The following is a 57671-nucleotide window of genomic DNA, read 5'->3' on the forward strand; positions in this document are numbered from 1 at the left end:
GCTGTGATATTTAAGGTTTTAATCCATCCTAATCGAACAACAAATATTTCTAAAAAATTATCGCCGAGCATGGCGCCAACAGTTCCTAATGCCGAAGTGATACCAGAAACCATAGCGAGCTTATTTTCAGGTAGCCAAATGGTAGCGAGTTTTAATACCCCCACAAATGCAAATGCAGAACCTAATCCAACTAAAAAACGTCCTGAAGCGGCAACCCAAAAAGAGGTTGTTCCTGTGAATAAAAAAGTTCCAATAACACAGACCATACACGCAAAGGTTAACAATCTTCGTGGACCATATCGGTCCATCATTATCCCTACAGGCAATTGCATAGGAACATATGCATAATAATATATAGATGAAATGTGCCCAAATCCTGTGGCTGATAAATTAAAATGCTCGCGTAGAGCAGTTTCCATCGCACTAGGTGCTATTCGAAGCAAATATTCGTAACTGTAAAACAAAGCTCCAAGACCACAAATAAGCCATCCAATTAATGCGTAATTTCTACGGTTTTCAGAAAGCAAGGCAATCTCCTTAATATTTGTAAAGCAAGGGTGCACACTGTCCAAAACTTCAACAGTTACACCTCTTATCTTTATAATTTACCTATTGTTATCCTGAATGTAATTAGGCAGAGCTCATCCGGCATATTGCTATACCTTGAGGTACCTTATTGCCAAGCAGGATGCTACTTTTATTCTAAATTACTACTCATTTGATTTGCGCCACTTGCTATTGCAGCTTGAGCTACAGCAGCAGGAACTCGTTCTCTTAAACGAGGATCTATGGGCTTGGGAATAATGTAGTTCGGGCCAAACTCCCAATGCGTAACACCTGGGTAATTATCCTTTACTACCTGGGGAACGGGCTCATGCACCAGTTGACGAATTGCTTCAACTGCAGCAATTTGCATTGATTGATTTATACACTTAGCACGTACATCCAACGCGCCACGAAAAATATATGGGAAACATAATACATTATTAACCTGATTAGGATAATCACTGCGTCCAGTCGCAATAACAATATCATCACGTACTTCAAAAGCCACTTCGGGTCTAATTTCCGGATCAGGGTTTGATAAAGCAAAAATAACAGGGTTAGGTGCCATTAATCTCAATAAATCAGCATCTAATAAATCAGGCTTGGCAACACCAATAAACACATCAGCATCAACCAGTGCGTCTGCTAGGGTCCGGCATTCAGTAGTACGCGCAAAAGCAAACTTATAAGCGTTGAGATCAGCACGTCCTGAATGAATAACGCCTTTAGTATCTAGAAGCAACATATTTTCTTTATGAGCACCTAAAGCAACAAGTAATCGCATAGAAGCAATTCCTGCTGCACCAGCACCTATACATACGATTTTTGCTTCAGATAGTTTCTTTTGTTGTAACTCAAGCGCATTAAGCAACGCCGCCGCCACAACAATAGCCGTGCCATGCTGGTCATCATGAAATACAGGAATATTCAATTGTTCAATTAAAGCCTGCTCAATTTCAAAGCATTCAGGGGCCTTAAGATCTTCCAGATTAATCCCACCAAAAGTAGGGGCAATACGTTTTGCGGTAGCAATAAAAGCTTGCGGATCATGAGCATCAATTTCTATATCAAATACATCAATACCTGCAAAACGCTTGAATAAAACGGCTTTACCTTCCATAACCGGCTTACTGGCGAGAGGTCCAAGATCTCCCAAACCTAATACCGCGGTGCCATTAGTCATTACAGCGACTAAATTTCCTTTATTCGTGTAACGATAAGCATCTTCGGGGTTTTCTGCGATTGCAATCACTGGGGCTGCAACGCCTGGCGTATAAGCCAGAGACAAATCACTCTGAGAGTCAGTTGATTTGGTAACATGAACACCAAGTTTTCCAGGGCTTGGAAACTCGTGATAATCTAATGCGCACTGCTTTAAAACTTCATTATCCAAAGTACTCACCCTCTCATAAAACAAAACTTAAGTTAAGTAAGGCCTAAATCCTACCAACCACGAGCAATTCATTACTCATCCAAAGTGTCACAGACACACAAACATCTGACTATGAAACTCTTAAAGCAATTAAGAGAAAAGCCATAAAATGATGAGGATTGAGGCATGAATCGAACGACAAGAACCTACAAGCACCGCAAATTAGCACTGCAGGAGCAATCTGTCAATAAGCTATACTTCGAGTGAAGTATATATAAATAGGGCGCAAAAAATTGCGCCCTTATTTCTATTATTCTTTCGTTTGCGCAGAACGCTGACTGTAACGATCGCGGAACTTCTGCACGCGTCCACCAGTATCTACCAATTTTTGCTTACCGGTATAAAAAGGATGGCATTGTGAACATACTTCAATGTTCAAATCTTTACATAAGGTTGAACGAGTTTCAAATTGCTCGCCACAACTGCATGTAACTTTTACTGTTTTATATTCTGGATGAATTGATGCCTTCATAATACTACTCTCTATAATAATGAGTATCGCCACCTGAACCCACGGTCAAGCACCATACTCGACAAATGACGCAAAACAATAGCAGAAAAACCTCTGTAAAGCAATTTTTATAAAAATAGGAATCTATAGTTATGATGCTTGCTTCTTATTAGCCCTAATAGCACACTGCCTACTATTAATTTATAGACCATAATTTGTATATATTTCGCTCATGTGGCAATTATTATGGCAGTTAAATACAAGCCGTTTGACGAATTGGAACCTGAAGTTCAATTACAACTCGGTAAGAGATATCGAGAAAGTCAAATAGATTTTGATAATTCATCCATAGTTCAAAGTGCCACAAGAGTCCTTAAGAGTCTAAAGATTCATAATTTTACCTCAATAATGGTAGGCCCAGATCGAGCGGGCCAAAGTTTTAATTTGGCAAATCAATTAAAGGAAAAAATGATCGATTTTTCTATAACCGAACCACGTTATGTGTTTTTTTCTTACCTACAAAATTTGGAGAACATTCAGTTGCGGTAGTAATCGATAAAGCAAATAAAAAAGTGCATATAATGGATTCCTTGGGAGAAGATTACGCAGAAGCAAAAGATCAAATTTCTAAATGCATTAAATAAAGAAATCCCGCCTGACAGTGGCAGCGTATTGACCCAACTCGATGTCCATCCTGTTCATGAGATTAAACCAAGCAAAGTAGAAAGCACACAACAGGCTATTACTTTAACCGCAGAAAAAGAAATCTCCGAGCCACCGCCACTTGAGGGTGACGAACGTGAGGAAGTACATTCACAAAATCCTCATGGATAACCATGAATTACTCTAATCATCATTGCCTGCCATATTTTATGCAATATTTTTATCAATTTGTAACAAATTTACAATGATTGGTCTACGCTTATAAAAGCTAATGAATTTAGAGGAGTGAACATGAAAAAATTGGAATTGTATAAACTTGAAACACCAAATGACCTTGATATCAGAGACCGTCGTAAAATTGCTGAGGCGGTTAATCCACTTCTAGCGGACACCTTTGCTTTATTCGTTAAAACCAAGAATTTCCATTGGCATATGACAGGATCACACTATCGTGACTATCATCTGTTGTTAGATGAACACAGCGAACAAATTTTTGCAATGGTTGATGTGTTAGCCGAACGTGTGCGCAAATTAGGGGAACAAACGATCCATTCTATTGGACAGATCAAACAATTGCAGACACTTCGAGATGTCAACGAATCCCTTTCTGCAGATGATATGCTGCAAAATCTACTAGATGATAATAAAGCTTTTCTAAAAAACTTACGGAAAGTTCATGAAGTGTGTAGCAAAAGAAATGATTTTGCCACAACAAGTGTCCTAGAAACTTATATCGATGAAACAGAACGACGCGTTTGGTTTTTATTTGAAACGTTACAAAATAAGTAATGAAAACAAAGTAAAAAACCATAGAACGCTTTTGTAGCCTGAGTAAAGACGAAGCCGTAACTCAGGCTACATTTAACTCACATGCAAATCCAATTCAACCCAAACTGGCGCATGATCAGACGGCCTTTCTGCTTTGCGTGGCTCCTTATCAATCACGGATTGTTTGCACAATGCATTGAGTGGCGTACTCAACAAAACATGATCGATACGCAAGCCCCTGTTACGTCTAAAAGCAGCAGCACGATAATCCCACCAACTAAAAACCTGTTCGTCTTGTATAAAACTTCTAAAGCTATCATGCAATCCCAGGTATAATAATTGCGTAAATGCTTCTCGTTCAGCAGGACTTACTAACACTGAGCCTATCCATTCAGCAGGATCATGAACATCGCGATCCTCGGGAGCAATATTAAAATCGCCTACGACTGCCAGATTAGGAAAAACACTCATTTGTTGTTGAATAAATGCTGTAACTTGTTGCAACCAATTCAGCTTATATTGATATTTATCCGAAGTTAGCTCTGAACCATTAGGAACATATAAATTGATTAAACGGATACCCGCAACAGTAACTGCTAAAATACGTCGTTGTGGATCTTCAAAACCAGGGACATCAGTTACAATATCAGAGAGAGGATAACGGCTGATCACCGCAACCCCGTTATAGGTCTTTTGTCCTGAAAATATGACATAGTATCCTTTATCCGTAAACGCAGTCGCAGGAAAATTTTCATCAAGCAATTTTGTTTCTTGTAAGGCAAGAACATCGACCCCAGTAGAGTCAAGCCATTCCAATACTTGCTCTAGTCGTATCTTCAATGAATTCACATTCCAACTTGCCAATTTAAGCACACCAATCTCCTTTGTATTCAATTAACAAAGGAGCATGATCGGACAAGCGTGCTTCGCGAAAAATTCGGGTGTCCACTACGTGCTCTGTAAGACCAGGAGTAACTACTTGATAATCAATTCTCCATCCTACATTTTTTTCCCATGCACGGGCTCTATAAGACCACCAGGTATATTGCTCTTCTTCTTGATTATGCACACGAAATGCATCAACAAACCCCATTGTCCCAAACAACTCATCCATCCAAGCTCGTTCTTCGGGTAAAAATCCTGAGTTTTTTTGATTTCCGCGCCAATTTTTTAAATCGACTTTTTTATGGGCAATATTATAATCACCACATACAATTAGCTCCCGCCCCTCATTTTTTAATCGCATTAAATGCTCAGCGAATTGCTCAAGGAAATGATACTTCACCGCTTGGCGCTCATCACCACTTGTTCCTGAGGGTAAGTAAAGCGAGACAATACTGAATTTAGGATAATCAAATTGAATATATCGCCCTTCATTATCACAATAGTCAAAGCCCATACCTTTAACAATACGCTCCGGCTTGTGTCGAGCATAAATTGCCACCCCGCTATATCCTTTTTTTTGCGCAGAATAATAGTCGCAAAAATAATCGCGCGGATAGTACAATTCTTCCGGAATTAATTGCTCAGGTTGTGCTTTCGTTTCCTGAATACAAACAAAATCAGCATTTTGCGTTACAAGCCACTCATAAAATCCATTTCGTGCTGCTGAACGGATACCATTGGCATTAAAACTAATTACTTTCATGTTTTTCACTCAATTTTATTGCAGCTCGAGCCAAACGCTCGCCTAAATGTTTGGCTAAATTGATTTCATCTTCGCTCAAAGGCCGATCATTTGCCACACCAGAAACATGGGTCACTCCATAGGGTGTTCCACCGCTCACAGTATCATTTAAAGACGGCACAGAATAAGGGATTCCCAACAAGACCATGCCATGATGCATCAAGGGTAGCATCATACTTAATAAAGTAGTTTCCTGACCTCCATGCATACTAGCAGAAGAAGAAAAAACACAAGCAGGTTTATCCACTAAATCGCCTGCCAACCATAAAGAGGAAGTACCATCCAGAAAATATTTCAAAGGAGAAGCCATATTGCCAAAACGAGTCGGACTTCCTAAAGCAAGTCCATGGCAATAGCGTAAATCATCCAAAGTAGCGTATGGTGCCCCATTATCTGGGATCGTCTTATCTACCGATTCACAAGTTGTAGATACAGGAGGTACCGTTCTTAATCGTGCTTCAATCCCCACAACACGCTCTACACCACGTGCAATGTATTGTGCTAATTGAGCTACAGAACCGGTACGTGAGTAATATAAAACCAAAATATAAGGATCAGACATCAAAACAGCTCCGTACACTTCAAAAAAACAATAGTATGAGCTTGCTCACGATAACTCAACTGGTTTTTCTCGTTTAAAATTTAAATTCATACTTTAGTGGCCCTTCTAACTTCATTTCAATAAATTTAATCCGCCGATACAAAGAGCCCCCTTGTGCAGGTTTTAATGACCTTAAATCAGCGACAATGTCATCAACGGACTCATAATAGTTCTTAACCGACATATTCGCGATAATTTTACTTACAGCACTAACATGATTTCTATGCCAATGCCCTGAAATGACTCGCCCAATAAATGAACCAAAGAAACAACTTTCTTTGGTGTAGTCTATAAGCAATGCTTTAATTTTTCTGTAATTAGAGTCCCCGCCGACCTTATTCCAATTCTTAGTATAAGAATCAGGAAAATCTATAGTAGATTTTGAACGATTAAAAAAAGAGTATGCTTTTACTCCGCCACACGAAAAAAGAGAATGAGAACGAGAATCGACTGAACTAACCGCAGAACCATCTTCGATAAGATCAAAATCTTCACTTATTATTGTAGCAATAGAATGTGAATCATATGACATTTTTTTCTCCTCCGTGAGAGCAGCTATTTTTAGTCACATCTCAAAATTCCAGATGAATCAGCAAGGGAATTGTTGTAATAATTTTCCTTAATTATTTGACAACGTTTTTCATAACAAACAAATAAAAGCATACCTTAATTTTTAGGACAAAGGCGACTATTTTGAATAATTACTTATTTTTAATGGGATTGAAAATAGATCCTAGATATTTGTAGCCTGGGTGAAGGCGAAGCCGTAGCCCGGGATATGAAACCCGGGTTAGGGCTTCGCCTTCACCCAGGCTACAGATTAAAGAATATAACGAGCCAAATCATCATCCGCGACAATTTGTCCGAGATTTTTGTCGACATAAGCTTTATCAACATGGACTGATTCGCCTGATTTATCTGTAGCCTCAAACGAAACAACTTCCAATAATCTCTCCATCACCGTGTAAAGTCTACGCGCACCAATATTTTCTGTACGCTCATTTACTTGCCATGCAACTTCAGCAATGCGTCTAATTCCCGTTTCATCAAAAGTCAACGTTAACCCTTCAGTCGACATCAAAGCACTGTATTGCAAGGTCAACGATGCATTAGGCTCAGTAAGAATACGGACAAAATCATCTACAGAAAGAGCTGACAACTCAACACGAATAGGTAATCGACCTTGTAATTCAGCAATCAAATCAGATGGCTTGGCTACATGGAACGCTCCCGATGCAATAAATAAAATATGATCAGAACGAATCATGCCATATTTAGTTGTAACCGTAGTTCCTTCAACCAAAGGTAATAAATCGCGTTGTACCCCTTCACGTGAAACATCACCACCGCCGCCATTTTCAGCGCGTCGCGCGACTTTATCCAACTCATCAATAAAGACAATACCATTTTGCTCTACATTTTCTATAGCACGGATCTTAATATCATCTTCATTAATTAACTTGGCAGCCTCTTCTTCACGTAAAATTTTCATTGCCTTAGCGATACTCATCTTGCGTGTTTTGGTTCTATGAGTCCCCACTTGTTGGAACATCGATTGTAATTGACTCGTCATTTCTTCCATGCCTGGAGGAGCCATAATTTCGATTCCCATAGGCGTTGCAGAAATTTCAATCTCGATTTCATTGTCATCGAGAATTCCTTCACGCAATTGTTTGCGGAAAACCTGTCTGGCAGTGCTGTCCTTTTCGCTAGGAGTTAAGCTACCACGTGCAGGCGGTAGTAATACATCAAGAACTCGTTCCTCAGCTGCATCTTCAGCCAAATGTTCCACCTTCTTCATCGCAAATTCACGTTCTTGTTTTATCGCAATATCTGCTAAATCACGTAAAATGCTATCTACATCACGTCCAACATATCCCACTTCGGTAAATTTTGTAGCTTCTACCTTAATAAATGGTGCACGCGCCAACTTAGCCAAACGTCGAGCAATTTCGGTTTTACCCACACCAGTTGGTCCAATCATGAGAATATTTTTGGGCATGATTTCATTGCGCAAAGCCGAATCTTTAATGTTCATGCGCCGCCAACGATTACGCAATGCAATTGCTACAGATCTTTTTGCATCATCCTGGCCAATAATATATTTATCTAATTCCTGAACAATTTCACGAGGGGTCATTACCTCTCGGATACTCTCATGAAGAGTCATCACTTTACTGTTTTTCGTTGCCATTATTTAATTCTTCTATAGTTAAATTGTTATTGGTATAAATACAGATATCCCCAGCAATAGTTAATGCTTTACGCACTATTTCCAGGGCGGATAGTTTTGTATTTTCCATCAGTGCTCGTGCAGCTGCTTGCGCAAAAGGTCCTCCTGAACCAATAGCAATTAAGCTATGTTCAGGCTCGATCACATCGCCATTACCTGTAATAATTAAGGAGGATTTTTTATCTGCTACAGCAAGAACTGCTTCGAGACGTCGCAACATTCTGTCCGTTCGCCAATCTTTCGCAAGCTCAACTGCTGCACGGACTAAATGACCTTGATGCATTTCGAGCTTACTCTCAAAACGTTCAAAAAGAGTAAACGCATCCGCAGTACCGCCAGCAAAGCCCGCTAGAATTTGATCTTTGTAGAGGCGCCGCACCTTACGTGCATTGCCCTTCATTACGGTATTACCTAAAGTTACCTGGCCATCACCGCCGATAACCACCTGATTTCCGCGTCTTACTGAAAGTATGGTTGTCCCACGAAATTGTTCCAAAATTAAATCCTCAAATCAAACCGGAATAACATACATGGGGATAATAAACAAAAAAACAAGGGGTCTCATAATGAATAAATTTTAACTGTTTTATGCTGGGACCGTGGTTTTCATAGAGACTGTAGCCCGGGTGCAGTGCAACGTAACCCGGGGTTACGAAGTACGATTTTCTGCCCCGGGTTACGGCTACGCCTTCACCCAGGCTACAATGATTTACTAAGCAAAATTTGATCAGATTAAAAAAGACACGCCATGAGATAAGTTCTCTAACCCTAAGTGTTGTGCAATGCTTTGTCCCACATCAGCAAAGGTATCTCGACGTCCAATAAAACGTCCTTTAAGGCCTGGTCCATAGACTAAAACTGGAATATGTTCCCTTGTATGATCTGAACCAGGGAGCGTAGGATCACATCCATGATCGGCTGCAATAACAATGAGATCATCGGGATTTAATACAGCGTCAAGCTCAGGAAGACGTGCATCAAACTCCTCAAGAGCGTGTGCATAACCTGTTACATCACGTCGATGACCGAATGAAGAATCAAAATCTACAAAATTAGTAAAAACCAAACTTCCTGCAGGAGCGGTTTTCATTGCAGCTAAAGTGGCATCAAATAGAGCCATATTCCCATCAGCCTTGATGGTTTGCGTTATCCCCTGATGCGCATAAATATCAGCAATTTTTCCTAGGGCGATTACTTCTCGTCCTGCTTCTTTTAAATAATCAAGTAATGTTTTTTCTGGAGGTAGGGTAGCATAATCCTTGCGATTTGCAGTTCGTTTAAATGCTCCTGGTTGGCCTATAAATGGACGAGCAATCACACGACCAATCTGATAGTCATCAACTAAAGTGCGAGCAATTTCACAGATATCATACAAACGCTGTAAACCAAAATATTCTTCATGAGCTGCGATTTGAAATACACTGTCCGCAGAGGTATATACTATCGGTTTACCACTGCGTATGTGTTCCTCACCTAATTCCTCGAGGATTGTAGTTCCAGATGCATGCTTCTCACCAAGTACTCCTGGTAAACCCGTGCGTTGAATAAATGTATCAATTAATTCTTTAGGGAAACAAAAAGGTTGCTCTGGAAAATAACCCCATTCAAATGTCACTGGAACTCCAGCTAATTCCCAATGCCCGCTCGGAGTATCTTTGCCTAAACTCTGCTCAACTGCATAGCCATAATAACCGACAGGGTCAGGAAAAGTGGATAACTCAACAAAGCGCAACCCACTACTGGCTAAGGCAGCATGATAAAGCCCTAATTGCGCAAGATGTGGTAAAGTTAACGGACCTTGGCGCACCCCTGTTTTGTCGCACTCGCCACGCTCACAGGCTTGATGAATATGCACAAAAGTATTAGCACCTGCATCACCATAGCGAGGCGCATCCAAACTGGCGCCTATGCCAAAAGAATCCATGAGTAATATACAAACTCTCCCCGTCATCTTAATCCTTAATATGTTGGCAATGTGTTTCTTTTAAACCGAAAAGCATGAGAAAAGCAATTAATAAGCCTATAGGTAAAATAATTGCAGCATATTGATACGCACTAAGTAGATAAACAGGAGTTCCATCAACCATGTGCATACCACCATGATTTGTCAGTAAATAACTAAACAGATTTTGATATACAATATAACCGCCCTGAGTCAATATCGAAATAACACTAACAGCAGTTGCAGTCATTGCTGGCGGACTACTTTCAGCAACCAAAGCATAACTAATCACTTGTGCAGAAGTAAAAAAACCAAGCAAGAAAAATAAAAATGCCATCACACTATAAGAAACTGGAAGGTAAAGTACTGCAAGCAAAGTCAATAAGGAAGCAATCACACCCATTTTCATAGGCATAATGCGTAACCCCATCTTATCAGATATCCAACCCACCAACGGCGAGCCAATGATCGCACCTAGAAATAACATGCCATTGACCATAGATGCTTGCGCAGAATTAATGTCTAAGCGCTCGACCAAATATAAAGTACCCATCATGGCACCAAATACAGCAATGGCCATGTTCATTAAACTGGCATAAAATGCAGCCCGGATATATTGGGTATTAAAATAGGCTTTCTTAGCAGCTGCAATCACATTAATTGGTTGAGCCACTGGTTTTATTGCGTTTTTAGGTCTTTCTTTTATCCAAAAAAACATCAAAACCAACATGACAAAACCAAGGATTCCTACGTTTTGTACTGCTTGACGCCACCCAACCAAAATAACTAATTGGGTTAAAGGATACTGAGCCAACATGCCTCCAGCCATTGCCATAGTGACTATAGCGCCAGTTACTAGCGCCATCCGCTTTGGAGGAAACCAATGAGATGCCAAACGCACTGGACCCAAGAAACAAAATGCACTGCCAATGCCCGTAATAAACCGACACAATAAGGCCATATAAAAAGAATGAGAGTATGCCAAAAGAAACGTACTGGCGACACATAAAGACATAGCAACTAGCAATGTATTTTTAATCGAAAAGCGGTCAAGAACCATGCCAGCAACAAAAAGAAATAACACATTGGAAAGATAGTAAATACTGGATAACCAAGCCATTTTATCCGCTTGGATCTGATAATCCTGCATAATGTTTGCCGCGATGGATGCAAACATATTCCCCTGAATAAATTCATAAAAGAAAAATAAAGTTGCAGCAAAACACACTATCCAAGGTAATAATGACGACTTAAAAGCATTATATCCTTGAAACTCATCAACCATTTGCATTTTTTACTCCTCAGCTTTATCGCTTGCAATATGTTTCGCGGGTTATCAAAACGGCTATCAAAGCTGCAATCGTAGTTATTGGGAATATCCACATCGCATATTGAAAATCAGCCACAGAATACGTAGTGACTGCAGCACCAGCATGTTGCGCGATTAACCAACCAAATAGAACTTGTCCTACGCCACCGCCGCCCATAATAATTACTGAGGCAATACCTGTTGCCGCTCCGGTATTTTCAGCAGAATTACTTTCAGCAACCAATGGATAGGAAATAACTTGTGTGCTTGTAAAAAAGCCTAAGGCAAAAAAGATAATGCTTAGAGTAAGTTGCGATAAGGCAATATCCAAGAATAAAGGAATGACGGTGATGAGTGTCGCAATAGCTCCTGCTATCATTAACGGTTTACGACGTCCTTGGGAATCAGACAACCATCCAGCCAATGGACAACCAATGACGCTTCCCATAAAAATCAGACTCACAACATTACTCGCTGACATTTCTGGTAAATGATGCACCACTTGCAAATAGCTAGCCCCCCATAAAGCGCATAAAACCATAATGGGCAGATTCAGAAACGAGGTATAAAATCCAGCTAACCAATTTTGAGAGTTAGATAATGCCTTAATAAATCCAGAAATGACTTGTCCCTGATTGGTATTCATTTTCATTGGCGAATCTGCAGGCTTATCGCTTACCACCCAGTAAATCCAAAGTAGTAATACAGCACCAACTGCACCATCAATTAATAATGCCTTACGCCATCCAAATAACTCATAGAGGTAAGCAAAAGGAGTATGAGCCATCATGCCACCAACAAAAGCCATAGTCACTAAAGAGCCTATGACAAGCGCTTGTCTTCTCGGTGGAAACCAATGCGATACCAACACGACACAGGATAAAAAGCAAAATGCATTACCTATTCCAGAGAGAAAATGGCAAAACGAGGCCAGAATGAATGAGTTGGTTAGTGCAAAGCCTACAGTACCCAGCACACAAACAAACATCGCACTTAAAATAACGGTTCGCGTAGAAAAACGATCGAGGATAATCCCTGCAGGAAGAAGGAATAGAATATCCGCCCACAAATAAGCACTGGACATCCAACTTAATTGAGTTGCATCAATACCGAAATCATCTCGTAAAGGCTGATTAATTACATCAAAAATATTGAGCTGGAAGAATTCATATAAAAAAAATAAGCCGGCTGACAGACACACAACCCAAGCCATTAAGTCACCGCGAGGTACGAAGGTACTTGAATTCACTGTAATAGATTGTGACACAGTTACTCCTTATGGCTTAAAAATTGCGCCCGATTATATCAAAACTCTAAATAAATTGGTATCTTTATTGAACAAACTTAGAACGTACGCGCCATAAAGAAAAAACTCATATAAAGTAATCATATTTTTCTAGGATTCTGCTTGTGCTGGACAAGAGTCCTTTGCAGAAACTGGAATACGCATCAAGAAATACGGCTTATCCCCCGCATAAACACGTTGAACTAGAACCATCTTGTTGAATAAATCAGGAGAAATTTTATGGGTCTCACTGGGCTCAATTGCTAAGTAATTTTCTCGATTATTGCGCAACAAACTACACAACTTTTTATGACTTAAAGCAAATTTTGCTCTACCAGCCGAGTAAAACTGCGCTGAAAAGTCTGCTTTATAATCCCAATAAATAAGGTAGCTTCCCGCAACCGGATGTTGCTTTAACCAAACGGCAACTACAGATTTTTGGGTTTTGGATACGGCTTGAGGCATTGCATTAAAGGCAAGGGTTGCTACCAAAAAAATTACCCCGATCACCATGGATAGCCCAATTATGAGTTGCTTTGCTTTTGCTATAGCACCAACACGGTTCCAATATTCGACAAAGAACAATGAAAAGGCAGGAGTACTAGGAAAAACATAGGTGTAAATAATGTTGCTGGAAAATGTAAAAAAGAATAAAGGAACTACCGTACACAGAAAGAAATAACTCAACCACCCATCATTATCTATAAATACCTTGCGCACATTATGTCGGTATTTAACAAACCAGGTAAGTCCTAAAAGACACCAGGGAAAAATGCCACTTGCAGCATAAATCCAAATCATGCCCCAAGGCTGTTTATGCGCATAACCGTATTTATCACCTGACCATCCTGGCTTTAAAAATCGATTAAAATTCTCACCAACTATAAAATAATTTAAAAAGCCAGGGGTACGGAGCTCTGCCCAAATATACCAGGGAAGCGCAATGACAAGCATTAACAAGATGCCTTTGATCCAAGGCAATCTTTGCCACAAATTACGCCATTCATTGCGTAATAAAACCCAAAAAAAGATAGGCAATCCGGATAACACTACAGCCACTGGGCCTTTTGCTAATAGTCCTAACCCCAGACCTATAAAAAAAACATAAGACCAACGCGTACTGCTATCAACCACTGCATGCCAAAATGCAACCAAGACCAAAGTAATGCAAAAGACCAAAGAGGGGTCCGTCATCACAGTTCCTGCATCAAGGAAAAAATATAAAGTTCCCGCAAGAACTAAAGTGGTAATCATGGCAATAAAAGACCCACTGTGTCTTTTAGCTAAATCCCAAACAAGCCATAGCGTTGCCAAAGATAAGAGCAACCCAGGTAAGCGAACCGCAAATTCATTAACCCCAAAAAGCTGCATTGAAAAAGCAGAAAGCCAGGTAGACAAAGGCGGTTTCGCCCAGAAAGGGACGCCATAATCGTGTAATGGAGTAACCCAGTTCCCCGTTTCCAACATCTTACGGGCAATCTCGGCATAACGCGACTCGGAAACATCATTTAACGGAATAAGGCACATCGAAATGATTCGACAGACAAGCAGAAAAATTAATGCGAATACTGCATTATTAAAAAATTGTTGTTGCAACTGTTTATCGCTTTCGATATTCAAAACAAACCTCTTTAAAAGAACGTCCTATAACAGGCAGGTAATGTGCGCAAAATATATACAAAACCAAGTCTCATATAGTTTCACCACGATTACATTAATTAAGCAATTAATAAAAATGACAGAAATATTACTCATTATTTAAATTAATACAATTTTTTTATGTTTTTCGATAAAAAATAGTTCGATTTTTAACTAAAAAAAGTGGTTAACATAATGAATTTTCACATATTTTCATATAAAGAATAAATTGTATAATGAAAATACATGACGCGCGGTTTACTTTAGTTTACACTGAGACCTTGTAAGAAGATCTTACATTATCTATCCATTGGACATTTGGAGACTAACATGACGTTTGTATTAAAGGACCTAAGTGAATTAAGAAAACATTTTGACGATACCGTTGATATTATATTAAAACGTGAAACTAAAGGAAAAATTGAAGATCTTACTAAAAACCCCCAAAGAAAAGTTGAACTTCAATTTCTTTCCTCAATACTTGCTAAAGTAGAAGAACAAGCAAAAGAAAAAAATGCCAACCTAGTATATCTACAGACCGTTTTTTATGGCGCGATGTATACCGTAATCCAAGACATCGAAAATAATCGCTCAGCGTGGGAATCATCCGGATTACTCAGCAATCGCCTAAAAGACTTAATTGGAATTGATGCTGATGCTAAAGCAGAAGACAAACCTGACTTATATCAAGTTTCTAAATTCCATACCGCACTCAACAAATTTATGAATCAGGTGTTTATAGCTGATGATTCTCGTAACGGTTTTGCAAAAGGACATATGTTGGCTGCTGTCCCAACAGAGACCTTAGACAAGTTGATGCAAACCTCTTATAAACAAGAGCAGGATGCTCAAAAAGCAATTGTTGCTTCGTTTACCGCTGATGGACAAGGCGTTCCTGTGCTTGCTGAGTACAAGCCAGTTAAAAAATCTCCAGCTTCTGCAACCGTTCGCTTTGGTGGCTGGGATAAACTGAATGCGGATCTTGATCAATTAATCAAGGACGAACTTGCTGATAAAAATGTACACAAGATTGAAAAGCTATCAAGTGAGCGTATTGCTCAGTTTCATTTGCTGAACGCGACTAGAGAAACACTCAAAACCTCTGCACTCACTGAATCCGAAAAGGTGGCTACTCTCGCAGGAATAATGCATCTCATCCGTAGGCAAATCAAGGACGTTTGCGACGCATCATATCTTAAGAAAAAAGAAAATTCCGTTGTTTTCAAGGGATTAAGTAAAATCCTTGCCGCAGATGAAGTCACGCCACAAGATACTGAAGCCTTGATTACATCCGCCACTCAATTTGCACAATTTATGACAGTTGGCCCAAAAACAGAGGGCAAAAAAGCAATTCGAGGCAATCATATATTTTCAGCAATCGCTGGCTTTGATTTAAAAGCTACTTTTAATTTACTCATTGATATGATCTTCGCGTGTCGCACAGACTCATTAAAAATAGTCGTTGAAGACTTTAAAAAGGAAACTAAAGGACCTGAAAAAGCGTCTAAAAGTTACCTTGGTGGTATCGCCTCTACTTTAGCATCTTTAGGTGGTCTCTATGCCAAGAAAGAAGATGAAGAAGACGAAGATGAAGATGAGGTACTGGAACATAAGTCTGCTCCTGTAAAAACCTAGCCTTTACTCTTTAAGTGAAGGCTCCTAAGATAAGGTGACTGAATTATTCTTATTTCATCACCTTATCTTTATAAATATTTTAGTCGCTGCGTCACTTCAGATAAGCCATTTAGGTTAATTTTTTGTTACAATGCCATCTTTCTTGAATTTGTTTGTACCCTATACCAATGAAAATTAAATTTATTCTTAAAGAAATATCACTCATTTTAATGCTTGTAGTGATGAGTCAAAATATCAGTTTTGCATTTGAACCGAGTTTTTCCGAAGATGCTGTTAACAAAAGCGACAACATTATCAGCTCAGAAAATCAATCTCTGGAAGAGCACCAGCAGAAGAACAAAGAGCTTAGGAAAAAACGACCTGTAGTCTCCAAAAAAATGCTGTCCATTACCATTGATGATCTACCCTTTGTTGGTGAATATCGAAACTTTCACTTGAACATGATGATCAATACCATGGCCAAGGAACAAGTTCCCGCTACAGGATTTATTATCGCCAGAGAAGTCCGCAAAGATAACTGGGAAATACTCCAAAAATTTCGCGATGCCGGTTTCGGATTAGGTAACCACACCCTCTCTCATGCCAATTTAAATAAAATGAGTACTCAGGAGTACATTCAAGAAATAAAAAAAGCAGACCATATTTTGCATCCGGTGATGACTGAGCCTAAATATTTTCGTTATCCCTATTTGGCGATGAGTTCTGGACAAAAAAAAGAAGACATACTGTGTTATCTTGCACAAAAAAATTACCATGTTGCACCCATTACCATAGATTCCAAAGACTTCGTCTTTAATCAACGTTTGTTATCCGTACCGGAGCTCAATAGACGTGCTTATCTCGATGAATTGAAATCTTTTTATCTTGATTTTATTTGGCAACAAACGCTTCGCGCCGAAGAGAACAATCAATTTCACAATAAAGAGCGAGCACAAATTTTATTGATTCATGCGAATTTGCTTAATGCCTATGTTTTGCCTGATATTATCAATTTGTATAAGCAAAAGGGCTATACGTTTGTCACTTTAGAAGATGCATTAAAAACCTTTAAATATCCAATCCAATGCAGCAGACACTCTGTTCTCGCTCAAAACAAAAAAAGGCCTCAGCCACAAAAAACGAAACGTGATGCAAATATAGAGACCTTTGTTGAATGGGATTAGGAGAAAAGCCCCCATAAACTTTATTCCAGAGGTAAGGCAATTGCTGCGCTTTTTGATAATCAAAAAGCAGCCTGGGTGAAGGCAAAGCCGTAACCCGGATTGCAGATAAAAAATCAGGCATCCCTCTCCCGGGTTCCGCTTCGCTGCACCTAGGCTACAATTTATCAGGCACCAGTTGAGGGCATTTTGGCCAAGAAAGTAGCATTGCAACAGACTTTCATTCAGGAGTGTTGCAGGAACCATTCTACACGTATTACACTTTTCATTCGCTTTCACCTAAACTAATAGATAATGGACTTACTCTAGTTATAAGGGACTGATACTCATGTTAGTTAAAAAGGCTGCTTTTACCTTAATTGAGCTGTTGGTGACCTTACTGGTACTTTGCGTTGCTTTGGTCATAGCGCTTCCAGCCTTAAGTAATATGCTTATGAACAGTCGTCTAACCTCTTATACGGATATGCTAGTGAATGCACTGAATTACGCACGTAACCATGCCCTTAATGAATCAATGAATGTCATGGTTTGCCCGTTTGGCGCAGTACAATCGACCACTTGTGGCGGGAATTGGAGCGCTGGCTGGATAGTGGTAACCCAGCCTGCGATAGGAACCAGTATCTTATTACAAAGCCAACAATTTTCTCCCTCAGATCCCACCCTTTCAGGAAATGTTGTGAGTGTGAGTTTTGATTCTCATGGTATAACCTCCACCCCAAGTAATTTCAAATTTTGTGATAGTCGAGGTGGAACATTTGCACGCTCCGTGGAAGTGTTGGCAACCGGATTTGTCCAGTCTGGTGCAACACCTGGGCAAGCTGTTTGGGACAACAGCGCACTGGCATGCCCTTAATGGAGATTATTTATGAGTTATTTAGGAAGATATAAAGTACAACAAAGAGGCATGACATTAATTGAGGTCCTCATCGCTTTTGTAATCTTAGCTATAGGGATGTTAGGGATAGCAGGTATGTTAATCCTATCCAGTAAAGCCAATAATTCAAGTTATGCCAAACAACAGGCAGTACAATGTATTTATGACATATTTGATAAAATTCGCGCGAATACTCAAGCGGCAATTAATGGTAATTACAATATCAGTAACATCAACAGCAGCGGCGCCCCCGTTCTTCCAGCCGCACCAGGAGCAATGTGCAACCAATCAGCATGTTCGAGTGCTCAATTGGCTTCGTATGATACTTGGTATTGGTTAAGCTTTGACGTGAGTAGACTGCCTAGTGGCAGCGGTTCGATTACATCTGCTCCCGCACCTGGTACAGGAAAAAATACAATCATTACGGTAACCGTGCAATGGGATGATAGCCTGGCACAAAAACTGGTGGGGGCTAGCAGTAATCCATCGCCAACGAACCCTAACTATGTTCAACTCAGCGTACAAAGTCAATTATGAACACTTATACAAAACATCAACAAGGTTTTTCGCTCGTCGAATTAATGATTGCCATAGCGATAGGGCTCTTATTGAGTTATGCAGTAATGGAAGTATATGTCACACAAACTCAAATCTATAAAACAACAAACTCACAAGCACTGATTCAAAGTACAGAAAATGCTATTACAAACTTAGTAACACCTATTATTCGCTCCACTGGATTTGTAGGATGTGGCGCTACCAGCACGGCAATGTCTGATTTAAATGGCGGCGGTTCAAGTCCTATCGGAACACTAAATACCAACCCAACGTTAATTGCCGGTTATAATCTAAATGGTACAACCATTTCGATCTCTCAGGATAATGCGGCCAATGATGGCAGCTCTGCTGATTGGACCCCTGCCCTGGATTCATCTTTGGCAGGGAGTGTAGAAAAGACCAGTGATGTTTTAGTTGTCCTTGGCGCAGCTCCAGGAAGCTTTCCAGTGTCAATAACAGCTATTGATTCAAGTAGCAGCTCCTTCACGGTGGAAAGTACAACTGGACTTAACCTTACAACCGGGCAATTTGCAGCGGCCTCTGATTGTGTGAAGTCCTCTATATTTGTCATTACTGGAATAGCAGGCACTGCCATTTCCCATGCAGCAGGCTCTGGAGAATATGACAATTCGACGTCTACGTTTATTGTCAGTTATCAACCCGGTTCACAATTCATTCCCTTACAGCAAACTGCTTTTTTTGTAGGACAAGGGCAAGGCGGACAAAGCGCATTAATGCGCGGTATCCTGACCTCGGCAGGCTGGTCCATTCAACCGCTTGTTCCTGGAGTTGAAGTCATGAAAGTCGAATATGGTATAGGAGGCAATGGCACAATCTCTCAATATGTCACAGCCGACGCCGTTCCTAACTGGGCCCAAGTATATGCGATTCGTCTGGGCTTTTTAATTGAAGGGCAAGCTTCTTCCGGCAATAAGAATACCACTCAATATAATGTGTTAGATACGGTAGTTACAGTGCCAAATGATAATCGGCTTCGCCACGTATATGAAATCAATATTGCGTTAAGGAATGCAAGCTCATGAAACCTATTTCGCAAAATACAATGCCTGTTTTCTCATCCAAAAATGATACATATTCTATGGATGAGCATGTTTCATTGAGCAAACCCTTGTGGAAGAATGGTGCGAGACATGAGCAAGGTTATATCCTGTTACTGACTATGGTCTTACTTATTATGCTGACTGTTTTAGCCCTTACCGATGTGTCATTAAACACAACACAAACCCGAATCGCTGCCAATGCCACTGACAGTGAAATAAGCTTGGAGAAAACCGAAGGCGCCTTAAACGATGCAATTAATAATTTACTGAATGGAACTTACAACACCAACGATTTTTTAAAAAATAGTAATGGCTTATATCTATTAAACCCCGATAATCCCCCATTATGGACAACAGTTAATTGGTCAAGCACTACATCTGTAATACCCAGTTTCCAAGGTTACTCCAATACACAAGCAAGCTATATCATAGAACAACTTCCCTCGGTTATTCAGCCTGGACAAAATATGAAAACGCCTACTTATGTATATCGAATTACTGCGCGCGCTTTAGGTGCTAATGGCAATACCGCAGTGATGTTACAAAGTACGGTACAAATACAACCATAGGTAAAACTGATTATGAACGATGCACGAAGCAGACATTATGGTAAAGGATTAAAAACTTTGTTATTCATCTTACTGCCATCCTTTGCCATTGCGGCGAGCCAACCTACCTTGAATATTCCTCAAGTTCCATTGATCTTAGCCAGCCCGATTCATCCACAAATCTTAATTGCTATTGGCAATTCAGAATCAATGGATGGGGACTTAAGTGGTGCCATCATGACCGGCTCAGGATCGCTTACTGGCGGTTTAACCTCACTAAGCAATTCCAGTTCCCCGATCAACTATACTGTCCCCGCAGGATTTACTCCTCCAGTACAAGCAGCAAATGGTAGTGGACAAGCGCCCTTTACTGTCAACCAAAGTGGCACACTAGTAGATAACAGCTCCAGTCGTTTAAATGTAGCTAAAGCAGGTATTCAAGCAATTCTCAATACCTACATGCAATCAACTGATTTTGCTTTGGAAACCTACAGTATCAGTGGTGCCAGTGTATTTAACACCTGGGTTTATTACATGTCGCCGCAAAGCGGTAATTTTTCATTCACCAGTACACAGGTTGCAGGAAATACCTACGTCAATAATCCTTGTTACAACTACACCAGTGCCTCTTCTACCGTACAAAGTAATTGCAGCTCCATTGCCAGCTTTTATGGTTCTTCAGTAGTGTCTTCCAATTTATACATGCAAATTGGCTCATCAAGCGACTTTCCCTCAATTAATGATGTGCTTTATGCGGGAAGCGGAATCCCAGGATTATTTCTTACATACAGTGGTCCCTCACCAGCAACCCCCTATCCACCTAATTTTTCTATTAGCAATTACAATAGCGGCAGTGTGTTAATTACTTACTCCAAATCATTGCCTAATATTGGTAGTTTTGGGACAAGCCCTACCAACGCAGGGTTCGTGCCATTTTCCCCACAGGTACTTTATTCTCAGCGCGGTTTTGGATATAACGGCAGTCAATCCGCAACAACAGGAAACATTCTGGTTCCCATGACCAGTGCCGGAACAAGCCCTACCACAGCAAGTATCAATAGTGCCATTGGTGTATTTACGCCTTACTTAAAACCTGAAACGAATTCGACGTCAACTAAAGAAATTAAATCTGCGGCAGTACAATCACCTATTGCAGGTCTCCTCTCAAAAGCTAACTCTTATCTGACAACATTAGGCACTACCAGTGGCAATGGTTGTCCTCAGAAAAAATACGTTATCTTGATTTCTGATGGTCTTCCAACCCAAGATCTTAGTGGTAAGCTATGGCCTCCCTTAGGTAGCGCCGCCGCTACAGGTTATGGTATTACGGCAACTTTTAATACAGATGGTTCGCTTAAAAGCACCAATTGCCAAGCCTTAACTGATGCAATAAGTACAATTACAACCCTAAAACAAAATGGAATTCCAACCTATGTTATAGGACTTGGTGCAGGGGTAAATCCCTCATTAAACCCTCAGGCAGCAGCGACACTCACTGCCATGGCTGTAGCTGGAGGAACCACTAATTATTATCCTGCTACCAGTTCAAACGATCTGGTTAATGATCTGAACTCGATTATGATTTCCATCCAAAATGGATCTTATACCACGACTGCGGCATCGGTAAGCTCTACCCAACTGAGCACCAACAGTGTGGAATATAAAGCAAGTTTTGTATCCAATGATACTCCCTATCTTGACTGGACAGGAAGTTTAGTTGCCTTACCCCTGAACCCCACAACAGGGATTCCAACAGGAGCTACCAACTGGAATGCACAACCACTATTAGATAGCCTGGTTGCTGGCTCAGGATGGTCAACCAGCCGATTTATTGCAACTTGGAACCCTACTACCAACGCAGGTGTTCCTTTTGAATGGGCTAATATAAGCACTACCCAACAAGCGGCGCTTCAACCTTCAGATTCATTGGGCCAGCAGCGGCTACAGTATCTACGCGGAAATACAGCCTTAGAACTTCACAATGGTGGAACCTTCCGAAATCGCTCACATATTCTTGGTGATATCATAGACAGCCAAGTTCTGTATGTAGGCTCCCCATCAGCCCCTTATACCAGCACAAGTTATCTTTCATTTGCTCAAGCACAAGCAAATCGTACGCCAATGGTTTATGTTGGCGCGAACGATGGAATGTTACACGCATTTAATGCAGTAAATGGGCAAGAGGTATTTGCTTTTATTCCCAATGGGGTATTCAATAATCTTGTCTACCTTACTAGCCCGCTTTACAACTTAAGCCATCGGTTTTATGTGGATGGTTCACCTCAATCAGCCGATGTGCAATTTTCTGATAGCACCTGGCATACGATTCTGGTTAGTAGTGAAAATGGAGGAGGCAACAGTATTTTTGGATTGGATATTACCAATCCAGCCAGCTTTGTTAATGAAACAAACTTGGCGAACACCGTACTTTGGGAGTTTACTGATGGGGATATGGGCCTTGGTTACAGCCAACCTCAGATCGCTCAAATTAGTTCGAGTGGCACCACACCAGCAACTTTTGCAGTCTTTTTTGGTAATGGTTACAACAACCCTAATAATACTGCCGTACTGTATGCTATCAATCCACAAACAGGTGCACTGATCAGTAAAATCAATCTGTGCACCGCTGTATCAGGCGCCTGCAGCACGTCAACACCTCAAGGATTATCCTCTGTCGCGGTGGCAAACCAGAATGGCTTTCAAGGGGTTCCCATAACTAATGTCTATGCAGGAGATTTACAAGGGAATATGTGGTCCGTAAATGTGAGTGACCCAAACCCTGCCAATTGGACTGTACGCTTGTTATTTCAAGCAAAAGACTCTTCAGGCACAGCCCAACCCATTACTACGGCACCCGTAATAACCCTTAACCCCAACTTCCCACGCATCCCCGGATTGTTTGCTATGTTTGGTACAGGACAATTACTACAGACTGCTGATCTGCTCAATACTCAAACCCAAACTATTTACGGTGTTTTAGATAAACCACAATCGAGTACTACTTATACACGTACTAATCTTCAACAACAAACTCTGAATTTAGTTTCAACTGCAACTTCCGGGTTATCCGTGCCCGTGGTCACCGCATCCTCTACCCCAGTTAACTGGAATAATAAATTTGGATGGTATACTGATATGATTACCTCCGGACAACGGATTGTTACAAATCCCACAATATTCAATGGTGCATTCATCACCACATTAAACACACCACCACAATCATGTAGTACCGGCTTTTCTGCTATGTTGCTTGAACTCAACTTCAAGACAGGAGGATCATTTCCTAACGCACAAATTACTGGTGTTAGTGCCAATGGCTCTGCCAATAATCAGTATTTATACTCGGGCGTTGTAGGCGTTCAATTGTCCAATAACTTTGCGAATGCACCAACTGTTGTATCGAATCAAAGTAATTATGTCGTTCTGCTGATTACCCAAGCCAATGGCAGTCAGTCGACCATCTTGAATCCCAATAGTACGCAAAGAAAAACTGGATGGTGGCAACTGCAATAAGGATGCAAAAAATGAATCAAACACGAACAAAAGGCTTCACCCTAATTGAATTAATGATGGCCGTACTTATTATGGCCATCCTAGCTACCATAGCATATCCTTATTACGTTAGTTTCTTGCTAAAATCGCGTCGCTCAGATGCAATATCTACCTTGGCACAAGATCAAATTACTCTTGAACGATGTTACTCACAGAACTTCGCCTATAATGCTGCCTGTGCATCACTCCCAACATTTCCGCAAACATCGGCGCAAGGGTTCTACAGTATTACTCTCACGAATCTGGGCCCAACCTCATATACGTTGACAGCGACACCAATAGGTAGCCAAACTGAAGATACAACCTGCGCAAGTATGGCAGTGGATCAAGCCAATGCAAAAACTGCAGCAGACTCATCAGGCACAGCACAAACTATTTGCTGGAATCCAACATAATCATCCAATAAATACTGAAGAAAATAGCTCGCCATGAGTTTAAGGAATGCTGGAGACCAGTGTAAAACGCCAATAACTCAAGTCTCAAAATTTGCTTTACAAAGAAAACTCAATTCTCTACTATCCATCTCAACGGACAGTCCAACTTAAAATAAAATGGAAATTTTTTGCTTTTTTATAGGCATTCTCTATCTATATACCTCACATTATTCCTTACCAATAATCGGTCTACTGATTTTTTATCTCAGCCCTAAATACTCCATAATTTTGTTTTTTATTTTCGGTGTCCTCTTGGCTGGACTGCATCAATCCTTTGTTTTTCCCAAAGGAATAACAAACCTTAGACCTTTTTCGAAATTCGCTGCGGAAAAACAAATATCAGGAGGTGTAGAGCACAAAACCAGAGTGTACACATCAGTACATGAGGATTCGAGCACCGTATCAACAAGCGCTATTGAGGTAATACCAAAGGTCAGTATAGTAGGAACTATTGTCTCAATTCCCAACCAAGACTTTAGCAAAACACAGTTTTTATTAGCCCTTGAGCAATACAATCATCGCCCTGCACAAGGTTTAATTCAATTATCCTGGTATAACAATGCCCCTAAATTGCATTCAGGGCAACGCTGGCAATTCACGGTCAAATTGAAAAGACCACGAAACTATCTTAACCCCGGAAGCATGGATTACGTGAGTACGCTTGCTGCACGTCATATCTTTTGGACCGGTTATATTTTCCCTAAAGACAATAAACTACTTGCTGAATCCCCCTCAGGGTTGAGTTGGCTGCAATTGCGTGAACATTTAAGCAATAAGCTCACTCAATTAGCGCCAAATCAATCCACCGCTGGAATTGTTGAAGCATTAACTTTAAATTTAACGAACCATATTAGCCAGGAACATTGGGATTTATTTAGACGCACCGGCACAACCCATTTATTTGGAATTTCAGGGGAGCATATTGCGCTGATTTCGGGAATGATTTATTGGCTAGTTCGTTGGCTATGGTGCAGAAGTGCCCGCTACTGCTTGCTCATTCCAGCACCTTATATAGCCAGTATAGCTGGACTTATAGCGGCAGTATTCTACTCCTTTTTAGCAGGATTTGCCCCGCCAGTACAAAGAGCGTTAATCGGGTGTTTCTTTTATACAATCTACCGTATAGGAAAACAACGCTTCTCTGCATGGCAGATATGGCGTTATGCGTTGTTTGGCGTTTTATGTATTGAGCCCCATGCAGTATTCATGCAAGGTTTTTATTTTTCCTTTCTGGCTGTTGCCTGTTTGCTTTTAACCCAACAACGCTGGCGATTAAAAGGATATAAAGGAAATTTAGCCTTACAACTGAGTTGCTTAATTGGGCTTATGCCTTTAACTCTTTACTGGTATTCCTATGGTTCAATCAATGGATTTATTGCAAACCTATTCGCTATTCCTTTAGTGGGCCTACTGATTGTTCCCTTAGCATTACTCACGATGACCCTCTGCTCTTGGAATATTGCAAGCCTACTCATGAAACTTTTGTCCTTATTGATTGCCCTACTATTTAAAGGATTAAATTTAATTGAGCATTTAGCAAGCATAAATATCGATGCGTCCATTCCTAGTATTGAACTGGTGCTCATCCTGATGGGAGTGCTATTAATGTGGGTTTTATTACCAATCAAACCTTTTCAATGGGTTGCATGGTTATGGGCACTTCTTGTCTTTTTTCCACCTCATACGGTGCGCCCGCCCGGAGAGGCAATGATTGACATTCTGGATGTTGGCCAAGGTCTATCCGTTGTCGTACGAACCCAAAAACATGTCCTGATTTATGATACGGGAGATCGATTTTTTCAAGGAAATGATTTAGGAAAAATGGTGATTTTGCCTTATCTCAAAACCTTAGGAGTCAAACAAATTGATACTGTAGTCATTAGCCATCCAGATAAAGATCATCGAGGTGGACTCAACTCGCTAGAGAATGGAATATACGTAGCGCAGCTACTAGTCAATGAGCCTCATTATTATAAGCATGGTCAACGATGCCATGATTATCCTCAGTGGAATTGGGATGGCGTAGATTTTCGCTTCCTGCCAATCAAAACTCACTTTAAGAATAAGAATAACAATTCATGCATTTTGCAAATCAGTACAGAAACTGCAACGGTGCTCTTAACTGGCGATATTGAGAAAATAGCCGAAGATTATTTAATAAAAACTTATGGAGACGCACTCGCATCGGACGTTTTAATTGTTCCACATCATGGCAGTAAAACATCCTCTTCTTATCGATTTTTGCTGGAGGTTGCCCCACGCTATGCCATCGCTTCTTTAGGTTTTGACAATCGTTTTCACTTCCCGCATGCTCAAACGTTGACAAGCATGAATTCCTTGAATATCCCCTTTTATAGAACAGATCGCTGTGGTATGGTCCAAATTATCATGCCCATACAAGGGGAGATAAAAAAACCGACTTGTTATAGTGGCCTTAATGTCACTTAATACAAAACAAATCAGTATTTTGTAACCTGGGTTCAGTGTAAGCGGAAACCTGGGAAAAGAAGTGCCTTGATGTCCGGAAACTCGGGTTACGGCTTACCCACACCCAGGCTATAATTGGGAATTCCTATTTTAATTCAATGCCTGAATTTCGGCCGCACTTTTTTTAAAAAACACTATAGTAAAACTAATGGAACAACTGATTGAGTGATTCATGTTAACTAATTCAGTAAAGAAAGAATATTACCAAGCATTACTTGCTAAAAACTCCAAATATGAAGGTGTATTTTATGTGGGAGTTACATCGACTGGAATATTTTGTCGACCAACTTGCCCTGCAAGAAAACCTAAATTTGAAAATTGTGAATTCTTTCATACGGTGCAAGAAGCACTTCTTGCTTCATATAGACCATGTGCGCGCTGCAAACCCTTGTCCTACCCTAATCAGGCATCGCATTTAATTCAAAAATTAGTTGCGGCGGTAGAAGCTAATCCTGAAAAGAGATGGAAAGACAAAGACTTTGCAGAATTAGGAGTTGATACATCAACAGCACGTAGACAATTTAAAAAACGCTTTGGAATAACCTTTGTTGCATATGCACGTGCAAGAAGAATGGGTATTGCCATGAAGCAAATTCGCGAGGGTAAAATAGTGATTGAAGCACAAGTTAATGTTGGATACGGATCAGGTAGTGGTTTTCGTGATGCTTTTTCTAAAATAATGGGTGCAGCCCCTTCACAACGAGACAAACATCATACCGTTTTAAAAGCTTCTTGGTTTGACTCACCTTTAGGACCAATGCTTGCAGTAGCAGATGAAGAAGCGTTATATCTTTTGGAATTCGTAGATAGAAGGGGACTCGAGCGTGAAGTGGAGCGGCTGAGAAATAAAATGAAAGCAGCCATTATCCCAGGAGAGGCTTCGCCACTGCGTTCTATTGAAGAAGAGATCAAAGCTTATTTTGTGGGAAATCTAAAAAAATTTAATACGCCAATACATATGCTGGGTAGTCCCTTTCAAAAAATGGCTTGGGATGCTTTGACACTTATTCCCTATGGGGAAACCAGAAGTTATGCAGAACAAGCACAAACATTAGGCAAACCAACCGCATATAGAGCCGTAGCTAATGCTAATGGTGCAAACTCACTTTGTATTATTGTCCCTTGTCACCGCATCATCACATCCAGTGGAGAGCTCGGCGGTTATGGTGGAGGAATTGCACGAAAAAAATGGCTCATTGAACATGAGCAAAAAAATAAATAAACACAACCTGAATGTTTTGTAACCCGGATTAGTTTTGTAGTCTGGGTTAACACAGCGGCACCTGGGAATTTAGAGGTACGATTAACTGCAGCTACTAGGATCTACCGAAAAGCTTGGTCAATGAAAAAGAAAACGGAGATGGATTAAAGATGCTATCCACTCCTGAGGTATTCTCTACCTCATCGTGTTCCTCTTCCTTTTTGCTACGAATTGTGGGGGTTGGTGTTGTAGTAAAAGGAGTTAAACGCGGGGGTTGATTTTCGAGTACTGGAGTGAGGATAGATGCTTTAGGCAACAAGTTGTTACTGATAAGTTCTTTAATAAAAGCCTGACTAACAATTAACTCATTGTTATTCAGAGTTACCGTGAAATTGTCTACAGGTACACCCTTTTTTTCTAAAGCAATTTTGAATTGCTCAAGCGCCAACTTCAGGATTTGAATAATCTCTTGAATATCTTTTTCATTGTACAATAAAAGACTGGGCTTAGGACGAATTGTTTTTGCGTTTTGCTCACTGTCATCGCTAAATAATAAAAACTCCATCATTTCTTCTAGATCAAACAAGCAAATTGCAGTTGCATCATGCGCAATTAATTCCTCATTTGATAGCAAATCCAGAGGCCTGCTCTTGGGCGCTTTCTGTTTACTCATTTCGATACTGTTTGGCACAGACGATAGAGCTTGCAGCATAAACTTGCTACTATCTGAGTACGTTAAATCAGGCATATTCCTCCATCGATCACGGTCATCATGATCCAGCTTTTATGATAGCAAATAGCCCGTATCTCTTTTGACTCTTGCAACTATTATTTACATTTTCTTAACCATTTATTAGAGCTATTTACATCGTTTTCAGAAGAGCACCGGCTCTTCTGAAAACATGATTAAGAGTGTAATGTGCCTCTCTTGATTTCAAAAATCCGATATAAGTTCAAAGGTAATAATAATGCATGTAGAACAAAAATCGGATAGAGAGTACTCCCAAGAGCATACAGAATAAATGCTACATTAGAGCAGATTGCGACAAGACGTAATGTCAAAATCCTTTTGACATAAAACGTCACTAAAACCAAACAACAGGCAATATAGCCTACAATTTCGATCGTTGATTCCATTTCAACTCCCAACTTACAATCCCTTCATATTCAACATACACCTAGTATGCGTGACTCGCAAGTGGCTTCGAATTTGTGATCTGGATAAAATGAAATGAATCCTGAACAAAAAACAATCAGGAAATAAATAATCAAAATTTAAGCTTCATTTCACCATGCAAGGGTCTGCTTGCTTGAGGCACAATGCGGTGTGCTCAAAACGCAGCATACACCCCTCTTGTCTAACGGATCTCAAGCTAAGGAAATGGCAAATCCGCCCTCGCCCGCAAGAGCAGTGACAGGTAATATGTGCGTCAGACATAAAACTAAAGCATGTTTACCAACAATCGTATTGTAAACAGCTCCACCTATAAAGGCTGTGGTAATGATGAAGAAGGAATAGGCGTCATAAACACGCGTTCATTAACAAAAGTGATTGCTTCTCGCTCAAATGTTGTTTTCACTGCAGAAAGTACTTCGTCACGTACCATCGCTAAATCGCTTTTTGACCAATACAATATTTTGAGCTCAATACCGCCCCCATCAATCATTTGCGTTAATAAAATTTGAGTACTGGGGTTTGGTAAAATATAGTTGCACTCCTGACAAATTCTATAGAGTAACGATTTAATCGTATTGACATCATGTACCGCAGCAATTCGGAGCACTATTTCATCACGTTTTTGGGGATAAGTACTTAAATTAGTAATTTCTGATTTAATTAAACCTTCATTAGGGATGCGGATCAAACGATTATCTTTGGTTTTGATTTTGGTTGATAACCAGTCAATTGTTTCTACTGTCCCTTTAATGTCTTTAATGGAAATGACATCCCCCACTTGAAAAGGACGTTCAAATAACAGGAAAACACCGCTAATAAGGTTGGAAGCTGCCGTTTGCGAGGCAAAACTCAATGCGACAGTAAACAAACCTGCAGTACTCAGCAATATGGTTAGTTTAAATCCCATTTCATGTAATGCGGAAACTGAAAACAGCAAAAACAAACCGTAAAAAACCACACGGCTTGACAGCATTGCATGATGTTTTGAGAATCGATTTTCAATGATTTTCTCAACCAAATGACTCATTTTCTTTGCAAGAAAATATCCAAAAAAGATCAAAAATAGAGAAAAAGCGATACGCTCCCAATCCATGTGTTTCAAATATTCTAAGGTGTAATCCATAATTGACTCAAACAAGATACAAGACAAAAAAAATAGTATCAATGTTCACCAATAGATACTATAAACTTTTTTTCGTGCCCAAATTTATTGCCTGACTTACCACGCGAATCATTTCATAAGAACATTTTTACGGTGCACAAGCAGTTAAAATAAAAAACCCACAAGCCTATGCTGTAGGTCAAAAAATCACTCACTTAATTTGTAATTAATAACAAGACTGTTGCAACCAACAATGTCCGTAATTATTGCACACGCGAACAGTTTGACAATAATCGTTATAGTAATAATCATCATTATAGTAAGGAACACCAATGACAACACCGGGTCCATACCAGCCGCCACCCCAGCCTCCATAATAGCCGCCGTGCCAGCCACCGTAACCACCATGATAATAGCCACCATGCCAACCACCACCGTGCCAACCACCACCACCGCCATGCCAGCCGCCACCGCCATGCCAGCCGCCACCGCCACCATGCGCAAAACTTGCTCCAGCAGTAAATAGGCCGAGAGCAAAAACTGTAGCACATATGATTTTACTCATAATATTTCTGCTCATGATAAGTTCCTATTTTCAATGTCCATAAGTTAAATTATAGCTTAAATATGCTTCAATAATATTATTACTGCCAATTTTTTGCTATCTTGAATATGCATTTGAAATACATTTAATAAAAAGAAATAATAAGCCGTTTATTTAATGTTTAAGGTGATTAATGCAACTAACTCAATTTACTGATTATTCATTGCGAGCTTTGATTTATATTGCGATAAAACAAAATATGTGCACGATTCATGATATTGCCTGTGCTTATGACATTTCACACAACCATTTAATAAAAATAATCCATAATTTATCTAAACTAGGAGTAATTAAAACAATTAGAGGAAAAAATGGAGGTCTCCTGATGGCTAAAAATCCTGCGGAAATCAATTTAAAATCCCTTGTTTTGCGGCTTGAGCCCCACTTTGATCTCGTTCCTTGTTTTAATAAAGACAAAGCCAATTGTTGCATTGCACCAACATGTAAATTACGAGCAGTCCTTCTTGAGGCTCAAAACGCATTCTTTAACGTTTTAGAACAATTTACCTTAAAGGACATCATTCAAAACAAAATCGATCTGTATCCATTACTCAATATTATACCGAAAGGAGAGCTCGATGAGTCCAATAAAAATCAAACGAATTTATGAGCAACCGGGTTCTTCTGATGGCTACAGAATATTAGTTGACCGATTATGGCCTCGCGGAGTAAAAAAAGAGAAGGCGGATATAGACTTATGGCTAAAGGATGTGGCCCCCAGTAACGGCCTACGGCACTGGTTTAACCATGAACCCGAAAAATGGCCAGAATTTCAAGAACGTTACGCTCAGGAACTTAAAAACAAAGAAGAGCAAGTACAAACAATTATTACTAAAGCCAAAAGCCAGACAGTCACTTTGTTATACGGTGCTAAAGACGAACAACACAATAATGCACTAGCCTTGCTTGAGTTAATTAAGTCAATCAAAAAATAATCCGATTGGGCGCTCATTTAAAGTTGTATTTAAAATAAAACTTAAGTATGATCCTTTTATTTATATCAGCGGATAGTAGTTATGACTGAGCTGAATAAAACACATATCGAAAAACTCGTGACTCATTTTTACCAAAAAGTACAAAATGATGAGCTTCTTGGCCCTATTTTTAATGATGTAGCTCAAGTTGATTGGAATGAGCACATCCCTCTGCTGTGTCAGTTTTGGAATAGCGTCATGTTGAAAACCAATGAGTATCACGGCAATGCTTATCAAAAGCATGTCCTATTAAAACACTTAACCCATTTTGAAGAAGCACATTTCGTGCGTTGGCTTAACTTATTCCAGCATGAAGCTGAGCATCATTTACCTAGCGAACTTGCTGCAGAAATAGTTCAAAAAGCCTCCTTAATTGCAGGATCTTTAAAATTTGGGATGCTAAGACAAGAAAAGGGAGTTAAAGAACATGATTAAACGTGATATTTTAATAACCTTAATTATTAAATTTACCTTATTGATTTTATTATGGGTAATTTGCTTTAAAAATGTGGAAAAACCACATCAAAGCAATGAACAATGGCTGTTAGGTTCCGTACAAGAAAAAAAATAACTTCTTTCTTCTCTAAAAATGGCAGTTGTAATCTGGATAAAGTGAAAATCATACATTATGTAAATTGATAAAGATGCTGCCCTAATTCATAGAGAACAGAGATTAAGAGCCTACTACCTGCAAATTCGCGGCTTCTAGTCATTTTTGTGGATTTTGCAGACAGGCTACAAGAACTTTATCAATACATTACATGAGAGGTGAGCAATGATTCCTGGTAGTGAGCTAGTCGATCTTTCCCGTTTACAGTTTGCTCTAACTGCGCTTTATCATTTTCTTTTTGTCCCACTTACGTTGGGCTTGTCATTACTTTTAGCAATCATGGAAACAATTTATGTCATGACAGGTCGCGATATTTGGCGACAGATGGTCAAATATTGGGGGATTCTCTTCGGCATTAATTTTGTTTTAGGTGTAGCTACCGGGCTGACCATGGAGTTTCAATTCGGCACCAATTGGGCCTACTACTCCCATTATGTTGGTGATGTTTTTGGTGCCCCACTAGCACTTGAAGGACTGATGGCGTTCTTCTTAGAGGCAACTTTTGTGGGTATCTTTTTCTTTGGCTGGGATAGATTAAGTCGCGTGAAGCATATGTTTTGCACCTGGTTATTGGCTTTAGGTACGAATCTTTCTGCACTCTGGATTTTGATTGCCAATGGATGGATGCAAAACCCCGTTGGTGCTGAATTTAATTTTCATACGATGCGTATGGAAGTAACCAATTTTGCTGCAGTCATGTTTAATCCAGTGGCACAAGCCAAATTTGTTCATACCATTAGTGCGGGTTACGTTACAGGTTCAATTTTTGTTTTATCCATCAGTGCCTACTTTTTACTACGCGGCAGAAACACCAACTTTGCCAAACGTTCAATAACTGTGGCGGCAAGCTTTGGACTTGCATCTGCTTTAGCAGTAGTCGTGCTCGGCGATGAAAGCGGCCATCTTGACAATGAAAACCAAAAAATGAAATTTGCGGCCATTGAAGCATTGTGGCATACGGAAAAAGCGCCTGCCGCTCTCACCGTTTTTGGAATTCCCAATGAGGAAACAATGCATACGGATTATGCATTGAACATCCCCTACGCATTGGGATTAATCGCAACACGTAGTTTCACTGAACCACTGCAAGGTATTTCTGAATTAATCGAGCAAGGAAAAGAACGAATCAAAGAAGGTATGCTTGCTTATGAAGCGTTAACCCGATTACAAAAAAATCCTAATGATGCGCAAGCAAAAGCCGATTTTACTGCACACAATAAATATTTAGGATATGGACTTCTTCTGAAGAAATATACAGAAAAGGTAGTTGACGCAACTGATGATCAAATTAACCAAGCGGCACATGATCTGAAACCCCGAGTCGCTCCTTTATTTTTCTCTTTCCGCATTATGGTCGCGTGCGGATTCTTCTTTATTCTATTATTCGCAACAGGCTTCTACTTGTCCATGAAACGCAAATTACATACTACGCGTTGGTATTTGCGCATCGCGTTTTTCTCACTACCTTTGCCCTGGCTTGCTGCTGAGCTGGGTTGGGTAGTCGCAGAATATGGACGACAACCTTGGTCTGTTCAAGATGTTTTACCCACGGCAATGGGTGCCTCTAGTATCAGTACGACGCAAGTATTAACCTCCATATCAGGTTTTATCCTCTTTTATACAATTCTTGCTGTAGTTGAAATTTTCTTGATGGTTAAGTACATCCGTCTTGGCCCAGATAATATGGCTCACTAGGAGACTCAATATGCCTTTGGACTATGAAACATTACGAATTATATGGTGGCTTTTTCTCGGTGTATTACTGATTGGTTTTGCGGTCATGGACGGTTTTGACCTCGGCGTTGCTATGTGGCTGCCTTGGCTTGCAAAAACAGATATTGAAAGACGTGTATTAATTAATAGCATTGGTCCAACCTGGGAAGGAAATCAAGTCTGGTTTATTCTGGGTGGTGGCGCAATCTTTGCCGCCTGGCCAGCTCTATATGCGCTTTCATTTTCGAGCTTTTATTTTGCAATGCTCCTAATTTTGTTAGCGCTAATTTTACGCCCTGTTGGTTTTAAATACCGTTCAAAATTACCCCATGCGCGTTGGCGTACATTTTGGGATTATGCATTATTTGTAGGCGGTTTCGTACCTGCACTAATCTTTGGCGTTGCGGTAGGAAATGTATTACAAGGCATCCCGTTTTATTATGACGAATATTTACGACCATTTTATACGGGCAGTTTTTTTGCTTTGTTGAATCCTTTTGCCCTGTTATGCGGTGTGCTGTCAGTGTTGATGCTCGCCATGCATGGGGCTTTTTTCCTTAACCTGAAAACAGAAGGACACATACAGCAACGCGCCATAAAGGCAGGAAGAATATCTGCGCTATTGACTTTATTAGTCTTTATTGCCGGTGGGATTTGGCTCCATTATGGTATTGATGGATACAGTTTAACCAGTGCCCTAGCTCACGATGGCCCATCCAACCCACATTACAAAACAGTAATTCGACAAGCAGAAGCATGGTTTTCTAATTACCGCAATCTACCCATCACCTTATTCGCTCCAGGGATTGGGATTATTGCAGCATTATTCGCCTTTCTTGCTGCAAGGCATGTTAAAACTGCTTTTATTTGTAGTGCACTGTCTGTTGCGGGCATTATTGCTACGGTAGGTGTAAGTATGTTTCCGTTCATACTCCCCTCCTCGTCTAATCCAGAACAAAGTTTGCTCGTTTGGGACAGTTCTTCAAGTCAGTTAACTTTATTCATTATGTTCTTAGGAACTGTTATTTTATTACCTATAGTCATGCTTTACACCGCTTGGGTTTACCGAGTGATGCGAGGAAAAATAACAGAAAATACAATTAAGAAAAATCAAGATACGGCCTATTAGGAGGTTATTATGTGGTATTTTTCCTGGATTTTAGGTACTGGTCTGGCCTGTTGTTTTGCGATCTTAAATGCAATGTGGCTTGAACTGGATGACAAAGACTCAGATAAAAAAGAAATATAGCTTAGTCTCCCCCACCATCCCGAGCGTAGCGAGGGATGATGGGGGGAGTAGTATGTGAGTTTTGTCTCCTACAATCCTACCCAGCGAATAAATTCATTATGTGCATTCAAACTTACGGAAGATTTCCCTTCAAAGTAAACCGTAATATTTTCTCTAGGTAAATCACCATTCACTTTAACTTCTTTGATTTTACCTAAATCAACAATTTGCATTTGCGTTTCATAATACCCCCCTCGAACTACCTTCATCGTGGGTATTACAAAACGAATTGCACTAATGCCGTCATCTTGAGCTACAGCATTTGGATTGTTGTGATTCGCCAAGTAAGTAAGCTCACTAGCACTTAATGCAATATATTCTGCATTATTGATTTGTCTTCGCAACATCCGTGACAATGGCGCTGCCGTATGAAATACACGCTCATAGGTATCTGCGGAAATGACTGCGACAGGATTAGTTTCAGCACGTTTGCCCTTATATCCGCTGCCTACAAAAAAGATGGCATCACGATGCTCATCGGGAGCAGTTGCAGGTACTTGTACTGTCGGATTACTGGTATATTGCGGTGCAGAATTTTTATCACAATTTAAAAATTTTGACTTAGCAAACCACGCATCACTTGGATAATAAATAACCAATAAAGACTTATCCTTTATGGTATTAATGATTGCTTGTGAATTTTCCAGAGGAAGCGCAGGACATCCCCAACTCCGCCCAGGTCTTCCATATTTTTTGATAAAGCTTTCTTCTACATACCACCCGGAATGCATAACCACAGAGCGACCTGAGGCATTATCGTTGAAATTATGGTCTAAACCATCCAAACGTAATGAAAGCCCATCACGACCATAATAAGCTTGCTGGGTCTGATAAACACCTATACTACTTGCTTTGCTATTGAATTTGTTTGAAAAATAATTAGTAAGTAAGGCACCAGATTTAATGCCATGTGAGACATAAGTATGAAACAATAATTTTTTTGCATTTAAGTCAAATACCCACAACCGTTTTTCATTGGAAGGCAATGAATAATCAATAATTGTTAAAATATTATTATGATCCACATTATATTCAGTCGCACACTTTAAAGTAGTGAGTGCTTTATTGATAACGAGCGGGTTTAAATAAGGCGCTGCATGAGTAAGCATCAACTTAATATCGTTTAATGATTGATCATTAATTCGCACAGAATACTGCGCTGTTTCGCTGATGAAACGAACGTCATTCTTTATCGCTTGCGCCTGGGGAAATTCCACTGGCAGCTGCGGAATATATGTAGTAGATACTGCTAAAAATAATAGCAGAAGTGAGCCCATGATTTGTCCTTATTTTTTTATTTGTGCAAATCCTGTATTTTTAATATAGCTCAAAATTTTCATTACAACTGATATTTTTATATGGAAAAAATGATTTATTTTTAAGCGGGTTGAGTTTTTTGTACGGCCAGAATTTTTCGTCCAGTCTACATCGACTGCTGTAGCAAAGATAAATAACCGTAAGCTGGGCTGTTATAACACCAATAGATTTCTTTCTTAAGAACAATGGATAATTATTTGTTAATTGGGTTTACGGATAGGTTTCATGATGAACATTTTGGAGCGTAACAATTAATTCAGCAAACGCTGGGCTTAACAGCCCAGCCTACTTACGTCGTAAACTCCTCAGGATGGACGAGTCGCGGACGATTACATTGATTTAGTTAGCGTTTCTGGAGCAGTTTCTTCTTGCTGTGGATTATATTTATAACAAATACCCGTTATTGCATTGGTCAAATGTAATGCTGCCTTGCCCGCATTACCGACAAGCGAACTGGCAGTACAACCCGAAGTAACTCCTGCATAAACAGTACCCAGGCCTGTAAAACTGAGAGCGGTATCCCCTAAACTGGTCAATGCATTATCATTGCGACTAAAAGTAAGGACATTAAGTGCGCCCATTGCCAAATCAAAACCATTTTCCCAATCAAGTTCTCCCTTAGAAAGCATCTCATACGCAGCCATCACGAGCACAACACCATTCACGACTTGCATCGTTGCACGCCACTTGTTTTCCCTATTAAAAAAACCGAACATTTTAATCCTCCTTAATTACAATCAAATCTGATCGAACTTTAAACATAGAGTTCTTAAAAATCAAGTCATTTATATAATTGCTTGTTCCAAGTCAAAACATGGAGGAAAACTGCGTTTAGAAAAGCCCTTTAGATAGTACCTGTGTTCATTTTCATAACAATAATTAAATGCTTGCCACGATTAAAGCCGATTGTTCTTCCTCGTGCTCTTTTTTATTCCGTTGTTCTCTATGCGGTTGCGGCTTTTTAGCAAATAAGGTTGATAAACTACTCATCAATAAGCGTACCGTACGTTTGTTTGGGTTCATGTACTCGTGTTGTTCTTGAGTCGTATCCTGTAGCTCTAATTTAAGTTGGCTTTTTATATAGCTTTTAATGGGGTCGGTCAAATTAGGAGTACGTTCAATTTGTCGAATTCCTTGTGCAACAGCACGTTGATATTCATCAGCTAATCGATCTACTTTAGTTTTCAAAACACCAGCATCATCAATCATTTGTGCTGTCTCTGTTTTAAAAAAAGACAAGAAATTAGCTAAAAAATTACACACCCTCACAAACCACCCATCATGCAAGCGGACAAACTCCCCCAAAGTTTCACTATATTGTTGCAGAGTATACAGAAAAAGTGAGTTTCTTTTTATGGTAGTAAGTAACTTACAACTGGCTTGTACTGCATCCTTCATTGCATCATTTGCTTTTTTTAAAGCAATAAGTTGTTCAAGGCTTTCTTCTTCTATCCACTGTTTTAGTTTTACCTCATGACTAAAAAAACGATTTTTTATGGCTGCAATTTGTACTTCTTTCTTTTTCGACTTGCCTTGTAAATCCTGCAAACAGGCATTGATTAATGCCTTAAGCTCCATTTTGCACGCACCATCTAAGGTAGTAGGCAGTGTGGAACCGATTGCTTCTTGCACCAATTGCGGCGTAGCCGTTCGATATACAATAGTAATCGGTGTAGCCACCCAGCTCACTCCCTGAATGGCGCCTGAAGACAGATTTGGCGATGCAAGCGAGCTCTTGAGTTGTGCTACTTTTTCAAGAAGTTGTTGCCTTTGAGGAGCCTCTGTATTGTTTAAAAGAGTCTCATAGGACTCCTGATGACCGTTTAGAAGCTCTAAAAAATCCTTTCTACCAATAATTTTCTTATCGTTTTCATCTATTGCTGTAAGTAATTGAGTTACTTTCTCTATTTTTTCATCAAACTCTGCTTTTTTCTTTCGTAACCCGATTAAGCTAAACATACCTGAAGAAACTTTTTCTATATCAGCCTCAAGCTCAGTGAGGCTATCAAAAATACTTCGCGTTACTTGCTTTTTTTCTGCTGGCAGCACCGGTGTCTGGCGTTTTAGTTCAGGTAATTTATCCGTTTTAGCAGATTTTCTAGGGCCAATACCCAATACGCTATGATAGCGTCTATTCAAAAGCTCTTTAATTGGCTTTAAAGGATCTACGACACGCTCGGCTTTTGGATGATTGAACCGCTCCATTTTTTCTTCTATTTTTTGCAAAAAAAGCCCTATCTTTGATTTGATTTCCTCGAGATTAAAAAAAACTGAAACCGCAAGTTGAACCTTCCAATCTACTTTTGCAATTGCTGTCTTGATAAGGAGGAGTAACATATATGCAGAAAGCATAAACGTTTTATAATCATTTTTATCTGTAAAGGGCATGGTGTTTAAAGCAAGTAATTTTTCAATATTGCCAATTAAAGTAAAAACATGTTCTTTAGTATTATCTTTCCAGTCCTCATACAATTTAGATAAAATCATACTGAAATTGGAGAGTATTTTTTTTTCTTTTTCAGCAGTTTCTGGTAATTGCGCATGTGCTTCATCAATAAATAGCTTGGCAAAAACCACCGTTCCCAAAGAGCGTGCTTTATGTAGCTCAAAATCTTTAGACTTTCGCGCTGCGTTATCTCGGATGATGTCAAGATTATCTACTGAACTCACATAATCGCTAATCAGTAGCGCTGTGGCGAGGACATTTTGCTCTGCATCAGATTGGCTTCCACGCCATTGTTTAAAACGGTCAATTTTACTCAGCATCGCAATTATGGACTCGTTGAATGATTCTAAACTCATTCTACAAAAACGCAGATTAAAATAAAACCATAATATCCATCAATTGCGCCAAAAAAACTTAATCTCAAAAAAATCAATAATAACAATGAAGTAAATGCAAGTAAGTTTAAAATCAGCTATGCTAAATTCATACGAAAAGGAGAGATAAATATGCCATCAAAAAAAGGAATCTACCTCTTAACGCTCATTGGCTTACTCCTTGGTTTTGCTCTTGATGGCTTAATCCGCAATGAAATTATCAAAATATTTGATTATGCCTTAATCAGCCTCTTTGCTCTTTTATATGCACTGGCTTATAACGACAAAAATTGTTTACGCTTAGTTGCAAGCAGCGCCTTAGTCGCTCTATTCTTGTCGTTACCCCTGCTCCCTATGGAAGCGCGTTTTGCAGTCTTACCTTTTGAGCATTGGTTTACATTTTTGTGCGCATTCCCGATATTTATTTATGTAGGGCATTCATTTCACTATGCATACCATCATGATAATACCTGGCGAATTAGTTATACCAGTTTATTTGCTGCAGTATGGAATACTATTCCCCTACTGTGTGTTGCCGCCGTGTTTTCCGCTTTAGCGAATTTACTCATCTTATTGGGTGCTTTTATATTCAGAACGGTAGGCAGTGATTTTTTATGGAATTTGTATTCCAATAATCTCCATTTTCGTTTGATTTCACATGTAACGTTGTTTTTTATAGGATTAGGCATCGGACAACAAAATATCAAAATCATTTACAGCATACGCTTTTTATTGTTAAGAATGATGTATTATCTGTTCCCTTTCTTAGCTTTAATCAGCATCGTTTATTTTATTCTTTATATAGGCCATTCTCTCAATGGCGGTGAAGAATACATCAATCCGCTTACTATTTTAATCCCGCTTACGTCTTTAGGAATTATATTTTTTAATGCATATTTCCAAGATGGAAGTGTCGAATCAGGAGCTCCCTTCGGGCTGAAGTTATTATTACGTATTTATCGGGTCATTTTATTTCTTTTGATTCTAATGATGACTCATAAAATTTTCCAATCTTATTCTTTGGATATTAATGTGGTCATTTGTATCATCACAGTGATCTTATATAGCCTGACTTATGCAATTACTGCATGGTTTTCTGAAAGCATGGAAAAAAAATGGGTACGGATAGGAAATATTTTCTCGGCATTGTTTTTCATGATTATTCTTTTTTTACTCAACTTGCCATATATGCCCATAGTCTTCCAGGTAGGCTCTTAATAGGATGCGATTATTTACTCTAAATCAGGAGTTGGTCTGACATTCCCTAATCGGGTATTTTCCTCAACTACCTGATTAACAAATGTATTTCCATAGCCAATCCAACAGCCTTTTTTAATGGTTGTTCCAGGACCAATCGCAGTGGACATACCGATAAAAACATTATCTTCAATGACCACCGGAGCAAGAAAAAGCAAGTTACCTACATCGGAGTGACAACTTATTGACACCCCGCTTCCAAGAGTGACATTTTTTCCTATAGTAATTAATGGAAAATCCACAAAATCGATATCAAACGAATTTACAATTTGAAAAGAAACTTTAGCACCCAGCGCCCGCCAGTAAAAAAACTTAACGATGTTAAATGTTTGCAACAAAGGAGCCAGTCCAACAACCTTAGCAGAGCGCGTCAGTGCAAAATGACAAAACCAGGCAAAAGTCATTTGATTCATTTCGCGTTTATATCGGCCTGGTTTTAAACGAGGCAAACACAATCTAATGACTGCAATGATCAGAATAAACGAGGCAAACAAAACGAAAGGAGCCAATGGCAGAACCAACCATGTATGAGCATAACCATGATAGATAAATAGACCAGTGATGCTAAAAGCAGCAACACCAGGCATCAAACTAAATAAGATGGATACCAAGTCAATAATAATCAGCATGGATGGTGATAATTCAGTCTTTCCAGGAGTTTTTTTTGACTTAGCTTTACTCTTTTCTGTCATAACACGAGTTCCTTTTATAATAACCAAACCCAATAATCTGGGGTTTACATGTCAATTGCTCTAAGGCCAGATACAAATCATTTCATTTTTCTGTAATTACCCTCTGAGAAATTAATTTAGGCTTTGTCTGTGCATGGCTATCTGCTAATAATTCATCTTTTGGCAATTGCAATAAAACCATAGGAAGTACTTCTTTAGTCGTCACACTATGTGCATAGGGTTCATTTATTTGCATTAAACGCTTGTGCATACCAGCTAATAACGAATCAGGTATTTGCATCGCATCATCAGTAACGAAAACAATTCTATTTCCCAAACTATTCCGCGCAAAATACCAGTGAGGCTCTATTTCAAAAGAAATATCACGCAGCATATGTTGCAACTCTTGGCCGGTGATGGAACAACTTTCCAATTTAAGCATTTGTGTTTTATAACAAAACTCAAGTCTTGGTGCTTTATTTAAAAAACCAGTACATTTCACCACATCTTTTAACTGATAGCGCACAAAGCCCATTGCCGTAGTTAAGAAAACCTCATAATTTTTACCCTGCTCCAACTCCCAAGATTGTAAAAGATTTTCTTTTTCAATATTTTTACCTTCTTCAATAAACTCAGCAATATGTGCACCGGGATGTAAAAAACCTCCTGGTCGGTTGTCTAAAGGAACAGTAAGCCATCCTTCCGTAGCGGAAAAAGTGCCATCAACTAGGCCAACATCTGGACCCAACAATTTTTGTAATTGACGCGCAGGATATTCACAAAGGCCAGAAATCCAGCATCCAACAATGCTCAATGATGGCCAAAACTCTTTAAATGAGCTAGGGTTCTGTTGTGCGAGCTGACTTAAGTAATGTCGACGTTTTCTTGTAATTTGTAGCGGAGGTAAAAAATCAGGAATAGATTTTTCTCCTAATAAATAGGGTAAAAAATGTTTAAAATCGTGAAGACAACGCTCAAAAAAAGCATCAATAACCATAGGTGTTACCGCAAATAGTGCGCTCAGATCAGATGCTAAAGCATATAAAGCAGACCATTGTGTATAGACTTCTGTGCTATCAAACACTTCATCAGGCATTGCATAGGAACGTTTAATAAACACAGGTAAATTGCGATAATTAAAATTGCTAATCCAGCCTGATGGAGTACCCGCTGGAGAGGTTTTATGCGAATCCACCGCGACCAAATACAACATTTTTTCTTTAAACAACCCATGGAAGCGTTGAGTCAGAGTATAAATATAAGGTGGCATCGTGCGCTGGAATTGCGTCTGAAACGATGCGGTAATTGGAAAAAATTTGCGGACTCCTGCTGTTCCCGAAGTCTCTGACCAAAAAATCAATTTTTCTCCATTAAAAGGCTGAATATGACTGTGTTGGGCGGCCAAAAGATCTGCCTCATAATCTTCATAATGCGTAATTGAAAAATCATCCAACCTTAACGTTGGGATATTGGGTAGCCGAGGCTGCCAATAAGCAGATTTTTTTAATAAAGGTACAATCTCTTGATTCCATAAACGTTCACGTGAACGCTCGGGATTTTTGGTATCCTTAATAAAAGCGCGATATTTTTTTCGGGTAATTGCGGCAATAAATATTCTTTTCCAATTCATTCCTATTACTAGCCAAAATGAATGCGATACGAGATGATAACCTCAAAAACTAAAGTTGGCGAGCTACTAACCTAGAAAAAACAGTTGAGTTCGCCACTTGAGTAGTAGAACTCAACCTTTTTTCTAGGTTTAAGCAGGTATTGTAATTGGAATTACCGAAAACAATCGATGTTGCTCATAAAATTGAGACAAACAATCCGCCATAGACTCCTGCAATCTGTCGTTAATAGATGAATATGAGTTCAATTTATTAAGAATTAATTGAATTGCCAAATGAATCCAGTCTATGCCCAACAATTCTTTAGTCATTAATTGCTGATTAAAATGCCAAAAATGAAGACAACAACTGGCTGCAAAAATCCAACAATATTGTTCTGCTAAACGAAATGCTGCCAGACTGCGTGGGTCGAATTGTTTCTGCTCTTGCAAAGCAACTATTTCGCGGTCTAATCGCTTGAGTTCAACACGAATCGCCTTAATTAATGGGTTGATTTGCTTCGATTTTAATACGGATAAACCAGCCAAAATATCATCTTCTGCATGGCTGAAAAGACTTAGACGCTCTAGTGAAAACTCGGGACACATACAGTCCAGATTAAAAATATGTTCCAATTGCTGTAATTGACTTGGCAGGCAACTTCCTCTCATTCTTGCTTGCGGTAATAAACTGCCTGCAATCACGGATAAATTAACCTGACTACTCCCATCAAACAAACCAATTACTGAAATATCGCGTCTGATTTTCTGAAACATGGACCATTCTGTTGTACGTAAATAAGCGCGGGCCCCCATGACAATGCTACATTCGTCGACAACGCCCTCAGTTATTTTAGGAATAAGGAATTTAATAATCGCAGACCAAAAAGATAATTGTTCAGGCCGCACCGAACTCGCACGCGCCACAGCTAAAGCCGTACAATCGGCAATGAGTAGTTGCGTAAACTGCTCTGCCAGTCGCTGTTTTACAACAGGAATTTCATATGCTGTCTTCCCATACAACTGTCGTTGCAGACTAAAAGAAAGTGCTAGACGTAACGCCGTATCAGCAGTGCCTACAGAAAAAGAAGCACATAAAGTTCGTGAAACCTGTAACGTTTTATAGATAATTTCCAAACCGCGTTGTTTGTCACCAACCAACGCATCTTGGGGCAAGAAAACTTGTTCCAGAGAAAAGCCACTGATGTCCAAGCCTCTAACCCCATGCGTAGGCAGCTTGGGTGTTGGCATAAAACCAGATTGAATTTTGGATTTATCCAGAAAAAAAACGGAAAAACCTAAAGGCCCTCCGCGTTCATGGGTACGGCAAAGAAGAGTAATATTTTGCCCCTGGGTAGCAAAATTAATGCACCATTTTCTTCCGGATAACTCCCAACCGTTATTACACGGATGCGCCGTGACTTTATTTGCCATGATGTCAGAACCATGTTCTTCCTCAGTCAAAGCACATGCAGTAATTTCGTCGCGACGAAAAGACGCTACCAACGCTTGTTTCTGTTGTGCATTGCCTGCGATCCAAAGTGGTAAAGCCCCCAGAAATGGCAGCCCTAGGGCAATACCTGTGGTTAAGTCGCGTCTGCATATTGATTTAACCAGAAAATACCCGACATCAAGTGCAGCAAACCTGCCGCCAAGGCTTTGAGGAATGAGGTAATCCATAAACCCCCATTGCTGAATCCACTTGATTTGTTTCCAGGCAAGCTGTTCTTGCTCATCGTGTTGCACACTTTCTTGAAAATTGAGTGGGCTATCCTGTTTTTCAGGATTTCCTAAATAGTTTTCAAAAGAATGAATTAATTGCAGTAAGTCGTGATAAGCAGACATGATGATCCTTACTCATTGTATTTGCCTCTCTCCTACAAGTAGGAGAGGAGATCTTAAAAAAACATCCCTTCCCCCTTGGGGAGAAAGCGCCCGTCAGGGCAGATGGGCGTTGTTTTTCCTCACTAATAATCGAGAGAAATTCTATACGATAGAATGTCGTGCCATCGGCAAATCATCCATCATGCGATATAAATATTCCAAATGTTGTGCTAAACGACCACGCATTCGTTCGGGAGTAATCATTTCATCGATCAAACCAGATGTATAGGCATCCATTAATGAGGGATCAAGAGACAACTCATTCGTCGCACTTGCTTTGATTTCGACAGACACACGTCCATCCGTACTTTGAACTTTTTTTGTGGTCTCTTTACCCATAACACCAAGAGTCGCAGTCTCTAAAGCCAAGACCAAATCACCTTGCTGCGATACGGTTTGCATCATGAGAAATGCTGCAGCACCATAACATTTACGCACAATCACACTCATTCTCGGTACCCGAGTTTGCATCGCGGCACATAATCTGGCCCCATGTTGCAATAAGCCCTTTTGCTCTTCACGTTTTCCGGGCATAAACCCTGGAACATCAATTAAAGTAAGAATAGGAATCCTATATGCATCACATATTCGGATAAATTTAGCTGCTTTTTGCGCGGCATCTGAATCAATCGCGCCGCTAAAACGAGTGCTCTGATTTGCAACAATTCCTACGGCATATCCATGGATGCGCACAAAAGCACAAATCATGGCTTGTCCATACATGCTTTTGTATTGTTGTACTTCTGAGTTATCCACAATTGCCTGAATCAAATCGCACATATTAAATGGCACTCTGGGATCATCAGGGATATTAGGCAAGGCATGCACTGGTTCCATGACCGCATGCACCGGAGGGCATTCTCCACTATGTGAAGGAAAAAATTGGAGCATATTTTTCACGTGGTTAATTTGCGCCGTGATGCTGTCGTCAATAAAATCAGCGATACCTGTAGTGCTCGCATGCATTGCGGCCCCACCCAATTCACTCATACTGACTTTTTCACCGATTGCTTGTTGCACGACCATCGGGCTAGTGACCATTAAATAGCTACGGTGCTTGTTAAAGAACAGCAAATCCATCAACACCGCAGAATAAGCAGGTGCCCCTAGTGTAGGTGCGACAAGTACCGCAAATTGCGGGACAACCCCTGAGAGGTTGATATTACGCGCGATAATTTGCGTGTATTCATCGCCGCTTAGTAAATTTTCTTCCAAAGAAATACCAGGAGAAGCTAAAAAGGCAATAATAGGAATGCGTAAGTCTTTGGCTCTGTCCATAAGACGTAGAATCTTTTTGGCACCTTGGCTGGTAATATATCCGCGATTCACTGAATGATTATGAGCATATAGTGCAACTGGTCTATGGTTTACTTTAGCTAAGCCCGTAATTACTTCCGCCCCAAACTGTAAATGCAGTTGCTCATTAGGCGCATAATCTGCAAATAATGGAAGGAAACTATGCTCATCAATGAGACTTTCTATCCACTTCATCGTGGTTTTATCAGCAGACGATGAGGTCATATATCACTCAACTTTCAGTTAAATTTGTGCAAAAGAATACACTTCGTAATTAATAGGGTCAAATTATCCCCAAAAAAGGGTATAATTTACCCGCATTAAAGCCGTAAAAAATGAAAGGTAAAATCTATGGAAATTTTGTCCCCTAATATTCGTTTTGATATTACAGCCGCATCTCGCGTCCTTCCTGACTCTCCGCCAATCACTAATTTGGATATTTTACAAAACTTCCCGAGAACTTCGGGCCACTCTCTATCTTTTTTAGAAAAATTTGCTGAAAAAATTGGTGAGGAATTTGGATTTTATTCTCGTTATTGGTGTCATAAACCTTGGGAACCTTTAGACAAGTCCAAAGCAATGACGGCTGAATCATTAGCCATTGACGCAGTACAAAAACTGTTTGCACAGTTCACCCCCTCGAAAATACATGCATTTTTATTGGGCTCGACAACCAATAAACGATTTACAGGCTCACAAGCTGCAGCAGTTCTTGGCAGTTTAGGAATAGATGCTCCTGCTTATGATTTAAAAACAGGCTGTTCCACATCCTTATCGACGCTTCATCTTGCCTATGCCTTAATGGCTTTAGGTTACAGCAATGTCCTGGTCAGTTGTGCTGAGACGTTATCCAAAGTAATTGACCCTGAAAATGAAAAAACATGGATAGGTTTAGCTGATGGGGCTGCAGCCTTGTTCATGGAAAAAAAGGAGACAGGTGCATTCACCATTGAAAAAAGCTTTTTTTCTACTGAGGGAAAATACGTTGAAGCGTTCACTACCCAGGGGATTTTTCCACCGACCAAAGAACAAATTGATTCCATCGGGTATCATCTAATTGGCGACGAATCACTAATGAAAGAATTGGCGTATGCTAAGTACAAGCAAATGCTAGCCCATTTATTACCTACAAAAGAAGATCGCAACGCCATTACCTGGATTATACCGCATCAAGTGAACCGCAAATTAATTACCCAGCTGCTTCAAGAAAATGACATGATAAATCAATCTATCATTTGGGATTCCGATACAATTGGTAATATTGGTGGTGCATCGGTTCTTTATTCTTTAGCAAGAGCAATCGAAGAAAAGGTTTTTGACCGCCCAGGAAAAATACTGATGATGAGTGTCGGCGGTGGTCTCTCTTATGCCGCACAAGTACTCCAATTTCATAATCCATGAGGTTTCTGTGATGAATAAAGAGATTTTTAACTGCGTCTCCCTTGTCGATGCGGTTCAACACAGAGCGCAGCGTACTCCAGAACAAATAAGCTGTACTTTTGTAAATAGACATTTAGAAGAAAAAATGACTTATGCTGAATTGGATGCGCGAGCAAGAGCTATTGCTGCGCACTTACAAGCACAGGGGGTACAACCTGGAGACCGGATCTTATTATTATTTTCCCCAGGTTTTCCCCTGATTCAAGCTTTCTTCGGTTGTCTTTATGCAGGTTGTATCGCAGTACCCATTTATCCTCCTGCCCAAGCAAAATTATTAGATAAGGCACATCGCATTATTCAGAATGCAAAACCGGTATATGCCTTAATGACGGCAGATCATTTGCTCAAATTCGCCACGCTGAATATACAGGGACAACCGCATTTGGATTCAGTTCCATGTTTGGCCATAGATACCATAGAATTACATATGAGTTCTCTGTGGCAACCTCCTCTTATTCGTGCACATGACGTTGCTTTTCTACAGTACACCTCAGGGTCAACAATGCACCCTAAAGGGGTTATCATCACTCACGGCAACTTGCTGGATAATATTCACAAAATATCGCATGCATTTCAGTTAAATGAAGAAAGTATATCATTCAGTTGGCTCCCACCTCATCATGATATGGGCTTAATAGGTTATATTTTGACGCCTATTTATGCTGGCGTTCCAACATACCTGATGTCTTCTTTTTCTTTTCTACAAAATCCACTTTCCTGGTTACAAAACATTAGTAAATATAGAGTAACCATCAGCGGTAGCCCTAATTTCGCTTACGATTATTGTGTGAAACGCATCAAGGAAGAAAAAAAGCAGGGTTTGGATTTAAGCTGCTGGAATATTGCATCCAATGGAGCAGAACCCATTAGAAAAGAAACATTAGAACATTTTTATCATGCTTTTAAAGATTATGGGTTTCGCAAAGAGGCCTTCTATCCTTGTTATGGTTTGGCTGAAGCGACTTTATTAGTGACAGGTAATACTCCAAATGCCTCCTATCGCACCCTTACTTTAACTAAGGAGCAATATCAGGATCATCGCGTCCGCTTTGCTGAAGAAGGAAGTCCACTGAGCCATACTCTGGTCAGTTGCGGTCAGTTCATACAAACAGTAAAAATTGTTGATGCAGAAACACGCACCCTCTGTGAGAATGATCAAATAGGTGAAATTTGGGTACAAAGTGCCAGTGTTGCCCAAGGTTATTGGCAACAAGATGAAGAAACACAGCATGCATTCCAAGGTACAATTCAAGATGACCCAAGTAATCAATTGTATTTAAGAACAGGCGATTTAGGATTTGTACATGAAGAAGAACTCTATGTGACGGGCCGCATCAAAGATTTGATTATCCTCTATGGGAAAAATCATTACCCACAAGATATAGAATACTCTATTTTACATGCGCCAGTGCATGCATCTTTAGGCAAATGTGCTGCTTTTGTGATACAAACAGAACATGAATACGAGCTAACTGTCATGTGCGAAGTAAAAAATCGTTTGCTTAGTTCTGAGGAACAAGACACTTTGTGCAATACTATTTTTGAACTGGTTTACCAGACTCATCAACTCGAAATTCATCACATTGTGCTTATTCCGCTCAAATCCATGCCGCATACAACCAGTGGTAAAATTCGTCGAAATTTCTGTAGAAAACACTTATTGGATAGTACACTGCCTATAATCGCTACTTGGCGATTGAATAAGGTTGAGGGTTAAGATCATGCAATTTTTGGCTCAAGATGCACACAATCGAATTGCACTAAGTGTTGAGGAACACCATTTAAGTTTTGCTGAATTAGAAGCGGCGATCTACAAGATGACTGTGCAGTTAAACAAATTGCCCCCGGGTATTTTAGTCTTAGAAGCCACACCCCAACCCCTGTTTGTAATTCAATTATTAGCTGCTTTAACTATCGGAAAACCTGTAGCACTTTTTGCCCATCAAGAATTGACATGGGAAAAACGGGCTATTTTAAGCACGAATATGACCGTGAATGAGCATGGAGAACTTCTAGAATTCCATGAAAACAACGATATGAAACCTCACCCTCAGTTAGCTTTGGTACTCTTTACCTCTGGAAGCACAGGACAAATGAAGGCGGTACAACTTTCTCTAAAAAATATCACCGCCAATTGCAAAGCTGTTGTGAAGGCGCTTGAATTTTCCAAGATAAAGGATCAATTATTATTTTTGCCTTTATCGTATTCTTTTGGCTTGCTAGGTCAATTACTTCCGGGACTAATCGCAGGCATAAAAACGCAGCTGCTCCAACAATTTACTGACATCAAAGTCTTATTAGAAGGTGGTAAGGTACCGCAAATGTGGAGTGGTGTGCCCTCGCATTGGGTGGCAATTCACAAAATGGCTGCATTGTTCCCAGAAAGTGCAGCAAAAATAAAAGCAGTTGTCTCTGCAGGAGCACCGTTGAGTGTTTCATTACGTGAAAGCTTAATTCATACCTTTTCCAAAGCGATCATTTACAATAATTACGGTTTAACAGAGGCCTCTCCTCGCGTACTCACTTATTCGAGTACCGATCCTTTATTTCTCGAGGAGTATGCTGGCTATCCAATTGGTGATTGGCAGGTGCGTTTGTCAGAAAACAATGAATTGCTTATCAAAGGCAGCCAACTGATGCTGGGATATTTGGGGGAAGAACAACAAACCCGAATACAGGATGAATGGTTTTTTACTGGAGATCTAGCGGAGCAATTGCCCTCAGGTTTATTAGCAATTAAAGGACGCGTGGATCACATGGTGAATATAGGCGGTGAAAAAATCAATTTAATTGAGATAGAGCATAAAATTTGCCAACTTAAAGGAATTAAAGAGGTGATTGTCTTACCTTTAAACGATGAACTGTATGGGATCCGCTTACTTGTCTGTCTGGAGCAGAGTAGTTTTAGCCCCAATATTTCTGAACACATGCTTGTCGAACAATTAAAACAACATCTTCTACCCAGAAAACTTCCAATTAGCGTGCAATTATTAGAAAAATTACCGCGTAATCAACATGGGAAACTGGATAGAAAAACCCTACTTTTAAGTCAGAAGGATAAAATCCATGCTCACTGAACGCATTCACAATACCTTAGTCAAGATTGGGCTTCCCCATCTACCCCAAGATACATCGGCCACCTTGGAACAAGGTGGCCTAGATAGCTTAATGTTAGCGCTACTTATTATCGAATTAGAACGTGAGTTTAAAATTAAGATCCCGGTTATGCCTTTAGTCAAAGAACATTATGAATCGATAAGCAGCATTGAAAAGCATTTAATTGAATTGGGGGCAAAATGAATCTTTTGCTTACGGGAGGTTCTTCCGATATTGCCCAGGCTATAGCCAAACGACGACTGCAATTAGGCGACCGCATTATCATAACTTGTTCCACTAAAGAAAGCCTGGATAGAACCTTGGAACACTATCAACAGCACAACATGCAAGTACGCGGTTTGGTATACAATTTTGCCAATCCAGAAGCCAGTAAAGAAGAGCTACACGAGCTGCTGCAAGAACCTTTAGATGGGGTTGTGCTGAACGCGTTTACGCGTGTAAGCCAACTTCGTAAATTACACGCGCTACCCTATCCTGCATTACGTGCTTATATTGATGATAACTTACATGGCAATATTTGGTTGATTCATCAGTTATTGCCTGCTTTTTTGGCCCATAAATTTGGCCGATTGATTCTGATTTCCAGCCTTTCGGCAATTACAGGCACTAGTCGTTATGGTGCTTATTGCGCTACCAAAGCGGCATTAGAGGGATTGTTTTTAAATTTAGCCGTTGATTACAGCGCCAACAATATTTTATCGAATATAGTCCGTGTTGGTTTGATTAAAACATCAAGAACAGAGCAATTCTGGAAAAAACCTGCTTATCAAGAAAAAATGGCGCACATTATTCCTCAGGGCATGATGGGAGAAACTGCACAAGTCGCAGAAGCGATGGATCCCTTATTATCCAGAACCTCATTTATGACAGGCTCCGTAATTACAGTAAGCGGCGGATTACCTCTGATGCGTTCAGAAGGACTATTATCATCATGAACTTATTATACGCTGAAAAAAATATATACCTCAAAGGTCCGTTCACTGCATTACCCGAAAAGATTATGGGTAATCAAGAGGTTCTCGATTGGATGAATAGTACCCAAAGTCCAACACTGGTCAGTTTCTCGACCGGAATTCGCAACAGACGTTGGGCCAATGAAGATCAAGCATGTAGTGATTTGGCGGTACTTGCTGCAGAAAAACTATTCGCAGAGAAACCCACAGAAAAAAATAAGATTAACCAAATTATCTTAGCTACAATTTCAGGAGACTATCTCGCGCCACCAACTAGCCCTCTGGTGCAATACCGTCTCGGATTACAAAATACCGGTGCTTTTGACATAGGAGCAGCCTGCGCGGGCTTTGTAGTCGGTTTACATACAAGTGCGGCGATTGCTCAGGCAAGTATGGGCTCCATCTTATTAATAGCCAGTGAAATTCGCTCCAAATTTTTAAATAAAAATAATTTTGCCACCAGCGTTCTCTTTGGTGATGGCGCAGCTGCTTGTGTTGTGTCCACCGATAAAGAGCATGCAGAATTTCGTTTTATCGCTTCGGCATTATTTGCAGATGGAGAGGTCAGCGATACAGTTTCCACTCCTGCAGGTGGCTCACGGCTGCCTGCCAGACAGTGTACAGATCCCGAACTCTTTTACATTACCATCAAGGAAAGTACCGCATTATTTGTCAAAGCAGTACATGGCATGGTGGATGGTGCCGAAGAATTTCTCAAGGCATTAAACCTGAGCACTGCGGACATCCAATGGCTAGTACCTCATCAAGGAAATAAAAATTTAGTGTTATCAGTTGCCAAACAATTGGGTTTTCCTGAAGAGCGCATTGTCAAAACTGTGGAGGAAACAGGCAATACCTCCGGCTCCAGTGTCGGCATTGCCTTGGATTACCTGCGCGAACATGCAGATATTAAAGCAAATGATAAAGTGTTATTAGTCGCTGCAGGTGGAGGCGGTATTGCAGCTTGTGCGCTTCTGGAAGTTATTTAAGTACGGGGAGCCCGTCATCCCAAACATCACAGAAGGATGACTGTATTAGAAATGAAATGTTGAACTAAACCAAAATTCAGCCAAAGGCGTATCTTTATAATGCGCTAAATGAAAATTAAAAAACTCTTGTGCTGCATGCAAATTTTTACTTTGTATTAAACAAATAAGATAGGTTTGGGCGATGATTTCTGATTGCGCATCACTGCCACCGATTTCAGTGCGTCTTGAGATACAAGGTGCCATCAAATCACATGCTGTTTGGAACTCATTGTGTACAAAAGCATGTATTCCTTTACTCAAGGGCAAGATTACCGAAAACCAAAGCGATTGATAATATCCGCTCGGTAGTGTTTTAGCGTAAGCCTCAATCGATGCGAGGGATTTTTGCACTGCATCCTCCTGGCCTAAACGAGCAAGACAATAGATGTAATGCACCGTATTAAAACCGGTGTAATGCATCGATGGATTTTCCTGCAAATAAGGTGCAAGCTCATTAAACCGCTCCAGCTGCGGCAGTCCTGCCATATCCAAACGCCATAATAATGAAATCGCATCGATTTGTTCGGTTACAATTTCCGGAGAAATGCCAAAAATTACAGAATATAGCTCCATCACTTTATCAACTTGCCGTAATGCAAGATAAAATAAAGCTAAATGCCAGCTGTTGTGTCCACGCAAAAGCGATGAAATCTCGTCCCAACTCCCCCGAAAAGACTCTAAAGCCACAACTCCATTGGCAATATGATGAGTATTCAGGTAGGTGTGCGCCAAAGCATGATGAGCCCACGGTGTAATGGGGTCAATGGTAAGGGCGTGTTCTGCCAAACGTTGGGCGTCTGTTACATGACCTGACAACTCAGCCGCAAAAGAATGCATGGCTATAAAATGCGATTCATCCTGATTATGTGTGGCAATTCGTTCACAAAATGCCAAATATTGATGACTATTGTACGCTTGCCCTGAACAATAAAATAACCATTCAGCGAACTTTGCTGCCAAAGTATCGCGAGGATACAAAGCGGTTAAAGCAGCTAAAATGGTTAAAGCACTCGCATAGTCTAACTGCATCCACGCTTTAACTGCTTGATAAGTTAATTGTTCTCTTAAATTTGCTGTAGGCAATAATTTTTCAGCATGGATTAAATGCTCTTTTGCCAAAGCAGTTGTTGCATCAGTCTGACCATAAAGATAAAAAGCAGCTGTATAGACTTGGAGAAGCAAATTATCAGGATTATTTTTAACAGCATCTAAAATAAAGTGGGGTTCTTTCCCTGAGCCTAAAATTTGTTGATGAAAATGATTAATACTTTCTACAACCTGCAATGACCATGTTGTCACTGTTAAGCCACGATTTGTTTCCATGGTGGACCTACGAAATCGTCTCATTTCTTATAGTATATATCTCTTGATGGAAAGGCGAGCTGAATAAGCAAATCAAAACATAAGATCTTAGGCATGATTTCATTGCATCAAGTAACGTCATCAGATAACCTACTGCCGAAATTATGGAGAGATAAAAAATGAAGAGTCAAAAACAATTATTCGAGTTTTTATGTCAATTGATTGATATTCAAATTAAAAAATACGTTGCCTTACCCAAAATAGGTATAGGCCCCGATGCTCGTCTCAATGGGCAACTTGTTTTTCAAGAAGTAAATGAGCTATTAGGATTTGCTGAGCAACTTCTAGCTAAAATGGAACACAATGTTGTTTCTCCAGAACTCTTCTCCTCTATTTTTGAGCAAGTCAAATTTTATCTTGAACAAGAACATCTCAGGGGATATGCAGGTTGGCTTCTTGATGAAAACAATATTCATACACCATTGATGGCACGAGTAAATGAGCAAATCGGACAATTAAAAGAAATCGCCGACTCAGCACATATTGAGTATTCCTCTGCATCAAAACCCGTAACAGAAACACAGAAACAAACCGAATATGATAGTGTGGCCATTGCTTTTTACATTTTGGACCTCGCTGTAAAAATTGCTGAAAATCCAGAGATAGAATTAGATGCTAAGAGCCTAGGACATGCTCTCCCAATATTAAGACGTAATGCGACCACCCGCTATAATAAAGAAGAATTCGCTCAACCAATCCGTGAGTTACATAAAAAATGCACTGAGTTTATGCAGCAATCCGACGCTCAAAAAGGCGATACACTGCTCGATAAAGTAAATGCTGGCGTCTATGAAAAAAAACACCGGGAACAATGGAGCAAGTTACTCAAACGTTATCAAAAAGTTGAACCAGACTCTAAATTATTCGATGCGGAACATGAGTGGTATAAAATTGGTAAATTATCAGCAGAAAAATTAAAACCCCAATCAACATACGCGAGCCCAAACCTTACATTATTTGGCGGAGTCACCATAGGTATACTGCTTGTTTGCATGTTGGTTTCATATTTTATAAAACAACAGAATAATGAAAGCATCTTAAATTCAACGCTGAATCCCTAGACGCTACATAGATAAAAGTAGGTTGGGCAGTGGCCCTACCTACTTCAAGCCGAACAAAGCTCATCAATGAGAAAACGATTTCCAACACTTACTGGCTACGCCTGAGTAAAATCAAACAAATCCTTATAAGTATGAAAATTCATTGCATCTTCTTCAGTCACTGTTAGATTATATTCTTCACTTAGAATGGCCAGTAACTCAACGATTTTCAAAGAGTCCAAATGCAAGTCTTCAATCAGAACCGTATCATCATGAATTTCCTCTGCTTTTGCACCAGATAACTTGGATATAATTTGTTTTAATTCACTATCAATGATTTTCATACAACACCTGTTCATTATCTTTCGAAGCCAAATAATACCATGAAGCAAAAGCACATAGCCCCAAAATAAGCAAAATTATAGCTAAAGAGAGTTGGCCATACCATTGACCCAGTGCGATTATGCCGCTAGATATGGCAGCACTTAAATCTTGCATACAGGCATATAAAGCCCCTACTGTACCTGCCATGTGGGGAAATGGATGAAAAGCACCAGCAAAAGCATTGATAAAAGTAAACCCCACACCCATGCTAAACAAGGACACTGGAATCATGATAGACAGTACATTCTGAAATCCTAAAATAGCAAGAAGCAGCATGGTAAAACCACCAATAATCATGAATACAATGCCAATACATACCATATAGGATACCCCTTTACTCATCACTAATTGGCTATTAACTATCCCACTCACACAGATAGCAGCAGCAATAAATATAGTTAATTGACCAAACTCTATAGGACTAAGTCCTAACACATCCTGAAAAAGGAAAGGCGCAATTGCGAGATAACCAATTAAACCTGCGGACGCAAGGCATGCACACAAAGCATAACCAAGAAAGACTTTAGATTTTAATAAAGTAAAATAGTTCTCACGCATTACTTTAAATTTAGTTGCATCGGGATTCAGGTTTTTATTGGTTTCTGGCAGCGCTAACAGCGCTAAAATCCATATAACAATGCCAAATACTAATAAGAATAAAAAATTAACACGCCATCCAAAATGTTCTTGAATGTATCCGCCTAAAACTGGCGAGGCGACCATAATAAATACACTCACAATACCCACATAAGATCCGATCTTAGATAACATTCTATCAGTAAAGAGATCACGAACTAAGGAGCGTCCCACTGAACCACAACATCCAATACCAAATCCTTGAATAAAACGGCCAATGATCAATACCAAAACTGAAGGAGCAAGAAAACAGATTAAGCTACCTAAAATACTCAAACCGACACCAAACATAAGTGGCGGTTTGCGGCCAATTTTATCGGATAAAGGACCATAAAATACATGGGAAATACTTAAGCCCAACATGAAAAGTGATAACGTTAATTGAATAGATGCTTCACTACTATTAAAAATCCTGGTAATAGCAGGCAATGAAGGGATATACTGATCCGTAGTCATCTGCATCAATATCATGAGCATTAAAACAACAAAAACCAATACAGGTTGAAGCGAAACTTGCTGAACATCATTTTTTTTGTGCATCAAAAAACCCTTAACTTCTTATTAACAGCCCCTTCCCTATAAAACTCATGCCCTATTCATATCATACAGAGCCCTAATATAATCAAACAGCAAACATAACCAACAAACCACGCGGTTGATCTTAATGAAGCCATATCCATTAAATAACAATAGTAATAAATAACTCGGGAAACGATATAAATCATCGCCAAAATTTGGATTGTGATACCAAGATGCTTGGTAGTCATCGCGGTTAAAGCTGCAGTAGCAAAAACAAGCAACGATTCAAAACTATTTTGATGTGCAGCAACAGCCCGTGCCCCCATACCCTGTAATCTTGCCTGTTGCGCTCTGGGATAATGATTGTCGTATCGGCCTTCTTTTTGCATAAAATAAGCAACAACCATCTTCAGAAGATAAGGGAATAATATTGCAATGAACAAGCAAATAATCAAAGTAGTCATAATGTCATTTCCTCTGTAAACATTCGTGCTTTTTAAATTAATAATTAGTGCCTGGTGCAGCACCATGGAACCCAGGAGGTTATAACTTCTTCATTAAGCGTATCTCGTTATCCTAAATAACGAATAAAAAATGAATCATAATAGCGAGAATACCTCCTTAGTACAATGACTTAGGATTCATGTCTATAAAGGAAAAATAGTACTTTCTACCAATTAATTTCTTCTGTTATGATAAATTGATTACGTTGTCATCTTTTAAAAGGTGGTACTATGGTACAAGATGAATCAAAAAAAAAATCCAAGGGACATATTGTCCTGTCGTCACATCCATCCGGACATACTGC

The 57671-nt window shown here is 39.8% G+C and carries 57 protein-coding genes (2 of these 57 only partly in view); 29 read left to right on the plus strand and 28 right to left on the minus strand.

Annotation, left to right across the window (positions count from 1 at the left end):
• The 3 genes from BGO44_RS13510 to rpmE form a co-directional block, all read right to left on the minus strand.
• A protein-coding gene (locus tag BGO44_RS13510; protein ID WP_273197376.1) for an MFS transporter crosses the window boundary here: on the minus strand, nucleotides 1–527 show its start. Its footprint begins 772 nt before the window's first position; the window shows 527 of its 1299 coding nt (coding positions 1–527); the start codon lies at nucleotides 525–527; the stop codon falls past the left edge of the window.
• A gap of 170 nt (nucleotides 528–697) precedes the next feature.
• The gene (locus BGO44_RS13515) at nucleotides 698–1939 is read right to left on the minus strand and encodes a malic enzyme-like NAD(P)-binding protein (RefSeq protein WP_058509510.1); all 1242 of its coding nucleotides are present in this window, start codon (nucleotides 1937–1939) and stop codon (nucleotides 698–700) included.
• 289 nt (nucleotides 1940–2228) lie between these two features.
• Complete coding sequence (gene rpmE, locus BGO44_RS13520) at nucleotides 2229–2450, minus strand: 50S ribosomal protein L31 (protein ID WP_058509359.1); 222 nt, start codon at nucleotides 2448–2450, stop codon at nucleotides 2229–2231.
• A 225-nt stretch (nucleotides 2451–2675) separates the two neighbouring features.
• Between rpmE and BGO44_RS13525 the strand changes: the two genes are divergently transcribed.
• The 3 genes from BGO44_RS13525 (at nucleotide 2676) to BGO44_RS13535 (ending at nucleotide 3881) form a co-directional block, all read left to right on the plus strand.
• Nucleotides 2676–2978 (plus strand): hypothetical protein, encoded by a 303-nt coding sequence (locus BGO44_RS13525; RefSeq protein WP_273197382.1) that lies wholly within the window; start codon nucleotides 2676–2678, stop codon nucleotides 2976–2978.
• A gap of 123 nt (nucleotides 2979–3101) precedes the next feature.
• Nucleotides 3102–3263, plus strand: coding sequence for a hypothetical protein (locus BGO44_RS13530; protein WP_273197384.1), 162 nt, complete (start codon nucleotides 3102–3104; stop codon nucleotides 3261–3263).
• A gap of 120 nt (nucleotides 3264–3383) precedes the next feature.
• A complete protein-coding gene (locus BGO44_RS13535) occupies nucleotides 3384–3881 on the plus strand; it encodes a Dps family protein (protein ID WP_273197386.1) in 498 nt (165 codons plus the stop codon).
• A 72-nt stretch (nucleotides 3882–3953) separates the two neighbouring features.
• Here BGO44_RS13535 and xth read toward each other — a convergent pair whose 3' ends face one another.
• The 10 genes from xth to BGO44_RS13585 all read right to left on the minus strand — a co-directional run bounded on the left by xth (nucleotide 3954) and on the right by BGO44_RS13585 (nucleotide 14537).
• Nucleotides 3954–4733 (minus strand): exodeoxyribonuclease III, encoded by a 780-nt coding sequence (gene xth, locus BGO44_RS13540; protein ID WP_058509356.1) that lies wholly within the window; start codon nucleotides 4731–4733, stop codon nucleotides 3954–3956.
• Nucleotides 4726–5508, minus strand: coding sequence for an exodeoxyribonuclease III (locus BGO44_RS13545; protein WP_058509355.1), 783 nt, complete (start codon nucleotides 5506–5508; stop codon nucleotides 4726–4728). The genes xth and BGO44_RS13545 overlap by 8 nt, the downstream gene beginning before the upstream one ends.
• Nucleotides 5495–6109: an NAD(P)H:quinone oxidoreductase gene (wrbA, locus tag BGO44_RS13550; protein WP_058509354.1), complete on the minus strand. Its 615-nt coding sequence runs from the start codon at nucleotides 6107–6109 to the stop codon at nucleotides 5495–5497. The genes BGO44_RS13545 and wrbA overlap by 14 nt, the downstream gene beginning before the upstream one ends.
• Before the next feature lie 73 nt (nucleotides 6110–6182).
• Nucleotides 6183–6680, minus strand: coding sequence for a DUF5617 domain-containing protein (locus BGO44_RS13555; protein ID WP_273197391.1), 498 nt, complete (start codon nucleotides 6678–6680; stop codon nucleotides 6183–6185).
• A gap of 288 nt (nucleotides 6681–6968) precedes the next feature.
• Nucleotides 6969–8342, minus strand: a complete 1374-nt coding sequence (gene hslU / locus BGO44_RS13560; protein WP_273197393.1) for an ATP-dependent protease ATPase subunit HslU — start codon at nucleotides 8340–8342, stop codon at nucleotides 6969–6971.
• A complete protein-coding gene (gene hslV, locus BGO44_RS13565; RefSeq protein WP_273197394.1) occupies nucleotides 8323–8877 on the minus strand; it encodes an ATP-dependent protease subunit HslV in 555 nt (184 codons plus the stop codon). Before hslV ends, hslU begins: the two co-directional genes overlap by 20 nt.
• A gap of 231 nt (nucleotides 8878–9108) precedes the next feature.
• Entirely contained in the window at nucleotides 9109–10332 is a 1224-nt protein-coding gene (locus tag BGO44_RS13570; protein WP_273197397.1) for a phosphopentomutase, read from the minus strand.
• 1 nt (nucleotide 10333) lies between these two features.
• Nucleotides 10334–11614, minus strand: coding sequence for an MFS transporter (locus BGO44_RS13575; protein ID WP_058509350.1), 1281 nt, complete (start codon nucleotides 11612–11614; stop codon nucleotides 10334–10336).
• A gap of 16 nt (nucleotides 11615–11630) precedes the next feature.
• Nucleotides 11631–12899 carry an MFS transporter gene (locus tag BGO44_RS13580; RefSeq protein WP_058509349.1) on the minus strand — a complete coding sequence of 423 codons (1269 nt, stop codon included), beginning with the start codon at nucleotides 12897–12899 and terminating at the stop codon, nucleotides 11631–11633.
• Nucleotides 12900–13028: 129 nt separating this feature from the next.
• Nucleotides 13029–14537, minus strand: a complete 1509-nt coding sequence (locus tag BGO44_RS13585; protein ID WP_273197401.1) for an ArnT family glycosyltransferase — start codon at nucleotides 14535–14537, stop codon at nucleotides 13029–13031.
• Between the two features lie 348 nt (nucleotides 14538–14885).
• Here BGO44_RS13585 and BGO44_RS13590 point away from each other — a divergent pair, with 348 nt between their 5' ends.
• The 10 genes from BGO44_RS13590 (at nucleotide 14886) to BGO44_RS13635 (ending at nucleotide 28086) form a co-directional block, all read left to right on the plus strand.
• Nucleotides 14886–16190, plus strand: coding sequence for a hypothetical protein (locus BGO44_RS13590; protein ID WP_058509347.1), 1305 nt, complete (start codon nucleotides 14886–14888; stop codon nucleotides 16188–16190).
• A gap of 167 nt (nucleotides 16191–16357) precedes the next feature.
• A complete protein-coding gene (locus BGO44_RS13595; protein WP_058509346.1) occupies nucleotides 16358–17353 on the plus strand; it encodes a polysaccharide deacetylase family protein in 996 nt (331 codons plus the stop codon).
• A 325-nt stretch (nucleotides 17354–17678) separates the two neighbouring features.
• Entirely contained in the window at nucleotides 17679–18203 is a 525-nt protein-coding gene (locus BGO44_RS13600; protein WP_058509345.1) for a GspH/FimT family protein, read from the plus strand.
• 12 nt (nucleotides 18204–18215) lie between these two features.
• Nucleotides 18216–18761, plus strand: a complete 546-nt coding sequence (gene pilV / locus BGO44_RS13605; RefSeq protein ID WP_058509344.1) for a type IV pilus modification protein PilV — start codon at nucleotides 18216–18218, stop codon at nucleotides 18759–18761.
• Nucleotides 18758–19825, plus strand: coding sequence for a PilW family protein (locus BGO44_RS13610; RefSeq protein ID WP_058509343.1), 1068 nt, complete (start codon nucleotides 18758–18760; stop codon nucleotides 19823–19825). Before pilV ends, BGO44_RS13610 begins: the two co-directional genes overlap by 4 nt.
• 56 nt (nucleotides 19826–19881) lie before the next feature.
• A complete protein-coding gene (locus tag BGO44_RS13615) occupies nucleotides 19882–20412 on the plus strand; it encodes a pilus assembly PilX family protein (protein WP_193393379.1) in 531 nt (176 codons plus the stop codon).
• Nucleotides 20413–20424: 12 nt separating this feature from the next.
• Nucleotides 20425–23904: a pilus assembly protein gene (locus BGO44_RS13620; RefSeq protein WP_273197412.1), complete on the plus strand. Its 3480-nt coding sequence runs from the start codon at nucleotides 20425–20427 to the stop codon at nucleotides 23902–23904.
• 11 nt (nucleotides 23905–23915) lie between these two features.
• On the plus strand, nucleotides 23916–24338 hold the full coding sequence (locus BGO44_RS13625) for a type IV pilin protein (RefSeq protein WP_058509508.1): 423 nt from the start codon (nucleotides 23916–23918) through the stop codon (nucleotides 24336–24338).
• A gap of 156 nt (nucleotides 24339–24494) precedes the next feature.
• A complete protein-coding gene (locus tag BGO44_RS13630) occupies nucleotides 24495–26825 on the plus strand; it encodes a DNA internalization-related competence protein ComEC/Rec2 (RefSeq protein WP_273197415.1) in 2331 nt (776 codons plus the stop codon).
• A gap of 211 nt (nucleotides 26826–27036) precedes the next feature.
• Complete coding sequence (locus tag BGO44_RS13635; RefSeq protein WP_058509339.1) at nucleotides 27037–28086, plus strand: bifunctional transcriptional activator/DNA repair enzyme AdaA; 1050 nt, start codon at nucleotides 27037–27039, stop codon at nucleotides 28084–28086.
• 94 nt (nucleotides 28087–28180) lie between these two features.
• On the opposite strand, the gene BGO44_RS13640 is transcribed toward BGO44_RS13635, so the two are convergent.
• The 4 genes from BGO44_RS13640 to BGO44_RS13655 form a co-directional block, all read right to left on the minus strand.
• Entirely contained in the window at nucleotides 28181–28813 is a 633-nt protein-coding gene (locus tag BGO44_RS13640; RefSeq protein WP_273197418.1) for a hypothetical protein, read from the minus strand.
• Between the two features lie 158 nt (nucleotides 28814–28971).
• Nucleotides 28972–29202: a hypothetical protein gene (locus tag BGO44_RS13645; RefSeq protein ID WP_058509337.1), complete on the minus strand. Its 231-nt coding sequence runs from the start codon at nucleotides 29200–29202 to the stop codon at nucleotides 28972–28974.
• A gap of 347 nt (nucleotides 29203–29549) precedes the next feature.
• Entirely contained in the window at nucleotides 29550–30365 is an 816-nt protein-coding gene (locus BGO44_RS13650; RefSeq protein ID WP_273197420.1) for a mechanosensitive ion channel family protein, read from the minus strand.
• 205 nt (nucleotides 30366–30570) lie between these two features.
• A complete protein-coding gene (locus BGO44_RS13655) occupies nucleotides 30571–30924 on the minus strand; it encodes a hypothetical protein (RefSeq protein WP_273197422.1) in 354 nt (117 codons plus the stop codon).
• 157 nt (nucleotides 30925–31081) lie between these two features.
• On the opposite strand from BGO44_RS13655, the gene BGO44_RS13660 reads away from it, so the two are divergent.
• The 7 genes from BGO44_RS13660 (at nucleotide 31082) to cydX (ending at nucleotide 35494) form a co-directional block, all read left to right on the plus strand.
• The gene (locus BGO44_RS13660) at nucleotides 31082–31558 is read left to right on the plus strand and encodes an RrF2 family transcriptional regulator (RefSeq protein WP_058509334.1); all 477 of its coding nucleotides are present in this window, start codon (nucleotides 31082–31084) and stop codon (nucleotides 31556–31558) included.
• Complete coding sequence (locus BGO44_RS13665) at nucleotides 31527–31883, plus strand: DUF488 domain-containing protein (protein WP_273197424.1); 357 nt, start codon at nucleotides 31527–31529, stop codon at nucleotides 31881–31883. The genes BGO44_RS13660 and BGO44_RS13665 overlap by 32 nt, the downstream gene beginning before the upstream one ends.
• 81 nt (nucleotides 31884–31964) lie before the next feature.
• Nucleotides 31965–32357, plus strand: coding sequence for a group III truncated hemoglobin (locus tag BGO44_RS13670; RefSeq protein ID WP_058509332.1), 393 nt, complete (start codon nucleotides 31965–31967; stop codon nucleotides 32355–32357).
• On the plus strand, nucleotides 32350–32493 hold the full coding sequence (gene cydP, locus BGO44_RS13675) for a cytochrome oxidase putative small subunit CydP (protein ID WP_193393374.1): 144 nt from the start codon (nucleotides 32350–32352) through the stop codon (nucleotides 32491–32493). The genes BGO44_RS13670 and cydP overlap by 8 nt, the downstream gene beginning before the upstream one ends.
• Before the next feature lie 204 nt (nucleotides 32494–32697).
• Nucleotides 32698–34227, plus strand: coding sequence for a cytochrome ubiquinol oxidase subunit I (locus BGO44_RS13680; RefSeq protein ID WP_058509331.1), 1530 nt, complete (start codon nucleotides 32698–32700; stop codon nucleotides 34225–34227).
• A gap of 10 nt (nucleotides 34228–34237) precedes the next feature.
• Nucleotides 34238–35374, plus strand: coding sequence for a cytochrome d ubiquinol oxidase subunit II (gene cydB, locus BGO44_RS13685; RefSeq protein WP_058509330.1), 1137 nt, complete (start codon nucleotides 34238–34240; stop codon nucleotides 35372–35374).
• 6 nt (nucleotides 35375–35380) lie between these two features.
• On the plus strand, nucleotides 35381–35494 hold the full coding sequence (gene cydX / locus BGO44_RS13690) for a cytochrome bd-I oxidase subunit CydX (protein WP_416338560.1): 114 nt from the start codon (nucleotides 35381–35383) through the stop codon (nucleotides 35492–35494).
• Between the two features lie 68 nt (nucleotides 35495–35562).
• Here cydX and BGO44_RS13695 read toward each other — a convergent pair whose 3' ends face one another.
• The 3 genes from BGO44_RS13695 to BGO44_RS13705 form a co-directional block, all read right to left on the minus strand.
• On the minus strand, nucleotides 35563–36810 hold the full coding sequence (locus tag BGO44_RS13695) for a murein L,D-transpeptidase catalytic domain family protein (RefSeq protein WP_058509328.1): 1248 nt from the start codon (nucleotides 36808–36810) through the stop codon (nucleotides 35563–35565).
• Nucleotides 36811–37179: 369 nt separating this feature from the next.
• Nucleotides 37180–37566: a hypothetical protein gene (locus BGO44_RS13700; RefSeq protein WP_058509327.1), complete on the minus strand. Its 387-nt coding sequence runs from the start codon at nucleotides 37564–37566 to the stop codon at nucleotides 37180–37182.
• A 163-nt stretch (nucleotides 37567–37729) separates the two neighbouring features.
• Complete coding sequence (locus BGO44_RS13705; protein WP_273197432.1) at nucleotides 37730–39652, minus strand: hypothetical protein; 1923 nt, start codon at nucleotides 39650–39652, stop codon at nucleotides 37730–37732.
• Between the two features lie 150 nt (nucleotides 39653–39802).
• Between BGO44_RS13705 and BGO44_RS13710 the strand changes: the two genes are divergently transcribed.
• Nucleotides 39803–40888, plus strand: coding sequence for a hypothetical protein (locus BGO44_RS13710; RefSeq protein WP_273197434.1), 1086 nt, complete (start codon nucleotides 39803–39805; stop codon nucleotides 40886–40888).
• A gap of 14 nt (nucleotides 40889–40902) precedes the next feature.
• Here the strand turns inward: BGO44_RS13710 and BGO44_RS13715 are convergent, their stop codons facing one another.
• The 4 genes from BGO44_RS13715 to BGO44_RS13730 all read right to left on the minus strand — a co-directional run bounded on the left by BGO44_RS13715 (nucleotide 40903) and on the right by BGO44_RS13730 (nucleotide 46609).
• Complete coding sequence (locus BGO44_RS13715; protein ID WP_058509325.1) at nucleotides 40903–41619, minus strand: DapH/DapD/GlmU-related protein; 717 nt, start codon at nucleotides 41617–41619, stop codon at nucleotides 40903–40905.
• Nucleotides 41620–41701: 82 nt separating this feature from the next.
• Nucleotides 41702–43228 carry a GH3 family acyl-acid amido synthetase gene (locus BGO44_RS13720; protein WP_273197436.1) on the minus strand — a complete coding sequence of 509 codons (1527 nt, stop codon included), beginning with the start codon at nucleotides 43226–43228 and terminating at the stop codon, nucleotides 41702–41704.
• Nucleotides 43229–43357: 129 nt separating this feature from the next.
• Entirely contained in the window at nucleotides 43358–45049 is a 1692-nt protein-coding gene (locus BGO44_RS13725; protein ID WP_273197439.1) for an acyl-CoA dehydrogenase family protein, read from the minus strand.
• Nucleotides 45050–45190: 141 nt separating this feature from the next.
• Nucleotides 45191–46609 (minus strand): acyl-CoA carboxylase subunit beta, encoded by a 1419-nt coding sequence (locus BGO44_RS13730; protein ID WP_273197441.1) that lies wholly within the window; start codon nucleotides 46607–46609, stop codon nucleotides 45191–45193.
• Nucleotides 46610–46735: 126 nt separating this feature from the next.
• Between BGO44_RS13730 and BGO44_RS13735 the strand changes: the two genes are divergently transcribed.
• From BGO44_RS13735 to BGO44_RS13760, 6 genes are read left to right on the plus strand one after another with little or no spacing between them, the layout of a single operon-like run.
• On the plus strand, nucleotides 46736–47785 hold the full coding sequence (locus tag BGO44_RS13735) for a 3-oxoacyl-ACP synthase III family protein (RefSeq protein WP_273197444.1): 1050 nt from the start codon (nucleotides 46736–46738) through the stop codon (nucleotides 47783–47785).
• Nucleotides 47786–47795: 10 nt separating this feature from the next.
• Complete coding sequence (locus BGO44_RS13740) at nucleotides 47796–49541, plus strand: fatty acyl-AMP ligase (protein WP_273197446.1); 1746 nt, start codon at nucleotides 47796–47798, stop codon at nucleotides 49539–49541.
• 4 nt (nucleotides 49542–49545) lie between these two features.
• Nucleotides 49546–50901: a class I adenylate-forming enzyme family protein gene (locus BGO44_RS13745; RefSeq protein WP_273197449.1), complete on the plus strand. Its 1356-nt coding sequence runs from the start codon at nucleotides 49546–49548 to the stop codon at nucleotides 50899–50901.
• Nucleotides 50891–51124 (plus strand): acyl carrier protein, encoded by a 234-nt coding sequence (locus BGO44_RS13750; protein ID WP_058509319.1) that lies wholly within the window; start codon nucleotides 50891–50893, stop codon nucleotides 51122–51124. Before BGO44_RS13745 ends, BGO44_RS13750 begins: the two co-directional genes overlap by 11 nt.
• Nucleotides 51121–51876: an SDR family NAD(P)-dependent oxidoreductase gene (locus BGO44_RS13755; RefSeq protein WP_058509318.1), complete on the plus strand. Its 756-nt coding sequence runs from the start codon at nucleotides 51121–51123 to the stop codon at nucleotides 51874–51876. Before BGO44_RS13750 ends, BGO44_RS13755 begins: the two co-directional genes overlap by 4 nt.
• Nucleotides 51873–52883, plus strand: coding sequence for a 3-oxoacyl-ACP synthase III family protein (locus tag BGO44_RS13760; RefSeq protein ID WP_273197454.1), 1011 nt, complete (start codon nucleotides 51873–51875; stop codon nucleotides 52881–52883). The genes BGO44_RS13755 and BGO44_RS13760 overlap by 4 nt, the downstream gene beginning before the upstream one ends.
• A 45-nt stretch (nucleotides 52884–52928) precedes the next feature.
• On the opposite strand, the gene BGO44_RS13765 is transcribed toward BGO44_RS13760, so the two are convergent.
• Nucleotides 52929–54245, minus strand: coding sequence for a tetratricopeptide repeat protein (locus tag BGO44_RS13765; RefSeq protein ID WP_273197457.1), 1317 nt, complete (start codon nucleotides 54243–54245; stop codon nucleotides 52929–52931).
• A 158-nt stretch (nucleotides 54246–54403) separates the two neighbouring features.
• Here BGO44_RS13765 and BGO44_RS13770 point away from each other — a divergent pair, with 158 nt between their 5' ends.
• Nucleotides 54404–55345, plus strand: a complete 942-nt coding sequence (locus tag BGO44_RS13770) for a hypothetical protein (protein WP_273197460.1) — start codon at nucleotides 54404–54406, stop codon at nucleotides 55343–55345.
• A gap of 95 nt (nucleotides 55346–55440) precedes the next feature.
• Here BGO44_RS13770 and BGO44_RS13775 read toward each other — a convergent pair whose 3' ends face one another.
• Genes BGO44_RS13775 through BGO44_RS13785 form a run of 3 tightly spaced genes read right to left on the minus strand, consistent with a single transcriptional unit; the run spans nucleotide 55441 to nucleotide 57327 of the window.
• Nucleotides 55441–55668: an acyl carrier protein gene (locus BGO44_RS13775; protein ID WP_058509314.1), complete on the minus strand. Its 228-nt coding sequence runs from the start codon at nucleotides 55666–55668 to the stop codon at nucleotides 55441–55443.
• Nucleotides 55655–56884 carry a multidrug effflux MFS transporter gene (locus BGO44_RS13780; protein WP_273197463.1) on the minus strand — a complete coding sequence of 410 codons (1230 nt, stop codon included), beginning with the start codon at nucleotides 56882–56884 and terminating at the stop codon, nucleotides 55655–55657. Before BGO44_RS13780 ends, BGO44_RS13775 begins: the two co-directional genes overlap by 14 nt.
• A 56-nt stretch (nucleotides 56885–56940) precedes the next feature.
• Complete coding sequence (locus tag BGO44_RS13785; protein ID WP_273197465.1) at nucleotides 56941–57327, minus strand: MAPEG family protein; 387 nt, start codon at nucleotides 57325–57327, stop codon at nucleotides 56941–56943.
• Nucleotides 57328–57597: 270 nt separating this feature from the next.
• Here BGO44_RS13785 and BGO44_RS13790 point away from each other — a divergent pair, with 270 nt between their 5' ends.
• Nucleotides 57598–57671, plus strand: partial view of a GTP cyclohydrolase II gene (locus BGO44_RS13790; protein ID WP_058509312.1) — the 5' end (the start) only. 1195 nt of this gene lie beyond the right edge of the window; only the first 74 of its 1269 coding nucleotides appear in the window; its start codon is at nucleotides 57598–57600; its stop codon lies beyond the right edge, outside the window.

Source organism: Legionella sp. 39-23 (genome assembly GCF_001897665.1).
In the GTDB taxonomy this organism is placed as follows: Bacteria; Pseudomonadota; Gammaproteobacteria; order Legionellales; family Legionellaceae; genus Legionella; species Legionella steelei.

Coding starts and splice junctions, on each gene's coding strand:
- rpmE (WP_058509359.1), bottom strand. CDS start 2,450: ATGAAGGCATCAATTCATCCAGAATATAAAACAGTAAAAGTTACATGC.
- BGO44_RS13525 (WP_273197382.1), top strand. CDS start 2,676: ATGGCAGTTAAATACAAGCCGTTTGACGAATTGGAACCTGAAGTTCAA.
- BGO44_RS13535 (WP_273197386.1), top strand. CDS start 3,384: ATGAAAAAATTGGAATTGTATAAACTTGAAACACCAAATGACCTTGAT.
- BGO44_RS13545 (WP_058509355.1), bottom strand. CDS start 5,508: ATGAAAGTAATTAGTTTTAATGCCAATGGTATCCGTTCAGCAGCACGA.
- wrbA (WP_058509354.1), bottom strand. CDS start 6,109: ATGTCTGATCCTTATATTTTGGTTTTATATTACTCACGTACCGGTTCT.
- BGO44_RS13555 (WP_273197391.1), bottom strand. CDS start 6,680: ATGTCATATGATTCACATTCTATTGCTACAATAATAAGTGAAGATTTT.
- hslU (WP_273197393.1), bottom strand. CDS start 8,342: ATGGCAACGAAAAACAGTAAAGTGATGACTCTTCATGAGAGTATCCGA.
- BGO44_RS13570 (WP_273197397.1), bottom strand. CDS start 10,332: ATGACGGGGAGAGTTTGTATATTACTCATGGATTCTTTTGGCATAGGC.
- BGO44_RS13575 (WP_058509350.1), bottom strand. CDS start 11,614: ATGCAAATGGTTGATGAGTTTCAAGGATATAATGCTTTTAAGTCGTCA.
- BGO44_RS13590 (WP_058509347.1), top strand. CDS start 14,886: ATGACGTTTGTATTAAAGGACCTAAGTGAATTAAGAAAACATTTTGAC.
- BGO44_RS13595 (WP_058509346.1), top strand. CDS start 16,358: ATGAAAATTAAATTTATTCTTAAAGAAATATCACTCATTTTAATGCTT.
- BGO44_RS13600 (WP_058509345.1), top strand. CDS start 17,679: ATGTTAGTTAAAAAGGCTGCTTTTACCTTAATTGAGCTGTTGGTGACC.
- pilV (WP_058509344.1), top strand. CDS start 18,216: ATGAGTTATTTAGGAAGATATAAAGTACAACAAAGAGGCATGACATTA.
- BGO44_RS13610 (WP_058509343.1), top strand. CDS start 18,758: ATGAACACTTATACAAAACATCAACAAGGTTTTTCGCTCGTCGAATTA.
- BGO44_RS13615 (WP_193393379.1), top strand. CDS start 19,882: ATGGATGAGCATGTTTCATTGAGCAAACCCTTGTGGAAGAATGGTGCG.
- BGO44_RS13620 (WP_273197412.1), top strand. CDS start 20,425: ATGAACGATGCACGAAGCAGACATTATGGTAAAGGATTAAAAACTTTG.
- BGO44_RS13625 (WP_058509508.1), top strand. CDS start 23,916: ATGAATCAAACACGAACAAAAGGCTTCACCCTAATTGAATTAATGATG.
- BGO44_RS13630 (WP_273197415.1), top strand. CDS start 24,495: ATGGAAATTTTTTGCTTTTTTATAGGCATTCTCTATCTATATACCTCA.
- BGO44_RS13635 (WP_058509339.1), top strand. CDS start 27,037: ATGTTAACTAATTCAGTAAAGAAAGAATATTACCAAGCATTACTTGCT.
- BGO44_RS13640 (WP_273197418.1), bottom strand. CDS start 28,813: ATGCCTGATTTAACGTACTCAGATAGTAGCAAGTTTATGCTGCAAGCT.
- BGO44_RS13645 (WP_058509337.1), bottom strand. CDS start 29,202: ATGGAATCAACGATCGAAATTGTAGGCTATATTGCCTGTTGTTTGGTT.
- BGO44_RS13650 (WP_273197420.1), bottom strand. CDS start 30,365: ATGGATTACACCTTAGAATATTTGAAACACATGGATTGGGAGCGTATC.
- BGO44_RS13655 (WP_273197422.1), bottom strand. CDS start 30,924: ATGAGCAGAAATATTATGAGTAAAATCATATGTGCTACAGTTTTTGCT.
- BGO44_RS13660 (WP_058509334.1), top strand. CDS start 31,082: ATGCAACTAACTCAATTTACTGATTATTCATTGCGAGCTTTGATTTAT.
- BGO44_RS13665 (WP_273197424.1), top strand. CDS start 31,527: ATGAGTCCAATAAAAATCAAACGAATTTATGAGCAACCGGGTTCTTCT.
- BGO44_RS13670 (WP_058509332.1), top strand. CDS start 31,965: ATGACTGAGCTGAATAAAACACATATCGAAAAACTCGTGACTCATTTT.
- cydP (WP_193393374.1), top strand. CDS start 32,350: ATGATTAAACGTGATATTTTAATAACCTTAATTATTAAATTTACCTTA.
- BGO44_RS13680 (WP_058509331.1), top strand. CDS start 32,698: ATGATTCCTGGTAGTGAGCTAGTCGATCTTTCCCGTTTACAGTTTGCT.
- cydB (WP_058509330.1), top strand. CDS start 34,238: ATGCCTTTGGACTATGAAACATTACGAATTATATGGTGGCTTTTTCTC.
- BGO44_RS13695 (WP_058509328.1), bottom strand. CDS start 36,810: ATGGGCTCACTTCTGCTATTATTTTTAGCAGTATCTACTACATATATT.
- BGO44_RS13700 (WP_058509327.1), bottom strand. CDS start 37,566: ATGTTCGGTTTTTTTAATAGGGAAAACAAGTGGCGTGCAACGATGCAA.
- BGO44_RS13705 (WP_273197432.1), bottom strand. CDS start 39,652: ATGAGTTTAGAATCATTCAACGAGTCCATAATTGCGATGCTGAGTAAA.
- BGO44_RS13710 (WP_273197434.1), top strand. CDS start 39,803: ATGCCATCAAAAAAAGGAATCTACCTCTTAACGCTCATTGGCTTACTC.
- BGO44_RS13715 (WP_058509325.1), bottom strand. CDS start 41,619: ATGACAGAAAAGAGTAAAGCTAAGTCAAAAAAAACTCCTGGAAAGACT.
- BGO44_RS13720 (WP_273197436.1), bottom strand. CDS start 43,228: ATGAATTGGAAAAGAATATTTATTGCCGCAATTACCCGAAAAAAATAT.
- BGO44_RS13725 (WP_273197439.1), bottom strand. CDS start 45,049: ATGTCTGCTTATCACGACTTACTGCAATTAATTCATTCTTTTGAAAAC.
- BGO44_RS13730 (WP_273197441.1), bottom strand. CDS start 46,609: ATGACCTCATCGTCTGCTGATAAAACCACGATGAAGTGGATAGAAAGT.
- BGO44_RS13735 (WP_273197444.1), top strand. CDS start 46,736: ATGGAAATTTTGTCCCCTAATATTCGTTTTGATATTACAGCCGCATCT.
- BGO44_RS13740 (WP_273197446.1), top strand. CDS start 47,796: ATGAATAAAGAGATTTTTAACTGCGTCTCCCTTGTCGATGCGGTTCAA.
- BGO44_RS13745 (WP_273197449.1), top strand. CDS start 49,546: ATGCAATTTTTGGCTCAAGATGCACACAATCGAATTGCACTAAGTGTT.
- BGO44_RS13750 (WP_058509319.1), top strand. CDS start 50,891: ATGCTCACTGAACGCATTCACAATACCTTAGTCAAGATTGGGCTTCCC.
- BGO44_RS13755 (WP_058509318.1), top strand. CDS start 51,121: ATGAATCTTTTGCTTACGGGAGGTTCTTCCGATATTGCCCAGGCTATA.
- BGO44_RS13760 (WP_273197454.1), top strand. CDS start 51,873: ATGAACTTATTATACGCTGAAAAAAATATATACCTCAAAGGTCCGTTC.
- BGO44_RS13765 (WP_273197457.1), bottom strand. CDS start 54,245: ATGGAAACAAATCGTGGCTTAACAGTGACAACATGGTCATTGCAGGTT.
- BGO44_RS13770 (WP_273197460.1), top strand. CDS start 54,404: ATGAAGAGTCAAAAACAATTATTCGAGTTTTTATGTCAATTGATTGAT.
- BGO44_RS13775 (WP_058509314.1), bottom strand. CDS start 55,668: ATGAAAATCATTGATAGTGAATTAAAACAAATTATATCCAAGTTATCT.
- BGO44_RS13780 (WP_273197463.1), bottom strand. CDS start 56,884: ATGCACAAAAAAAATGATGTTCAGCAAGTTTCGCTTCAACCTGTATTG.
- BGO44_RS13785 (WP_273197465.1), bottom strand. CDS start 57,327: ATGACTACTTTGATTATTTGCTTGTTCATTGCAATATTATTCCCTTAT.